The sequence below is a fragment of the Peribacillus sp. NPDC006672 genome (assembly GCF_050274955.1).
GTDB lineage: Bacteria > Bacillota > Bacilli > Bacillales > DSM-1321 > Peribacillus.
The window spans coordinates 57,672-115,342 of the sequence record NZ_JBNNOR010000012.1 but is presented as its reverse complement, the minus strand read 5'-3'; the positions used below and the strand labels follow the sequence as shown (position 1 = coordinate 115,342).

The following is a 57,671-nucleotide window of genomic DNA, read 5'->3' as shown; positions in this document are numbered from 1 at the left end:
TACCTTCTGAAGAAGTCAGCCTTTCTGTCGGAGAACAGGAATTGCCGTTCGTCATAGCCTCCATGTCCTTTGGTTCACAAAATGAGATTGCTTTCCGGGCATATGCAGAAGCTGCCGAGCGGTTAGGCATGATCAGCATGAATGGTGAAGGCGGGGAAATCAAGGATATGCTGGGCAAGTACCCGAAATCCCGCGGACAGCAAATCGCTTCCGGCCGTTTCGGTGTCAATGCAGAACTCTTGAACTCTTCAAATCTATTGGAAATTAAAATTGGGCAAGGGGCAAAACCTGGTGAAGGAGGTCACCTTCCCGGGTCCAAGGTCACAGCGAAAATCGCAGAAGCCCGGAATGCAACAATCGGTTCCGACTTGATCTCCCCTTCCAATAACCATGATATATACTCAATTGAAGATTTGGCCCAAATGATCCATGAGCTAAAAACGGCAAACGACAAAGCAAAAGTTGCCGTCAAAGTACCGGTCGTTCCAAACATTGGTACGATTGCGGTCGGCGTCGCAAAAGCAGGGGCCGATATCATTACGCTTTCTGGTTTTGATGGCGGAACAGGCGCTGCCAGGATTCATGCACTCGCACATGTCGGTCTACCTGTTGAGATTGGTGTGAAAGCTGCCCATAACGCACTGCTTGAGTCAGGCATTCGTCAGACCGTTGAAATTTGGGCTGATGGCGGGTTAAAAAGCTCGATGGATGTTTTGAAATTAATGCTGCTTGGGGCAAACCGCGTAGGGTTTGGGACCCTTTCGATGATTGCCGTCGGCTGTACAACGTGCCGCGGATGTCACCTTGATACCTGCCATGTGGGCATCGCCACCCAAATCGAATCGGAAGCACAAGCTAAAGAACATGGGCTGAGGCGTTTTGTTCCACGAAAATTTGATTTAGCCGTTCAAGGTTTAACGAATATGTTCAGTGCATTTGCCAAAGAACTCAAAGCGCTGACCGGATCCCTTGGGGTGAAGAATCTTCAGGATATCGTCGGACGTTCTGATTTGCTTCAGCAAGTTAAGGGTCAACAATCACTGGATTTAACCTATTTATTGAAAAACCTGGATATAACACCATTCTCACATAAAGAAACGGCGGCATATTTGAATGAAGGCTCCCTGCAGGTTGCCGTTGGCGCTGAATATCTGGATTCTCATGTTGATGATCTGCAGCAATCTCGCAACTATAGCTCGATCACTTCCGAACAGCGCGTACTCGGCAGCAGGGTGTCCTGTCACCGCGTCAGGGGAAGACTTGACGGATCATACAAAAAACTTCCTCCCGTTCACCTATCCTACCAGGATGGTTCTATCCCAGGTAATGGACTTGGGGCATACAATACGGAGGGAATTTCAATCAGCGTGAATGGCGGCGCCCAGGATGGAATTGGCAAAACATCGATTGGCGGTAATATTGCCATCTTTAAATCTCCCGGAAAAGATGGGAAATTCTACAATGGCTCTGTCGGTAAGGGCTTTGGATACGGTGCACAGCATGGTCTCCTCATTGCCCAAGGTGATGCCGATGCCAGGGCGGGAATCCGGCTATCCGGAGCTGATATGATCATTGGAGGATTATTGAAACAACCACTTCCTGAAAAGGAAACCGGTAATATTGCGGTAACTTCCAATATTAAAGGATTCGCTTTTGAATACATGACAAATGGAAGAGGGTTGGTTCTAGGTGACCCGGGTCCATGGATTTGCGCGGGGATGACTGGCGGCGTCGTTTATTTACGGCATCAGCCTGAATCTGGATTAACCAAGGAGGTCATTAAGAAGCGGGTTGCAAAAGGGGCAAAGATTTCCATTGAGCCCCTATCTGCTAAAGGCCTGCAGGACGTGGCCGAACTTCTTGGCAAATACACGGTCCTCTTGAAAGATCATGACCAAACGGAAGAAGCAGCCTCCTTAGAGGCCCTGCTTCAAAACCCTGGAGAGCACTTCCTTCAGGTCGTACCAGTTAAAGAACAAGCAGATCCCGCTGTATCCACGGAGTGATGCCGGAAATATATTAAAATTGATATTCGTTCATTAAAAAAGCTGATGCCCTTCAATTCGAGGGCATCAGCTTTTAGTCATATACCATGGGATAATCTTTATACGGAGAAAAACACAGTTGAAAACAATCAAGAAATTGCCTATATTTTCTTTATATATTAAACTTGAATTTACCTATTGTAACTTTAAGGAAAATCCTGTATATTACTTTTTGTTTACATCCTCTCATTTTAGTGTAAAGTACTAACAAATAAGTTAGAATACAATTTTAAGCAAAAGCCTATATATAAATAGAGCCATTTCTTACCATAATCAATTACAACGCAAAGAAAGGATTAACCTATATATGAAGTTTGGTGCCCGCATTCTCAAAACAGGAATAGCAATTGTTTTAGCGCTTTATTTATCGGAACTGCTTAACCTTCCTGCTCCTGTCCTTTCTGGGATTGCTGCAATTTTTGCAATACAGCCGACCATTTACCGTTCATACCAAACGGTGCTGGAGCAAATTCAAGGAAATATCATTGGAGCGTTGGTTGCTGTCTCCTTCGTTTTGTTGTTCGGAAATGATATTTTTATTATCGGTCTTGCCGTGATGGTTGTCATAACCATCAATCTAAAATTAAAAATGGATAAAACGATAATCCTTTCCATCGTGACAGCAATTGCCATCATGGAAAACCAGGAAGGGAACTTCCTGAATTTTGCCTTTATACGTCTCTCATCAGTTTTGCTTGGAATCGTTTCTTCCTTTATCGTGAATTTGGTTTTCATTCCTCCAAAATATGAAGCTAAACTTTATACACGAATTACAGATGTAACGGAAGACATCTTAAAATGGATCAGAATCAGCACAAGACATGCTACAGAACACACTTTGTTGAAAAAAGACATCAGCCGACTAAAGACCGAGTTACTCGATCTGGAACATATATATACCATGTACAAAGAGGAACGGGAATATTTCAAGAAGAACAGTGTAGCCAAAGCAAGAAAGCTTGTCGTTTATCGGCAGATGATCATTACAACAAAAAAAGCGTTTGAAACCTTGAAGAGAGTCCATAAATTCGAGAATGAAGTATATCAAATGCCTGAAGATTTCCAACGGAGTATCCTACAACAGATTGATTCCTTGATCCGAAAGCATGAACAATTGATATTACTGCATATCGAAAAAATCAAATCCATCGAGGAGATTGAAGATTGGGACCAGGATTGTTTAAGTCGTAAAGAGCTGCTCGCCCACTTTTTCGAACAGCAGAATCAAGTGGACGAAATGCATGATAATCTGGGCCACCTATCTGCCCGCCTTGTTCCTTTGATTTCTGCAGTTATTGAATATGACGAACAATTGGAACATCTTGAAAAGCTGATCGTCAGCTTCCAGTCCTTCCATAAGGAAGATAACGAAATATCTGTCCAGTATGAAGAGGATTAAAAAAGACGGTTCCTAGGAACCGTCTTTTTTCGTCTCTATTTAGAGGATGCCTCTTTTTCAATCATCCAAAAGGTTTTGATCAGCCGCCTTTTCAATCGTATCCAATTTCTGCAAGAGATCCTGCAGCTCATCTTCTGAGAATGAATTGAAGTTCTTGCCCATCAATTGGTTATGCTCCGCAAGGACTCTCCCCAAAATTTCTTCCCCTGCCTCTTTCAATTTAAGGTTTATGACCCTGCGATCCTTTTCGGAGGGCTGCCGTTTCACATAATCCATTTCGACCAACTTATCTACAAATACGGTAATCGCACTTGGCTTTACCGTTAAGAAGTCAGCCAGCTGGGTCGACTTAATTGACCCCTCTTTTTTCAATATCAATAATATGAAAAACTGAGGCGACGTTAATCCATAAGGCTGAAGATTTTTTGCTACGATGGCCCTAAGCTTCTTCCTAATCCGGAAAATCTGCATTTCTATACTATTGGTTACTTCCCATTTAAAATCCAGCCTTCTCACTCCTTATATAGGACAATCCTACCTCTTAAATTTAATTAAATGACATTCCATTGTCAAATTTACTTTCCATATATCCTTAAAACTAAAAGAAATTCAAATTTCAACCATTATTATGTATTTATTTCCCATTCCTATTCCCGAATTAATTACATGACAAAAATAAATAAAACTGGTAAACTCTTTACTTAATAATATTAATACTTATAAAAATTAATATTTATTAAAATTAATTAATAAACATTGGATATAGGAGGCTGCAATCAAATAGGTGAAGTCATTTAATGAAAGTGAATCAACAATGGATTACAAGAATCAATCATCAATATATTTTTGGAGGCGAAATAAGTGAATAGAGGACGTTTAGTTTTAATCAATGTCATTGGTTTGGTTATTATATTAGCGGTAGTAGCTGGTGGGGCTTATTACTATTATGAAAGCACGAATTTCATTAAAACGGATGAAGCGAAAGTGTCGGGAGATCTATATACAATCGTTGCCCCCGCTGCCGGCAAATTAGCAGATTGGGACTTACACGAAGGAGACAGCGTCAATAAGAATGACAAAGTTGCCTATGTAACCACCTTAGACGGAAAAGAAGCAGTAAAAACAGCAGCACAAGGTACAATCGTTAAATCACAAGTGCATGATGAGCAGCTAGTTCAAGCTGGTCAAACTCTTGCTCAAACCATCAATATGGACGATTTATCCATAACAGCTAATATTGAAGAAAATAAATTGAAGGATATTGAAAAAGGTGACAGCGTCGATATTATCATCGATGGAGATCCCGATACTGTTTTCGAAGGTACATTGGAACAAATCGGTTATGCTACAACTTCCGTCTTTTCAGTGATGGGCAATCAAAACAGCAGCGGAAACTATACGAAAGTCACTCAAAAAGTACCAGTTAAAATTTCCATTAAAGCACCCTCCGATAAAGTTCTGCCTGGTATGAACGCAGAAGTGAAAATTTCAACAAAATAAACCAGCACACACAGTTATATAGAAAGGAGGCTTTCCTTAAATGGCTTCTCAAACAATATCAGTAAATGAAAACAAGGGAATGAAACAGTTTGCCCCCATGTTAATTATCTTAATGCTAGGTTTGTTCATGGTCATTTTGAATCAAACCCTGCTTAGTGTCGCCATGCCGAGGATGATGGCCGAATTTAATGTAGCTGCGACTACGATTCAATGGTTATCAACTGGATTCATGCTCGTGAATGGGGCTTTGATTCCACTGTCCGCTTTTTTAATAGAACGGTTTGGCACGCGGGTTTTATTCCTCGCAGCCATGTTTCTTTTCACCGTCGGAACATTCATCTGCGGCATCGCACCAAATTTCCCCGTCATCCTTACAGGTCGGCTGATTCAGGCGGCGGGAGGCGGGATTCTACAGCCATTGGTCATGACAATCATTCTTTTCATCTTCCCTCCAGAAATGCGCGGGAAAGGAATGGGAATCTTTGGCCTGGCCATTATGTTTGCCCCTGCCATCGGGCCGACTTTATCAGGTTGGGTCATTCAGGAATATAGCTGGCGGGTCATGTTCTACGCAATGGTGCCATTAGGCATGATTATCATGACACTTGCCTTTATAAGTATGCGTAATGTAGCAGAACCCAAGAAAATCAAATTGGATTTGTTGGGTGCCTCACTATCCTTGATAGGTGTTGCATCGTTACTATACGGTGTCAGTGAAGCAGGATCTAAAGGCTGGACGGATTCCATCGTTCTGGGAACCATCATCATTGGGCTTATCCTTCTGACCCTATTTGTGGTTCAACAGTTAAAATCGGAAACGCCTATGCTCGACTTCCGTGTATTTAAGTATGACATGTTCGTATTATCGAATATCATTTCCGCTATCGTCACAGTGGCCATGTTTACCGGGATATTCTTATTACCTATATATTTACAGACTCTAAGAGGATTCACACCAGTTCAATCCGGTCTATTGATGTTACCCGGAGCCCTTGTGATGATGGTGATGTCACCCATTTCAGGAGCATTATTTGACAAAGTCGGACCTCGTCCATTAGCACTTGTTGGTTTAGCGGTTACTGCTATTACAACCTTCGAATTCGCAAAATTGACTACGGAAACTGCCTATTCCACTTTGGTCATCATCTATGCCATCCGCTCACTTGGAATGTCTTTACTGATGATGCCAATCATGACAGCTGGGATGAATCAGCTTCCTAAGCATTTGAATACACATGGTACGGCAATGAGCAATACGCTGAAACAAGTTACCGGAGCCATTGGCACGAGCTTCGTTACGACCATTTATACAACCCGTGCTTCTTTCCATGGTACTGCTTTAGGATCGGAAATGAGTACGAGTGATCCCGGTTTTGTTCAGAATTTCCAAACAATCGTTCAATCCATCATGAGTTCGATGAATCAAACTAGTGAGCAGGCACAGGAGACTGCTATGTCGCTGATTTCTTCACAAATCCAGGGTCAAGCAAATGTAATGGGAATCAATGATGCATTCTTTTGGGCAACAGGTTTTGCTATTGCCGGTATAGTTCTCTCACTGTTTTTACGTGACGTTCGGAAGGACAAAGCAATCAAACAAGCTAAACAAGAAAAATTGGATGTACCTTTGCTGCCTTCGCCAGTAAAAAAATCGATTTAATTAAATGGGGGGATTAGAATGAAGATCTATGTTGTATATGACAGTGAAGGTAACCATACGAAGGCACTTGCCGAATCAATAGCTCAAGGTGCTGCTGCGGTTCCTGGGGCTGAGGTACTTATTGACCATGTAAACGAGGCGGATGTCTATAAGCTTCAGGAAATGGACGCCATCATTTGGGGCTGTCCGGGTCATTTCGGCACCATCAGTTCGAGCTTGAAAACGTGGATTGATAAACTTGGATATCTATGGGCAGAAGGTGCGCTGATCAATAAAGTGGGTGCTGTGTTCTGTACAACTGCCACCATACATGGCGGGCTTGAGGCTACCATGCTGAACTTAATCACCCCTATGCTTCATCAAGGCATGATCATTGTCGGCTTACCCGGTACGGTCCCGGAAAACGCCTTATATGGATCCTACTATGGTGTAGGGATAAGCTGCCCTCCCGGTGTGGACGACAACATAACAAAAAATGACTTACAGCTTGGAGAAGCATTAGGAAAACGGGTAGCCCATGTCACCCGTTCATTCACAAACGAGCTCTAGGAGGCTTAATTCAATGGGCATAGTTTTAATTATCATCGTTGCCATTTTAGCGATTACGGGTTTGATCACATTCAATATCAAAGCCTTGACACCTGAAGATAAACCGGTTGTTGAGGAAGAGATCCCGTTGGAAGAGTCCGCTTCTTCTTCGGATGATCCCATTTCCGAAATCATCGTCCCAACAGAAAATGATGAATTGAAAATGAAAGATCAGGATTATCGTTCGGCACTTTCCAAGCTTCACAATCAAAAGCCTAATGATGAGCCACATATAGAAAAAAAGTCTAACCTTCGCAAAATGAAAGACGAAGAATACCGTGGTACATTGGAAGATTTCCAGCAAAATGGCGACTGAAACACGCCTCCCCCCATCCGGCATATTTGCCTTTTTGGGGGTTTTTGTTTATATGCCATGAAAGGATCCTCTCTTCCCTCTAACACGCCTTCAGCTTAAAGATCGAGTTGCAGACTTTACTTATTTTTCTGGTTGACAAATATTCACAAAGAATTTAAGCTAAGTTAATGCAAAACAAACATTTTTTTAAACTCAGCTTTTGTTGAGAGACGGAATTTTAAAAGGATTTCCTTTTTTCGTTCGTCACTTGCCTTTTTGGCAGGTGGCGATTTTTATTTTTATAGGGGTGAAAAACATGCAACTTTTGAAATATATCATAATGGTCTTAATTGGTTCGATCTCATATGGCACATTATCCACCATGATCAAGTTTGGATTTATGGATGGCCATTCTTCTGGAGAGCTTGTCGGCAGTCAATACCTCGTCGGTTGGCTGATTGTCTCCGTTTTATTTCTTTTTTCGTTTAAATATAAAGTTTCATGGAAGAGTGCCGGATTACTATTATTCACGGGCATGATGTCCACTTTCGTCGGAAAGGCATATGCCGTTTCCGTATCAGAGCTTCCCGCATCGATTGCCGTTGTCTTTTTATTTCAATTTACCTGGATAGGCGTCCTTATTGAAAGCTTCTTAAATAAAAGGCGCCCTGATAAAAATAAACTTATAGCCATATTCGTTCTCTTTATCGGTACATTATTGGCAGGGGCAATCTTTGGTCAGCCTCTATCTTCCATAAGCCTAAAAGGAGTATTGTTCGGACTATTGTCTGCGTTGCTTTTTGCGCTATACATGTACTGCAACTCTCAATTCGCAGTTGGGGAGTCTTCAATGAAACGGTTGTTTTTCATTGCAACGGGTGCCATGCTGACTGCTGTATTCACGACTAACCCCGTCACGCTTGTTACGAACCTTGTCCAAACGAACCTATGGTACTACGGTTTGTTACTCGGCACTTTGGGTGTTCTTGTTCCCTTCTTTTTCTTTGCTGTCAGTTTGCCAAAAGTGGGGGTTGGGCTTGGAACGATCCTTTGTGCAGCGGAATTGCCTTCAGCGATGGTCGTTTCAGTCATCTTCTTGAATGAACAGGTTACGTCACTGCAATGGTTCGGTATGTGCTTGATCATCGTCGGCATCGCCTTGCCTGAGGGAATAAAGCATCTTCCGCAACTTCTTCCTGGCAGGAAAAAATTGCGGAATGAAAAAAGAATTTCATAAATGCTACGCCCCGGTTAGTAAAGTTCATCATTATAATAAGAAAGACCATTCCCGTTAGTGGAATGGTCTTTCTTGTGGATTTTTCATAGGCGGGAAATAATCTGGCGTTCCTTTTTCCTTAAGAATCCAATTGTTGCACTTGAAATAGGCTGTAGTAATGCCCTTGCTTTTTCATCAGTTCTTCGTGTGTTCCCGTTTCCGTAATTTCCCCATTATCGATATGGACGATCCGATTGGCATGTGTGATGGTTGATAAGCGATGAGCCACGATGATGGTGGTCCGGTTTTTCGCCAAAATATCAAGCGCCTCCTGGATATAGTGTTCACTCTCCAAGTCCAAAGCGGATGTGGCTTCATCCAGCACAAGGATAGGCGGGTTTTTCAAAAATACCCTTGCAATGGCAACCCGTTGCTTTTGGCCTCCGGATAATTTGACTCCCCGCTCTCCGACTTTCGTTTCATACCCATCTTTTAAACCAATAATGAAGTCATGGGCATTCGCAGCCTTTGCGGCTTCGAATACTTCTTCATCACTTGCATCGGGCCGACCCATAAGGATGTTGGCCTTAACCGATTCACTAAATAGGATATTATCCTGTAGCACCATCCCGATTTTATCTCTTAGGCTGCGGACTTGATATTTACGGATATCCGTCCCATCCAATAATACTCTTCCCTCAGTCACATCATAGAAACGGGAAATTAAACTGACGATCGAGGATTTCCCTCCGCCGCTCATCCCAACAAGTGCAATCGTTTCTCCTGGTTTAACATCCAAATTTATATGTTTTAAAACGGGTGCCTCTTTCTCGTCATAAGCAAACGAAACATCCTGAAAGGTAATTCTGCCGTCTACATGCTCTAGCTCTTTCGCCCCTGGTTCATCATCAATATCATACTTCTCATCCACAAACTCAAAAACCCTGTCCATTGATGCCAATGTCTGGGTCATTGTCGTCGATGAGTTAACTAATCGTCTTAGGGGATTATAAAGTCGGTCTATGAAACCGACGAAAGCAACCATGGTACCAAGCGATAATTGTTCATGAATAACCTGATAACCGGCAAAACCTATCACTAGCAGGGGAGCAATGTCCGTAATCGTATTCACGACAGCAAATGATTTAGCATTCCAACTCGTATGCTTCAGGGCCTTATCCAGGAAATTCTTGTTTTGCTTCGCAAACAACTCCTGTTCCCTGTCTTCTATCGCAAAGCTTTTGATGACTGACATCCCTGAAACCCTTTCATGAAGGTGACTCTGTACATCCGCTAACGCTTGCGACCGGATCCTTGTATAGGTTCTTAACTTGCCAAAGAAATGCTTAATTGAAAATGCATAAAATGGAAGCATGATGATGGAAACAATGGTTAACTTCACGTCCATCGTAAACATGATGGCTATCACTATGATAATCGTTGCTATATCCAGCCAAAGGTTCATCAAACCCGTGATGACAAAGTTCTTCGTTTGTTCCACATCCGTGATCATCCTTGAGATGACCTCGCCCACTCGCGTATTGGAGTAATATTTAAAGCTCAATTTCTGTATATGAGTAAATAAATCATTTCGAATATCATATAAGATTTTCGTTCCTGTCCATTGAGCGAAATACTGCCGGTAGTACTCAATCGGCGGTCTAACCGCAACAAAAATGAATAGCATGATACCCATTGCCCATAAAAGGCGTTCGGACTTCACAGCTTTGGACAGGTCACCATTTCCGATGATGTCATCCACTATATACTTACTGAGCAATGGTAGCAAAAGCGGAATCGCGAACTTTAGCAGTCCAATCAATACCGTCCCGATTATCTGCCATTTATACGGTTTAACGAATTGCAAATATCTCTTAATGCTCTCCACGGAACTCCTCCCATTTCTCTGATTCATTACATCAAAATATTAATAACAGCCTGCTTGAAATCTTAAATGCGCTTTTCAATTATATTTTCCTTTTCGAAGATTAACTATCAAAAAGATTTCCATTCAATATCTTGCATACACATTTATAGGAGCAAGGGTTTAAAGATATCCTGGATATTTAAAAAAATCGTTCCTGCTTTCTTGGATGGTTCGATCAGTGGTAGGTATGGTACACAATAGAAAAAGCCTGCTATTTAAGCAGCAGGCATTTCTTTCATCGGTAGGTCAAAAAGCGTTCATACCAACTATCAATAAACTCTGCGGAGAATGGTCCTTTTCGCTGGCGTATCATATAAATTAAATAGTCAACGTTTTGTTTCAATATTGAATCGATGGCATCTGGGTAATTCATTTCTTTCCGATGCCTTTCATATTCATCCTCATCCAGCAAATTAAACGTCATATCTGGGAATACTTTAATGTCCAGGTCATAATCAATGTATTTCAATGCTCCCGAATCGTATGTGAACGGAGAACTGATGTTGCAATAATAATAAACCCCGTCCTCTCTTAACATACCAATAACATTAAACCAATACTTTGAATGAAAATAGCAAATCGCCGGCTCTCTCGTAATCCAGGTCCTTCCATCTGATTCCGTTACCATAGTACGGTCATTCGCCGCTATCACCAGATTTTGGGTCCCTTTTAAAACGGTTGTTTCTTCCCAGATACGATGGATATGTCCATTATGTTTATAGCTATGGATTTGGATTTTTCCTCCTTCGGCAGGAACAATCCCCATTTATCTCTCCCTACTTTCTATAGACACCCTGACAGCGTACTGTGCCCTATTCCGTTTGCAGTTGTTGTGTGTATTTAAAATATATACTTTTTTCCATTTACCCTATATTCCTATATTATAGCGATTTATTCATAAATTTAAAACAAAAGTGGCTAATCTCCCTGTGAAAATGTGTAAATAAGTCAAAAAAGTCTGACCATCCACCCATTTTAACTTAGAAATTAGCCAGTTATTTATTGTATTGCAGCCTGTCCTTGTTGAAAATAACGGATGACTTCCTCCGTTTGCCTCTCGAACATATCATGGATACTTTTCAATTCCTGCTTTTTGAGTTGAATCTCTTCCTGAATGGTGACTGCTTCACTCTCCTCTTGCTGGTCAAGGAGTTGCTTCTCTATATCTTGGCATCTTTCGATTTCGGATTGTAAAAGTAAAAGCTTATCCATCGTTTTCAACTGATTGTTTATAAGCCGGTTAAATTCCTCCATGAATGCACCCTCCTAATCTGTATTTTTTCTATAGTATGTATATTCTATTTTTATCCGGTTTTTCCTTTGACATAAAATGTAAACACAACAAAACATTTGTCGAATTCAATGGAGGCAAAAAAAGAAAAGCATCCTCAAAAGAAGGATGCCTCAGACTGTAGACAAACTCGATGAAAATCGAGTTGAACTGCCCCGTAAATGTTAGACACCAAACTAACATTTACGGGGTGTTTTTTTATGGCTTGTACAATTTGAACGTTGATTGGAACGTAGGGCACTCGCGGTCCGCCCTCGGCTTGCGCCTGCGGGGTCTCCCCTAGACGCGCTTTCCCGCAGGAGTCTCGCACACCCGATCCAATCAACTTTGTTATAACATTTAGATAGAACCTCTTTTGCCTATATTTCGCTGCCATGAATGTAAAGAAGATGGCCAATTGGACATGGCAAGGTCCAAAAATGGCCAAACATAGTGGGCTCGTAGTGATCCAATTCCTTAATATGGAGCAAAATTCAAAAGGAATTTCAAAAGGGGTTCGGAATGTTTTAATTCCGAACCCCTTTTGTCTACAAAAGAAGGATGCTTTTCGTTTTTAAAAAAGCAATTAGCCTTGGTTTTTATTGCTTTGAGATTTTTGGTTTTGTTGTTTCACTTCTTGAACGTTAGTTTCAGAAGCAAACTCCGTACCAAATTGACCTTGAGCTTGACCTTGAGCTTGTCCTTGACCTTTTTTTTGCTGAGATTGCGCGTTTTGTTGTCTTACTTCTTGAACGTTTGTTTCACTTGCAAACTCAGTACCGAATTGGCCTTGACCTTGCTGAGATTGCGCGTTTTGCTTTCTCACTTGTTGAACGTCAGTACCTGCTTGTGATTTATTGTTATTAGCCATTGATAATCACCTCCACGATAATAAGATAACCATTAAGATGGAGTGTTATCCAACTAAAAACATTTAAATTTTTCCAATTATATTAAACAAGCAACGAAATGCCTCCATCAACTATAACCGTTTGTCCACGAATCATACTAGCTCCATCCGAAATTAAAAACAAGATGGTATTCACCATATCTTCCACCTCGACCATCCGTCCAGCAGGAGTCTGTTCTGCCGCCTCAGCAAGCATTTCATCCCGATTCGGAAAGGATTTCAGGGCATCCGTATCGATCACACCGCCTGAAACGGCATTGACACAAATGTTTTTCGCAGCGAGTTCGACTGCTAAATATCTTGTCAGAGCTTCTAGTGCAGCTTTGGAAACACCTACAGCTGTATAATTTTTCAAATAGCGAATGGACCCTAGTGAACTGATGCTGACGATTTTCCCTCCGCCGTTCCTCTCCATTAATTTCGCCGCTTCCTGTGCACAGAAAAGGAGGGCTTTTGTATTGATGTCCATGGTCCAGTTCCAATGTGATTCTTCAAGCTCCATCAATGGCCGCTGCACTCCTGATGCCGCATTATTAATGAAGATGTCCAAACGTCCATAATAAGCATCGATTTCCTCGAACATGCTCTTCACTTTCGCAACGTCACCTACATTTGCCTTGACTACAAGAGCCTTACGCCCCAACGCTTTAATTTCAGCTGCCACTTCTAATGCTTTCGACTTGCTCCGGGCATAATTAATAACGAGGTCGTAACCTTCCTCTGCAAGCCTTATTGCCGTGCTTCTACCTAAACCTTTACTGCTACCTGTAACGAGTGCCACTTTTTGTTCCATTCGTTTATTCATCCTTTCTGAGTAAACACAGAGTAATAAAAATCATTTATAAAAGGAGTGTTACTGTTATGTATGTTGGACGTGATATGACAGAATTGTCGATGATGAAAAAATCGGATTGGGAAAATAGTGAACTAGCCTATTTTCATCACTCCCTTCAACAAATGGTACCTTATTTAAACCAAGAAGGACAGAGTATCCATAGCGAAATCGTCAAAGAAATTGAAAATAGGGGCGGACTTAATAGGCAAGAAGCCGATTATACTCATGGAACGAAAACCATTTACGATTGATTTTATACGGATATGACATTGAAAATCAACAAACTGAGAGGATATCTTAGCTGATATCCTCTTTGATTATCACTAGCGCCTTTATTTACTTTTGACTATCTTCACGCCCTCCCATCCAAACCTTTATTCAATACGCTCTTTTTCTTTATAGGCCTTTATCATTTTTTGGTGGGAAACCGGAAATGCGAACTCCTCCATCTCTGCTTCACTCACCCACTTTAGTTGGTGTTCTTTTAATGTCTCTTCACTGATGGCTTCTTTGATCATTCCCGTATACGTGTCCACTTTCCAAACAAGATGGGAGAAAACATGTTCAATTCTCACAAGTGATTCTGTGATTTCCGGTTTGACACCATACATTTCCTGAAACCGATTCTCGAAGAATTCCCTTTTATGCTGTAGGGATGAATGGTTCTCGAAATTCAGATATTCCCAAAGATTCGCTAGCAATCCTTCAGAAGCCCGCTTGTGAATCAAAAATTCACCTTTTTCATTCGTCAATACGGCAGCCACAATTGGTACATCCCGTGTTTTTTTCTTTTGGATTTTTACCGGCAGTTCCGACTGAACCCCTGCTTCAAATGCAAGACAATGACTTTGAACGGGACATAATAGACAGGCAGGCTTACCTGGTGTGCAGATTAATGCCCCCAGTTCCATCAAGGCTTGATTGAAGGCAGAAGTATGATCATGATCAATCAACTTTCTGACGGCAGCTTCGAAAGTTTTTCTAGTCTTTGGCTTTGCTATGTCTTCATATATCATCAATATCCTTGATAAAACACGCATGACGTTTCCATCGACGGCTGGCTCCGGCTTGCCATAAGCGATACTCAGAATCGCACCAGCTGTATAAGGGCCGACACCTTTCAATTTGGAAATTTCCTCAGGATCGTCCGGTACAATCCCATTATAGGAAGCCTTCACTTCCTGAACGGCACTATGCAGATTCCTTACACGTGAATAATATCCGAGCCCTTCCCAAGCTTTTAAGACTTTCTCTTCATCTGCAATGGCAAAATCCTCTAGTGTGGGAAACCATTCCACAAACCGGTTGAAATATGGAATCACCGTGTCCACTCTCGTTTGCTGCAGCATTATTTCAGAAACCCAAACCCGGTAAGGGTCCTTATTTTCCCTCCATGGCAATTCTCTTTGTTCTTCAAGAAACCAGCAAACTAAATCTTTCTGAAAATCATCAATTTTTATTTTTTCTATTGTCGGGATCGTTATTTCTTTCACATCAGTTCCTCCAAAGATGTTACACTCTTATCAAAAATGGGAATACCTATAGTAGGTCATTCTTTTTTTAATATCATGTTCATATCCATTTATTTGTATTGGTGCACGAAAATAAGATAAATATATTCATTTGATGGTTAATATATAAATACGGTATGATGAGAGAAGACCATTTTTTTCAAATTGTGGCAGGGAGGTTAGTTTTTTGGATACAGGTACTCACTTTGTCATGGGAATTGCTCTTGGAGGTCTTGCCACATTAGATCCTGTCATTGCGCAGAGCCCAGTAACTGCAAGTGCAGTCATAGCAGGGACGATATTGGGATCACAAGCTCCAGACATTGACACTGTTTTAAAATTAAGGAATAACGCTGTATATATACGAAACCACCGTGGTATCACGCATTCCATTCCCGCTGTTTTACTTTGGCCCTTGATTATCAGCGGAGCAATTTTCGCCATCATACCTGAAGCAAATTACCTTCACCTTTGGCTTTGGACCTTTTTAGCCGTATTCCTTCATGTATTCGTGGATATATTCAATGCTTATGGGACCCAGGCTCTTAGGCCGATTTCGTCAAAATGGGTAGCTTTAGGGGTAATCAATACATTCGACCCGTTCATTTTTGGAATACATGTTGGCGGCCTTATATTATGGGGCTTTGGATTTCCTCCAGGCTATTTATTTCTCTCGATTTACGGAATACTTGTTCTCTATTACATTTCCAGATTCAGGGAACAAACTTTCATTAAAAGAGCCGTTAAGCAACAAATTCCTGGAGCAAGGAAAATTCTTTTATCACCGACCATGCGTTTTCACCGTTGGAAAATTGCGGTGATTACCGAAAAGAAATATTATGTAGCGCGGGCCGATAATGGGTATGTGACGATTCTTGATACGTTTGATCGAGTGCCATTACCTGAAAGTGAAATTCTCGAAGTCGCCAAGAAGGATATCAACTTGGCTGCCTTTCTGTCCTTTTCTCCGGTTTACCGCTTTGAAATCGAGCAGAAAAAAGAATATTATGAAGTCCGCTTTATCGATTTAAGATATCGCAGCAATGGTTATTACCCGTTTGTAGCAGTAGTCCATTTAGACAGCGATTTGAATATCTTGAATTCGTATACCGGTTGGATCTTTAGCGAAGCGAAGTTGCAGAAGAAATTGAATATTATTTTATAGTCGCTGCCTATCTGAAAAAAGGCTGATTCCAGAGAATCCCTCTGGAATCAGCTTTTTTAATGCAATCGGTTCTGCTGATTTAATAAATGTTGATATTTAGGATTTTTTGCAATGAATTCGTGGAAATGCTCACCATAGTTATCGATCCAGGTCCTAACAACACGTGATGTCATTTCTTCTCCGGCATATTCATGTCCAGCCTTTGCATAGGTCGCTTCGAAATCTTCCCATAATAATTCCACCCAAGTCAAAGCTTGCTCATACGTGATGTGGTCATTTTTCTCAAGCAGTTTCTTGGTTAATCTTTCATGGTAATCATTCATTAGAACCACCTCATTGCCAATATTTTTACAGAATGAACTATACTGTCACTTACCCATACTAGTGGTAAGCGGAAACGCTTCTTTCTTTAATCTGATGCCTGGAGGAGAAAAACTTGCGAAATAAACAAAAAGGATTCCCCAACCAAAACAATAATAAATTCCAAGGCGAGCCTCGTGCAAAGGCAAGATATGCTTCAAAGCGTGCAGATGGCAGTATTAATACACACCCTCAAGAACGAATGAAAGCATCAAACGAGCGATCGAATTAAGGCAATTCAAAAGGAATCGGGTCTTCCCGGTTCCTTTTTATTTCAACATTGAAATTGGCAGTGCCTCTTCCTTACCGCTTCCACCCAAGCGGTAACCCCAGGCGAATACACCGTTCATATAATCAATTTTGAAATAGACACCGGGATCGCCTTCAATTTGGTATATTTCACCTTTTTTGAAATCATCGGGATTCAATAAATAGGCCTTGGCCATCGTCACTTTCCGTTCCAATACAGAAAATTCATTTACCATTCCCAATTGCTCTGCTTTTCTCGCTTTTTCAGTCAATGCTGCAATTTCCTGTTGCAGTTCATAGGCCGACAACTTGCTGTATCTTACGTCGCTCATATATATGGCTCCTTAAATGAAATATTAATTTACTTCTATATTAAACAAAATTTTGTGATTTGGCTATCGATGCACTTATTCCATTTCAGGATTGGAAAGATAACGCTCAATCAATTCTATAGAAAAACCTTTTCGGTATAATGCCTGCTTCATTTTTTGTTCATATTCGAAGCCTTCATGGTTTTTATATCTGCGTTTCATTTTTTCGGCATGGTGGCATAGCGAATCCCATTGTTCATCTTCATCCTTTTCCACCGCCACATCTTCAAGTGCTTCAAGGATGACATCCCTCGGGAAACCTTTCCGTAACAAGGTTTGTTCAACTTTTAGCTTTAATGCCCGTTCCGAAATGTTTTTTTCCTTTTTGACCGATTTTCCAGCAAGTTTCCTTGCATGCTCAATCTGAATATCATAGGGGTATTCCTTCAATGCCTCGACAACCAACTTTTCTTGTACCCCTTTTTCCTTGAGCTCGAGCTTAAGGGTAGTGGGCCCTTTATTGCCTCCGTTCACATGGGTCCGTACGTAAGCCTTGGCAAATTCAAGGTCGTCTAAATAGTTAAAGCTGTATAGCTTATGTATCGCTTCCTTTATAATCGGCTCTTCCGTTTCCTTCTTTTTTAAATAAAGGCGAATTTCCGATTCCGAACGCATCCGGTATGATAAATAATTAAGTGCATCAGTAAATGCTTTTTGGATTTCATCATGGAACTGTATTTCAGCTAGGAGCAGGTCATCGAGTGCCGTCCCCTTTTTCAAATGAAATTTCAATAGCACCTCTTCGTCCACACTGAAAGCATATTTTTCATCAATGAAAATGTTATAACGATCTTTACGTTTTTTTTGGGTTGTTATTTTTGTTATGTTTGGCATAAAATCCACCCCCATCCCTACTTTACCCGTTTACGTGTACCATTTCTAGATATAGCATGTCTAAAAATGAAAAAAGCACATAGGCATGTTAAAGTGAAGAAAAGGGAAAGGAAGTGGTTTTCATGAAAATAGCCATTGCTGGTGGAAGCGGTTTTGTCGGCACAGCCCTTATTGATGAATTATCAAAAGAAAATCATGATATATATATTTTGACCCGTCATCCCGAAAAGTTCAAAAAACGGACAAATTCGACATATATCGGCTGGTTGACCAAGGACGCAAAGCCGGAAAAGCATCTGGAAGGGCTCGATGTTTTCATTAACCTTGCTGGTGAATCTTTAAACAGCGGGCGTTGGAATCCTGAAAGAAAACGCCGGATTGTCGAGAGCAGGGTCGAAGCTTCCAAAGAGATGAACCGGATCCTTTCCATACTGCCCGAAAAAGTGTCTGTCATCATCAACGCAAGTGCAATCGGATACTATGGTATATCGGACCATGACACATTTACCGAAACCTCTGAATCCATCGGTGATGATTTCTTGGCCCGTACTGTTAAGCTTTGGGAAAAGGAAGCCGCTAAATCCCGCTCTTACTGTAAAAGGTTCGTGCTAACAAGATTCGGTGTGATCCTGGGAGAAAAAGAAGGTGCACTGCCAATGATGGTCCTACCTTATAAACTTTTCGGCGGAGGAAAGATGGGAAAAGGGAATCAATGGCTTTCCTGGATTCATATTCATGACGCTGTCCGTGCAATCATCTTTTGCATGAACGATTCAAGGATTGAAGGTCCAGTCAATTTTACGGCGCCGAACCCCGTTCAGATGGATACATTCGGTAAAACAATTGGAGCTGTCATGCACAGGCCCCATTGGTTACCTGTCCCCCCCTTCTTCCTTAAGACCCTGTTGGGGGAAATGAGTGTACTTGTGCTTGAAGGACAAAACGTCCTTCCCATTAAACTTAAAGAGGAAGGATTCATCTTTTCTTTCCCAACCCTTAATGAGGCTTTACAATCCATCTTAAAAGAAGATTCTCACGTATGAAAGAATCATTTTGGGAAAAAATAGGAATATCAAGTGAAATGGAGATGATCTAAATTGTCCAAAAAACACGAAAAAGTAAAAAGTAACCTAACGAGTACACAAGCAATTCTATATGCTCGGGAATTTAGAAATGCAGATCGAGCTGGTGGCTTTATCGAGAAAAGACCCCGTCGTTAAGTTTGGAGTTTTTTCCCGTACATTTCGAACAAGCATTCAACACAGAATAAGCTAGAGATGATAATATCTCTAGCTTATTCTGGGGGGCGCTAGTATGGGACGCAATAACATACACCATAATCGAGACAAGAACAAACAGAAACTTCCGCAAGTTCCTAAAAACCTGAAAAGTGACGGACTTGACGTTGAATATTCTTCCGAATTGGCTGACCAGGAAGACATCAAGGCACAAGCCCGGTCCAATGCGGCTGACCGCCGTGCTCATAATCGCCGTTAAATAGAACCAAGGGGCTGTAAATCAGCCCCTTGGTTCTATTTATTCACATAGTTTATCCACACCCCTGTGTATATTGTGGACATATTCTGAAAATACTGACAAACGAAAGGGAGGTGACCTGCCTTATTATTCTGAAAACAATGTTATTTCTGGATATTCCTGTGGATAATGTGGATAAAGGGTATGTTCCGCTGATCACCCTGCATTTTCGTTGTGGATAACTATTTCTGTATAATCAATTATTATCAACTCTTATACAGGCCGATATTCAAGGTTAACTGCTTCTCTTTCCAAGGGTAATTCCTCGGTATCATTCTGAATACTTTTTCCGATTTGTTCCCCCATACGATATCCAACTAATTTGTCAGTAGTTTTACCGCCCCCCCAATTAAAGAAGGTTCCTCAAACTTTTGTTATCAATACTTTCTTCCAACTGTTTACGAAGCAAGAATTTTTGTATCTTCCCACTAGCGTTTCGAGGTAGCCCATTACAGAAGATATATCTTCTTGGACGCTTATAACTCGCAAGTGCATCACTGTTCCTACACCACGCTTCTAAATCGGTTTCCGCTAGCGACGGGTCTTTGGCTACAATGAAGGCCGTTACAATTTCCCCCCATTTATCATCAGGCTGACCAAGTACTGCACAGTCGAGAACTCCTTGATGCTCATAAAGTGTGTCTTCCACTTCACGTGGAAATATATTTTCCCCACCAGAGATAATCATGTCGTCCACTCTGTCTTTGACCCACAGATATCCATCTTCATCTAAGAAACCGATGTCACCGGAATGGTACCAACCTTTGTAAAGCGCTTTTTCGGTCTCTCCACCTTTTTGAAAGTACCCCCGCATAATACATGGACCTTTTACAAGGATTTCACCTATTTCCCCAGGTTCCAAAATATCATCGGGATCTGATGGCCCTTCGTCATTCGGACGGGCGATGATGATTTCATGATCGGAACAAGCTTGGCCGGCAGAACCTGCTTTCCTAATTTGATCATCTTCCAATAGGAGAGTGACGGCCGGACCCATTTCAGTCATTCCATAAGCTTGGATGAACTGGATGCCAAGTTTCTCCTGACATGCACGTACAAGTGTTGGGGCCATTGGGGCTGCTCCATAAAGCCCCAGCTTCAAGCTCTGGAATTTATACTCATCCAATTTTTCCTGAATGAGCATATTCCACATCGTTGGTGCAGCAAATAACTTGGTGATCCCCTCGGACTCAATCATTTCCATAACTTTTTTGGGATTAAACTGATGTAATATGACATTTGTGGCACCAACCTGTACGCGAGGTAAAAAGGAACAATGCAATTCAGCACAATGAAACATCGGTGCAGTAATCAAACCGATATCAGAGCGTTCATACTTCATGGCCTCTATTAAAATTGCTGCTTGTTTGACCATATCTTTATGAAGGTGAATGACCCCTTTTGGACGTCCGGTTGTCCCGCTCGTATACATGATGGCATAAACATCATCCTCGTAAACGTCCACTTCGTCTGGCTTTGATGAGATACTGGCCATTTTTTGGCGGTAACCTTTGGCATACCCAGGCACTTCATCATCAATAAACCAGAAAGCCGTTTCCGGAAATCGCTTCTCAACGGCGGCAACGGTCGATTCCAATTCTTGTTCGAATAAAACAACCTTTGGAGAAGCGTCACTTAAAATGAAGGCCAGCTCCTCTGGCATTAAGCGGAAGTTGATTGGATTAAAAACTGCACCGATTTTTGCACAGGCAAAGAGTACGGTGGCAAGCTCTTCATTGTTGTAAAGGTATGTAGAGACTCTGTCCCCTTTTCGCACTCCTTCCGCTTGAAGGACCGCCGCCAATCTATTCACCTGCTCATTCCACTGAATGTACGTATAGCGGATATTTCTTCTCACGTCGTAGATAGCTTCTTTTATGGGGAAATTCTGAACCGTCTGGTCAAAGATATTTTTAATCGTTACTGACATATCATTTTCCTCCTCAAGTAAACCCACTATCAACAGGAAGAGTTCAGGCCATCCTGCCGAAGGTCGGCTTCATCCCTATTTCAGCTTTTACTTTCGTGCGAATTACAATGTTCATAACCGGATGGTCCCGTTTCAGTCCAATCTTTCAATTATGGTGGCATTCGCCATGCCGTGGCCCTCACACATTGTTTGCAACCCATAACGGCCGCCTGTTCTTTCTAACTCATGGATCATTGACACCATCAATCGGGCACCGCTTCCGCCAAGAGGATGACCTAAGGCGATCGCCCCGCCATTTGGATTAAGCTTCATGGGGTCTGCCCCTGTTTCTTTTAGCCAGGCAATCGGGACAGGAGCGAAAGCCTCATTCACTTCAAAGACATCGATATCATCAATGGAAAGACATGCTTTTTCCAAAGCTTTTTGAGTGGCAGGTATCGGGCCCGTAAGCATCAAGGTTGGATCTGACCCGACAACAACCCGTGTATGCACTTTAAAGCGCGGTTTCAATCCAAGTTCTTCCGCTTTACTGCGTTCCATCAATAATAAAGCGGCAGCACCGTCACTGATCTGGCTTGAATTACCAGCATGTATTAAACCGTCTTCTTGAAAAACCGGTTTCAATCCAGCGAGTACTTCCAGCGTAGTTCCGGCCCTTGGACCTTGATCTTCCTTAACTTCCATATAATTACCTTCCTTATCAGTACCAATTACTGATATCATTTCACGGTCAAAATGGCCTTCTTTTTGAGCGCGTATTGCCTTGCCATGACTCTCAACGGAAAACTGATCACATTCTTCACGTGTTATTCCCCACTTATCGGCAATTCTTTCAGCCGATAAACCTTGGTTGATCACCTCATAACTATCTAAATACTTTGGACTTGTTACGGCTCCTTGATAATTAGACCCCATAGGGACTCGGGACATGTTTTCCACTCCTCCCGCCACTACCACATCCATATCTCCCGACAAAATGGCTTGTGAAGCGAAATGGACAGCCTGCTGACTTGATCCGCATTGACGGTCAATCGTCGTTCCTGGAACTTCAATCGGATAACCGGCAATCAGTGCAGCAACGCGTGCTATATCACCGGCCTGTTCGCCAGCCTGTGAAACACAACCTAAAATGACATCATCGACAATAGCCGGATCAATGCCTGCCTTTTCAATCAGCTTCCTCAATACTTCCCCTGCCAGATCATCTGGGCGAACGTCTTTCAAAACACCGTTCCTTCTGCCGACTGGCGTGCGAATCCCTTCGACGATAACCACTTCCCGCATATACTCTCTTCCCTTCTATCCTGTCTTTATTAAAGGCCAAGATTCTTAGCGATGATTTTCTTCATGATTTCATTTGTCCCGGCATAGATGCTTGCTACCGGGACATCCCGATACCTTCTGGCAATCTTATATTCTTCCATATATCCATAGCCGCCATGGAGCTGCATGCATTCAATCGATATTTTTCTCGCAGTCTCCGTCAAGCGCCATTTTGCCATCGACACTTCCGTGACCACCTGATCACCCGCCATATGATTGGCGATCAATTGATCCAGGAAAACACGCTCCATTTTGATTTCGGTTGCCATTTCAGCGATTTTAAATTGAGTATTTTGAAATTGGCTCACGGATTTTCCGAACGCTTCCCTACTTTTCACGTACTCGATTGTATCGGCCAGCATATCCTCAGATGCCGTTTGGGAACAAATGGCAACAACAAGGCGTTCCTGCTGTAATTTCTCCATTAAGTAAGTAAAACCCTTGCCTTCTTCACCAAGGAGGTTTTCCTTTGGAACACGGCAATCCTCGAAGATGAGTTCTGCTGTATCCTGACTGTGCAAACCAAGTTTCTTCAGTTTTCGTCCCCTGGAAAATCCAGGTGTGTCCCTTTCGACCACAACTAAGCTAACCCCTTTATGCTTTGGAACGGCACTTGGATCCGTTTTACAAGCAACGATGACCAAATCCGAATGAATGCCATTTGTGATGAATGTCTTTTGACCATTTAATATGTAATGATCTCCATCCAAAATTGCAGTCGTTTTAATATTGGCCAAATCCGAACCTGTTCCAGGCTCAGTCATGGCGATGGCTGTAATGATTTCCCCTGTCGTGCATTTTGGAAGCCAGCGCTGTTTCTGCAACCCATTTCCGTATGCGGCAATATAAGGAACAGTGATGTCACTGTGTAGTCCGAAACCAATGAAACCAGAGCCCACTCTTTCCAATTCCTCATTAATAATGACCGCGAAGCCCCAATCTACCCCGGAACCCCCATACTCTTCCCCAAGGTCCGGACATAAAAAACCCTGTTCCCCCATTTTCGCCCAAAATGATCGGGGAATGATTTTCTCTTCTTCCCATCGTTCATAGTGGGGAACTGCTTCTTTTTCCAAAAATTTCCGAAATGATTTGCGGAAAATCTCATGATCTTCACTTAGATATGGATGTTTCATCTGATTTATCTCCTCTGTATGGCTTTGCCCTACCCCTTTCCATTTATGGGAAGGCTTTTTTTCAAAGAATTACAATGAATGGCATTGTCTTTTCTGAAAGGAATTCACACTTACCTGGGTGACATTCGTATGGCCCCATCCAGCCTGATGGTTTCCCCATTCAGCATTGGATTCGTTATGATGCTCTCCGTTAGTTTAGCGTACTCTTCGGGGTACCCGAGCCTTGAAGGGAATGGCACGGTTTTACCTAATGACGTCCTTGCTTCATCAGGCAATGAATCGAACATCGGAGTATGGAATAGACCCGGTGCAATCGATACAACACGTATCCCTTTGCCTGCAAGCTCCCTTGCAATCGGCAGGGTCATCCCAACAATCCCTCCCTTGGAGGCACTATATGCAGCTTGTCCGATTTGTCCTTCAAAGGCAGCTACCGAAGCAGTATTGATAATTACCCCGCGCTCCCCCTCTTGGTTCGGCTTATTTTCGACCATTTTTTCAGCCGCAAGCCGGATCACGTTAAATGTACCGACCAAATTGATTGTCACCACATTTGAGAACGCTTTCAATTTATGTGTACCTTTTCTGCCTATGACCTTCTCAGCAATTGCAATACCAGCGCAGTTGACGACCGTATTGATACTCCGGAATTTTTCAATTCCTTTTTCCAACGCTTCCAATACGCTTTCTTCACTTGTTACATCCGTTTTAACAAAAAGGACTGAATCTCCCAATTCTTGCACCAGTTTAGCGCCATTTTCTTCCGAGAGGTCAAATATGACCGCTTTTCCGCCTTTTTTAATGATGTTTCTTACTGTTGCCGCTCCCAGACCTGATGCCCCGCCAGTCACCACTGCAATGCTTTCTTGAATTTCCAATTCCTCACCTCATTTGTATCGTCTAGAATATATATTCATCTTTCACGATCATAAAACCTATTTTCAATATTAATTTCACCGCCTGCCTGTTTTATCTTCAATTCACAAAGGGTCTCGGTAAAGCCTTTGATTACCTGTTCAAAATCCTGCTTCAATTCATCCAGCTCTTTAATGCGATCATTAATTTCGTTTAATTTCTGTCCTGCCGTTTCTATCGTTTTTTCCAATTGCTTAATACCCGTCCCATCCTTATCGAATAACAGGACTATATCCTTGATTTCCACTAACGAAAACCCATACTTCTTACCGCGCATTATGATTTTGAGTTGTGCGTATTCTTTCTTTCCATAAACTCTTCTTCCCGTTTCGGTTCGCTTTGGCCTGAGCATACCCAGTTCCTCATAATATCGGAGAGTCCTTGTCGTCAATTCGAATTCTTTTGATAACTCAGATATGGTGTACATGTTAAAACCACGCTTTACAAAGGGATTATTTACCTATTTTAACATTGACGTTAACGTAAACTTCAATAAATATTCACAAAATTTACAATATATAAAACTGTGCGAAAGATTTAGACTGATATACTATTAGTATATTCTTCAAAAGAAGGGAAGGACAAGATCATGCTATGTTCAAAAATATTAGTTGCTTATGATGAGTCTGAATTGGCGCTTAAATCTTTAGAAAAAGCGATTGAATTAGCGAAGCTGGATCCCGCTATCGAAATCCAGGTGCTTCACGCTGTTACGCTTCCAATCAAACCATATATATATGGCAATGCTTTTCAGGAAATTGAAGAATCCATGCTCAAGTATGGCAATGAAGTGATAAAAAAAGCGGAAGCACTATTATCCGAAATCCCGAATCCATCCCAAACATTTGTCGTAGAAGGTTCAGCCATCACGACTTTATTGGAACATGCACAATCCCAGAATTGTGACCTTATCATCATGGGCAGCCGCGGATTGAGTGGTTTCAAGGAATTCCTGGGCAGCGTGAGTCACTACATCGTTCAGCATTCCCCTGTGCCTGTCTTATTGGTCAAATAAAATGTACTGCAAACTTTTCGCTTATCCTAGAGAAGCTGGGTTCCCTTTGGAATCCAGCTTCTTTATGCGAACATGAACATTAGGTAACTCAATACTTATCATGTTTTACAAACACTTCCGTTTACAGGTAAAATGAAAGTAATTTTAATGAGGATAACAGGTGAAGTAATGGATATTAAACATTTGCAATACTTTATAGAGGTAACCAATTTCAATAGCTTCACTCGGGCTGCCGATCATTTATTCATAACCCAGCCGACCATAAGTAAGATGATTAAAAACCTGGAAACCGAGCTAGGTGTTGAACTTTTTGATCGTTCCCGTAAACAACTGATCTTAACCGATGCTGGCAGGGTTGTCTTAGAGCAGGCAAAATTGATTGATAAGGCCTTTCACAATTTAGAAACGGAAATGGACAATTTATTAGGTTTAAAAAAGGGGCATATACGCATTGGGTTGCCACCGATCATCGACGCCTCTTTCTTCCCCCGAATTCTTAGCCGTTTCCATGAGGACTATCCCGATATTACCTTTCAATTAGTAGAGGATGGTTCAAAGAAAATTGAAGAATCAGTCCAAAATGACTTAATTGATATAGGTGTAATAGTCCTGCCAACCAATACCGCACTTTTTCATTATTTTGCTTTTTTAGAAGAAGACATCAACTTGATTGTTCATCCCTCCCATCCACATGCTTGTCGGGAAGAAATCGATTTGGCCGACCTGGAAAACGAGTCTTTCATCTTATTCAATAAAGATTACGTCCTTCGTGATCTCGTCATTTCATCCTGTAATGAAGCAGGTTTTTCTCCACATATCGTCACGGAAAGCTCACGCTGGGATTTTATTGAGGAAATGGTTTACTGTAGACTTGGCGTTTCTCTATTACCTGAAAGTTTATGCCGTAATGATGAACGCGTAAAGTCCATCAAGGTTAAAAATCCCTCCATCAGTTGGAATTTGGGATTCATTTGGAGTAAGGAGCATTACCTGTCCTACGCTGCAAAAGAATGGCTGAAATATACGAGGGAAGCGTTGTCACATAAAGAGTGAATTAATCCGCATGATCGATGTAAGCACTATCATAGATTTGGGTTATGCACATGATAACATCTAACCATTTTACAATACGTAGCGGCGGGGTTAGACTGGGTTAGCACGGTAAATGCCGATAGATTCTACAGTTTCGGAAAGGAGATATTCATGATCACTTTATCTAATGTCGATGAGTTACATGCAGCCGAAGCAGCTCTGGAGAAAATTAAATGTTCATACCCCGAACTATTTAATAAACTGCTCCATGTCGTTGCCTTAACACGGGCTTTTCAATTTAAATATCAATATATGGGGACATTAATCATGGATGTAACCCCTAACGAAAACACCCCTGAATTCGTTATGCCATCCGTAATCAGATTATATATAGAGGAAGTTCAAAAGTTAAAGGATGACCCGAATTTCCAGGTATTACTTCAGACCTTCTCCCAATATAAAAATGTTGGATATGCTAAAATCAGCATGCTTGTGCTCGGTAAAAGCCCTGAATCGCTTTTAGGCGCTTCAAGCATCAAATGAGGCCCAATGATATGTTCCTAAATAAACCTTCATTAAATGGAAGGTTTTTTTCTTAAAAGCATAATTATAGTACTTTACTCAAAAAGGCTTTGGTTCTTCCCTGCTGGGGATTATCAAAAATCTCACTGGGGATATTTTCTTCGATAATATAACCTTCATCCATGAAAATCACGCGATCGCCAACTTCTTTTGCGAACCCCATCTCATGGGTCACCACCACCATGGTCATGCCTTCCTTAGCCAGTTGCTTCATGACCTCAAGGACTTCACCGACCATTTCCGGATCAAGAGCGGAAGTCGGCTCATCGAATAACATGATTTTGGGTTCCATCGCCAACGCCCTGGCGATTGCGACACGTTGCTTTTGTCCCCCCGATAATGAATCCGGGTATGCGTTTGCTTTCTCGGCAAGCCCCACTTTCTTAAGCAGTTCAATGCCCCTTTTTGAAGCCTGTTCTTTGGAAATCTTGCGGACCTTTAAAGGCGCGAGCATAATATTCTCAAGAACAGTCTTATGTGGGAATAAGTTAAAATGCTGAAATACCATGCCAACTTCCGTTCGAACTTTATTGATATTGACCTTCTTGTCTGTCGTATCAAGTCCTTCGATGAAAATATGGCCTCCCGTTATCGTTTCAAGTTGATTGATACACCTGAGGAAAGTGGATTTACCCGATCCAGAAGGCCCAATTACCACCACTACTTCCTGAGGTGCAACGATTGCATTGATATTTTTCAATACTTCATTTTCCCCAAATGACTTCTTTAGATTCTCGACCTTGATCATACTGTTTCCAACCTTCTTTCGAGTCTATTTAATACGAAACTTAAAATGAGGGTCAGGAATAAATAAATGAAGGCACATGCCAAATATGGCTCCCAAACTTTAAAATACTGACTCCCCATCGCTTTCCCCCAATACATTAATTCTGGTGCTGCAATGACACAAAGCAAGGATGAATCCTTCAATAATACGATGAATTCATTTCCCAACGGAGGGATCATTCGTTTGAAAGCTTGAGGTAGTACAACATGAATCATTGTTTGGGTATGGGTCATTCCCAATGAACGTGCCCCTTCCATTTGCCCTTTATCGATGGATTGAATGCCCGCACGGAAAATTTCCGCAATATATGCGGCCGCATTTAAAGATAAAGCAATGACCCCAGCAGTTATTGCATTCGTTTCCCCGGTAAAAAGGGGCACAATGCCAAAATGGATTAAAAAGATTTGAACTAAAAGCGGTGTTCCGCGAAAAACCGTGACATAACAGTAAAATGGAAAGGCAAGCACTTTGTTTCTCATGATTTTCCCTAAACCGATCAATAACCCCAAAAAGGTTCCGATGAGGATGGAGGAAACCGACAGCCCTATAGTAAGTAATGTTCCTTTTAATAAGAAAGGAGCATATTCAAAAATAATATCCCAGCGAAAACTCATTCCGTTCCCCTCCTAAAGTCCAAAAAAACTGCGTAACTTCACACGTAAAGTTACGCAATCTTTATCCACTTGTTTTTATTGTTGTGCTTTCAATGTTTCGATATCTGGATCAGTACCAAACCACTCTTTATAAATTTCTGCATATTTACCATTTTCATAAATGGCATTCACAGCTTTATCGAACTCCGATTTCAATTCACTGCCTTTTGGGAACATAAGACCATAAAATTCCTCATTGAAACTATTGCTATCTTCAACGACCTTCAGTTTTTGATCAGGGTTATTTTTCACATATTCTTCAACAACCGTATTATCAGCCACGACTGCCGAAGCTCCCCCTTTTAATAATTCCTGAATGGCCAGGTTATTATTTTCGAATTTTTTGATGTCCTTGTGATTTTTTCCAAGGAGTTTCTCTACCGCTTCCTGTCCGGTTGTACCAGTCTGAACGGCAATGACCTTCCCTTTCAATTCATTTCCTGATTTTATATCACTTTTCTCTGGAACGAGAATCTTGTTTGTGGATAAAAAGTACGGAACCGAAAAATCATAAGATTGTTTTCTTTCGTCATTCACTGTAATCGCAGAAATTGCGACATCCGCTCTCTTAGATTCAATTTCAACAAAGATCGGATCCCAACCAACGCTTTCCAATTTAACTTCATAACCCGCTTCTTTAGCAACAGCATTGATGAAATCAACATCGAATCCTACAATCTTATCACCTTCACGAAATTCAAATGGAGCATAATTGGCGTCCGTCACGATCTTGAGTGTTTTTCCATTGGACTCTTCTTCTTTACTGGTTGTCGAAACTTCCTTATCCTTCCCGCATCCTGTCATGACTAATAACAAAGAAGTTACCATGGCAAAAACTAAAAAAGAAACCTTTTTCAAAATAATCCCCTCTTCTCTCTCGTAAACTCTATTTTTAAAAAACAGATAAATCTAACTTTATAGAAGATTCAGTTTATTCTTTCAAGAATATTATACGTTTATTTGTTTTTTTATGCAATAAAAAGTCGGACAAATAACTTTAGTAAAATAAAATTTTAATCAATTAACTCAGTAAATTAGAAACGTAATTATACTTTAATGAGTAAACATGCGGACTTTTCACCTCCATTCCAATTAATGGTTATTATATTAGAAACAGATAGTGCCAACTTTCAAAAGGTTTAATCGAACAAAAATAAGCAGCGGCCAAATTAGCGTGGCCGCTGCTTAAATGATTATCATGGGACTTCCTTAGTCCCCTCTTCAATATCTAACATATCCAACAAGAAGATGAAGATCGGTATCCCGATGATCAAGCCCCATATCCCAAGGAAATGCTCGGAAAACAATAGGATGATAAAGGTGAAAAATGTTGGAAGATTTGTTTTTGCCGACATGAATTTTGGATTTAAAATATAGCTTTCAAGTGAATGGATCACAACAATCATGATAAATACAGCAATCACTTTTGGCATACCGCCGATACTGTAGGCAATCATGCTAAGTGGAACTAAGGAGATAATAACTCCTGCAACCGGAATCAACCCTAGGAAGAAAATCATAATTCCTAGACCGATCAACTGTGGAAATCCAAGAATCCATAAGAAAAATACTGAAAGGACTGCATTCGTAATGGCTATTAAGAACTGGACCTCAATTACCTTTCCGAAAGAATTGATGAACTTAACTCCAAAGTGACCAAGATTTATAAAGAAGGATTTGAATTTACCCCGCTTAAATTTAGAAGTAAAACGAATAATTTTATCTTTTTCCAATAAGAAAAATAGACTAAGCAGTATAGAAAGGAAAATCTGTAATGCCAGTTTGCCGAAATCAGATACATAAAGATAAAGCGTATTCATCTGTTTTTGAAGATCGAGCGGCGATCCGTTCTCGTTCATTAAACTAATGGCGTATTGGATGACCCGACTATCGGGAGGATGTTGAAAGAAGAAAACGATCTGTGTAACTAATTCCGTAAATTGCAACGTTATGACCGGTAGATATTTATAAAGAACGATGGCTAAACAAGAAATAACGACTGCATATAAAAAGCTAATAACAACCTTAGAGTTGATATGCATCACTTTATTTAGCCGAATCATGATAAATTGCTCCAGCCTTCCCATCAAGAAAGTGAAAACAAATGTGAATAACACGATATTAACCATACTTCCGATGCTTATTAAAAAGAGGACTAACACAATTAATGTAATTAACCTTGAAAAACCTTCGCTTTGCAAATACTCTTTTACCACTTACCTATCTCCTAACTACCATTCTGCTGTGATAATTCCTTCTACTTTATATTTTACACGGAATTGAGGGATACTACTACAAATACCTTACATTGACAACAAAATTATTTGAATGATCAGTAAGCCCCATTATGCGGACGTTAGATAAGACCTTTATCAGAACACACATTCCCCTAATTCCATTGATATTCATGCATGAAAAAACATCTGCCAAATGGGCAGATGCTAATCTTCATCCTTCACATCGATATCTTCGGGGATGGGTTCGTTATAATAATCCGCTAATTGCTTCTTATATTTCTCCATCTGTTCAAGATGCATATTAAACTGCTCTTTAAAAATCAAATGCTGGATGTATATTATACACATGAGAAAAAACCTATAAACCCCTGATAATATTACATTCACATGAGAGACAAAACTACACTCAGGACAAAACCCCCTTGAAATTTCTCCATTCCAAAAATAATGTTTATTTAAAACTATATAATGTGAATATTTTAAATATTCTTTTCAATCCATTAACTAACTCCAACAATTAATAAGGATTTTAAACGATAAAAGCCCTTATTATATAAAGGGCTTTATTACTCTAATTATAATACACCGAAAACCAAAATTGTTGGATTCAGAAATCCCTAGAATCATTGGAAAATGGAGCTCTAAAGATCCCTAACAAAATAATAAATAAAAAGATGGAGACGGCTGCAACTGCAAAGTTTAGGATTAATAGATCTAAACTTCTTAATCCAGACATAATGGTCACATATGCGAGCCCAATTGTCGTTATGCACTTTATCCCATTATCTAGGGTAGAATCAGCATCTGTAAAGATTGATTTTGCTAAATGGAAACAAACCGTTCCTAAAAGAGTAGTAACAATCAGAAACAAAATAAGTGGCAGTCCTAAGTTCCATATTAAGTTATAGGAAGTATGTTGGACCTCATACGGTTGATTTACTGCTTCTTTAAATATTGCAGATATTGATGATGAAATGCTACCAACTACTTCTTTTGATAAATCAGATGCACTCTTCCCTTCGATAGGATTAGTTAAATAGTTAGCCCAGAAATAAAAGGATATTGCGACTGCTACACCTAAAGTTTGTAATAAAACTTTTAGCTCTAGAGTTCTCATTATGACATCCCCTTTCACCTTGTACTAAATACCTATTTCGCATTTGTGTGTTTTAGGACATATTTAATTTATAAAAAGCAGTTGCTCTCTAAACAATCAAGGTGACTTCAGGTTTAGATAGGGTTTGTGAGTGCCAAAGGATATGGTAGCTCTCCGAACATATTTGTTGATTTTTTTTGATAACGATATGGAAAATGAGTTACTGGACCTTGTCACAGATGTTTCATAATAATAAAGTTGTTTAAAAACGTCAGTCATGCTATTCAACAATCGGGCCATTTTGTTGAATAAAAAAAGGAGTTGTTTGTAGGTTAATCGATGCTAATAATGAAGATAAAAAAGGATAATGGAGAGGATAAAATGAAGGTTATTGGTCTTATTGGCGGAATGAGTTGGGAATCTTCTGTTGAATATTATCGGATTATCAATGAAGAAGTTAAAAGAAGATTAGGGGGATTACATTCAGCGAAATGTCTTTTATATAGTGTCGATTTTCATGAAATTGAACGTTACCAATCAGAAGGCGCCTGGGAGATGGCCGGTGAAATGTTAGGTAATGCTGCGCGTTCTTTGGAAAAGGGAGGAGCTGACTTTATTGTCATTTGTACTAATACGATGCACAAAGTTATAGGTGACATCCAGTCAAAAATTAATGTACCTCTTTTGCATATCGCAGATGCAACAGCAGCCCAAATTAAAGAGAAAGGAATTAATTCTGTTGGGTTACTAGGCACAAGGTACACAATGGAGCAGGATTTTTATAAATCACGCTTGGAGTTTAACGGTATACAAGTTATTGTGCCAAATGACAATGAAAGAGAGATTGTAAACAAGGTTATTTACGAAGAGTTATGTTTGGGTAAGATTCATCATGAATCAAGGAATTATTATAAAAAAGTTATCCAAGGTTTAATCGAATCTGGCGCTAAAGGGATTATATTAGGCTGTACAGAAATTGGGTTATTGGTAAAGCCGGAGGATTCTGTTGTTCCTCTATTTGACACAACCTACATACATGCTTTTGAAGCTGTAAATATGTCCTTAAAATAAGGTTATGAAATTTTTTAAGATTTTTTAATTCTTCCGCAAACGGGCGCGATTGTGGAAGAAAACTTAGATTTTTAAACGACTTTATTGTTACATCTACGAAGTGTTATTAGGGGTACCGCCAGCCAAACGCGAATTTACAACGTTAAGGATATTCCAGCATTAAAAATCCCAATCTCTAAGTGATATAAATGAGAAATTGGGATTTTATTATTCAACAATTGCGCCCGATTGTGGAACAACCACTACACAAAAAAACCAATTTTCCACTCGGCGTAGCTTTGATATGATACACAATATTAGTTAACATAAAATCACGCTTATCGGCAATGACAAAAGGATTTTCGGTTGGAAGATCCTTTTAGCTACTTGTTAAATAAAAGCGCCCTTTCCTTCACAAAATGACACATTAGCTCAATAAGTAACAAATTTAGTTTACCTTAATCGGGGTAGAGTCAGGAAAATGCGGATATACAACGTTAAGCATTTTGATACAAGACTTATGAAACATTATAAATCCTAATTTAGAGTTACTTTGAATATGTCTCAATAAGCTCTACTCTATTGAGATTGTGAATGATAGTACTTAAACTATCGGGGCAGGTTAGTGGAAGAATCACCCAAAATTTTGAAACATATTTCGGACAACAAACGTAAGTATTATAGCTAGTGGGAAAATAAGAACGAACATTAATTTCTTAATCGAATTCATTTGTTCCGGGGACCGTTTAAGCTGCGCATACATGGTTTGTGTAGCAATCCTCCAGTTTCATTTACTAATACGCAGCCTGCCCAACCATATCCTTGAATCTGACGGCCTTCTTCAACACCTTGAGGCGTCATCAGGTTTTTCCCTCCGGAAATCACAGTCTATTACGTCCAACTTAAATATAAAAGCAAAGACCCTCAACCTATAACGGCGAGGGTCCTTGACATTTTAATCAACCATTCGACTCGATCTTGATTTTTCAGCTGTTTTACTTAACCAAGGAGTTAATGGCTTTTTCAATACGAGCCCTAAGATTAAGGCTGCCAGGAAGAATAAAAACAAGTAGAAAAAGCTTTGCCAAACAACACTTGGCACAATGCCTCCCACAGCTTCCCGCAGAATATTAATCGCATGGGTAAACGGCAGGAATGGATTGATTGCCTGGAAAAATGGCGGCGCCACTTGAATTGGGAATGTACCTCCAGCACCAGATAGTTGCAGTACCATTAATATAATGGCTATCGCTTTTCCAATATTCCCGAATACTGATACGATTGTATACACCATTGTCATAAAAATTAGGGCAATGGCTATCGTAAATACAACAAACCAAAATGGATTGGCCGCGTAAGTGCCTAATATAAATAAATCACCAAGACTTACAATCAGCCCTTGTAAAAAGGCTATGATCAAAAATAAGATAAGCCTGCCAAGATAGATATGATGAGTTTTATATTCTTCTCTCATATCCTTTGGATGGACATCAGTTTTTAACAAATTGGCTAACAGTAACGCGCCCACCCATAAACATAAGGCAGTATAAAAAGGTGTGTTCGCTGAACCGTAATTTGGAATATGATAAAGATTTTCTTCGACTAGCTTGACCGGCTCTGAAAAGAATTCACTTTCTTTTTTAATGTCATTTTTCAAAAGAGCAACCAGTTCATTTAAATCATTATCCTTCTCAAATTCACGGATGCTTTCTGCTGTTTTTCCAACCGTACCTTCCAGACCTGGTAAACTCGTCTTAACGAAGTTGGATACCTCTGATAAACCTTTTTCCACTTCTGGCAAGTTTTCTTCAACTAGACTGGCAATTCTAGAAAACTCAGCTTCGATACCCGGGAGGTCATTGCGGACAAACTTAGCTGCCTCATGAACCTTTTCCTCCACCCCAGGTAAATCAGAACGGATAAAATTGCTCACTTCGTGGACTGCATTAATAGCCACTGGCAAGTCAGTTTGAATCCTGTCTACTAATTCATTCACCTTCGCCTCGATTGCAGGCAAATCCTGAATAATTTTCTCCAGCTGTTTCTCACCGGTATTGGCAATCGATTCAGCATTGGAAAGCACTTCTTCTATATTTGGCAATTCCGATTGCAATTGCTCTAAATCAGTTCCGGCTTTTTTTGCTACTGCCCTTAATTTCGCCATCGCCTGATTAATAGACTCTCTACCTCCACCATCTAGATAATTGATTAATTCTCCCGCCTTGCTGCTCGCTTGTTGAGCTTGCTGACGAATAGCGTTAATTTTATCGGCTGATAGGTTTCCATCTCCAATATTAGATAGTGATGACTTCAAGGTCTCTAAACTATTTTTAACTGCTGTTAATTGGTTAATGACCGGCGTGAAATCCCCATTTTCATTTAACTTTGAAAACATGTTGATCGCATCATTTAATAATTGAATATTTGTTTCAATTTGATCTTGCAATGAAGCAATCGATTCCTTGACTGAATCGTTCATCTGGTCATTTTCAAGCTGTTTAAGTATGGAATCAATCGAATCTGCGCCATTTTGAATCATAACGGCATTTTGAGCAATCACATCCAATATTGGATTAATTGCCCCTTCATTTTCAGATAAAAATTTATTTAATTGGCTGACATACTCTGTTGTATCAGATGCTATTTTATCGGCAACCGGCACAGCTTGCTGCACTTTTTTTATAATTTCTTGCGCCTTACGAACACCGTCAAGAGCGGTATTTAATTGCTCGGCAATATCGGAAAACTTCGCACTGGCATCATCTAAACCTTCAGCTGCTTTCTCAATCTCTGGAATCATCTCTTCAAGCTCTAGCACCTTTTTACCAACGCTGTTCAATTGAGGCAATTTTTCTTCTAATGTTAAAATTTTCTGAGCGCCTTGATTTAATTCTGGAAAATGCTTTTCTAACTCAATGACCTTGTTAATGGTTCCTTTAATTTCAGGCCATTCCTCATTTAAATCAACAATCTTATCGCCTAATTCATTTATTTCCGGGAATCGCTTCTCCAGTTCAAAAATATTATTTTCAACTTTCCGGATCGTAGGCAACTCTTCTTCTAGCTTAATGCCTATATTATTAAATTCTTTGAAAAGTGCTTCTGAAGCCTCTGCTAAGAAGTTTTGGCTAATTTCGTCCACAATTGCGGATGCTCCTGCAGATGTCATTTTCGGAGCTATGGCATTCAGCTTTTCATTCACTTCATAACGGACTTCTGGGGCATTTGGATTTCCATTAAGTACCTCTGTTAATTTCTTTGAAAAAGAATGATCAATATAGACACTTGCATAAAAGTCGCCATCTCTAACACCTTTCTCCGCAGTTTTGCGGTCAACAAATGTCCAGCCCATCTTGTCATTATCCTTTAAATTATCAACAAGCTCGCTTCCAACATTGATTTTTTTTCCATCGAGTTCTGTACCTTTATCTTCATTCACAACTGCCACTTTAATTTGACCTGTTTCACTATAGGGATCCCATGTTGCCGCAATATTAAACCACGCATATAGTGAAGGTAAAAAGGCCAAACCTATCAGTAGCACAGCAACAAGGGGAACTCCCTTCAAATTCCGAAAATCCTGTTTAACAATGCTGAGTATTTGTTTCAATGTTCCACCCTTCCTTATTCAGTTATCCATTCTTCCCATTTGGAAAGTTGCCGCTTCATAAGCAGCTCATTTTTTCAATACATATAAGAATACAACATCAGAAAGCGAGATGCCATTTAATAAGTATATTAAATTCGAATATAAGCTTTGATTATTTTGGATATATTGATGGTTTAATAAAAATAATATTTGGTATATTTCTTTTAGTTCCTGGAGTTAGTATAGTTTCATGGACACATTTTAGTTAAATCCTTACAATGATTTTTGAGAGGATGTGTCCGTCTTGGAACGTAAGAATACATGTGAAAAATATAATAATGAATTCAAGAAGACTATTGTAGATCTTTATCACTCGGGTAATTCAGTAAAAGAATTAAGTGGCGAATATGGCGTATCAGACGTAACTATTTATAAATGGGTTAAAGAATTTACCCCTATCGATTTAGGGGAAGAGTCTATAACTCCGAAGGAATTAGCCGCCATACAGAAGGAAAACCTTCGGTTAAAGCAGGAAGTTGAAATTTTAAAAAAGGCTATGGCCATATTCGCAAAAAAATAACCGAGACAGATCTTACCGAATTTATCGAGGAAAATAGGAATCTATACCCTGTACAGAGAATGTGTGAAGTATTAGAAATCCCAAGAAGCAGCCATTATCAGTCCCTTCAAATAGTCGTATCCAATCGTGAACAGGAAAACCAAGAACTCACGAAGGAAATTCATCTCTTTTACCTGGAAAGCAAAGGAAGGTATGGGGCTCCAAAGATTCATGAATGCTTATTAACCAAAGGGTTTTCCCTAAGCCTTAAGCGTGTTCAACGTTTAATGAGCAAGGCAAGAATTCGTTCTATTACTAAGAAAAAATACCGTCCTTATCCATCTAAAGAAAAGGTTATTCAGTTAGATAATTTGCTTAAACGAGACTTTACCACCCGGACTATTAATGAGAAATGGGTAGCTGATATTACGTATATCCACACGTTAAAAGACGGATGGTGTTATTTAGCTTCGGTTTTGGATCTTCATTCTAAGAAAATAGTAGGGTACTCCTTTTCGCGTTCTATGACGACAGAACTGGTCATAAAAGCTTTCAATAACGCACACTTATCACAAAAGCCCAGGGAGGGCTTAGTTCTTCATACGGACCTTGGCTCACAATATACAAGTAGTGAGTTTACTCAACATATCCAAAACCATCATATTAAGCAATCCTTTAGCCAGAAAGGTTGTCCGTACGATAATGCCTGTATTGAATCCTTTCATGCGATATTAAAGAAAGAAGAAGTCAACCACGTACAGTATCTAGACTACCAAACAGCAAAATTAGCCATCTTCCAATTTATTGAAGGTTGGTATAACCGAAAAAGAATTCACAGCAGCTTAGGATATAAAACCCTACAAGCCATTGAAGATCAAATTAGAAATACAGCTTAAGATTTAACTTTTTTGTGTCCAAAATATTGACTCAAATCCAGTCCTAATGCTTATAGTATCAAAAAATTACAAAAAAATACAAGTTCATTTTAATAAGGGTTTAAGTTCTTTTTTATAAAGTAAATCAATCTTTACAAAACCATACACTCAGGTCTGTCGCTAATATTAGATGTGTTTCTTCTATGACACCAAAAGAGTTAACAAGGTTTACTAATATAGATATTATCAGATCCATATAGGTGCTACTGTTGATATTTATTAAAGGATTTTACCTTCAGAAAACCTAGCATCTCTTGATTATTCATCTAAATAATTTTGTTAAACCAGAATTCAGTAAATTATTTTTAGTCTTCATCTTTAATATCTATATCTTCCGGAATTGGTTCATTATTCAACTCTTCTACTAACATCTTATATTTCTTAAGCTGCTCAAAATGTGTCTTAAATTGGTTCTTATAGACCAATACTACACCCTCAGCATCATGCACAACTCGTATTTTTCCTTGTAAAATTAAATTCTCCACATATGGTACAGACACCGATAAATAATCAGCCGTTTCCTCTACTGTTAAATACACTATTCCGTCACTCCTACTACTATCTTTATAGAGACTATTATAACTTAATTTAGCAGCAGTTACTTTATTTCTTCTTTTCTCGTTTCTTCTCTATTGTCAAATGCAGCCCTTTATTTTATGAGTGAACCGATGACTTTTCTAATCAAGCTGTTATTCTCTATTACTTAAATAAATCTGCTAATTCATCTTCCGTCTCACTTTTTCCTTGATAATATTTTTCAATATCAAGTACGTTTTCTTTCAACTCATGTTCTTCTCTACCTTTTATCGTTGTACTATGTACGGTCATTTCTTTGTATTTGTTTTTGTAAAACTCGACTTCTCTTTTTAAATTATCGATTTCTTTTTCTTTGCTATATAGAGCTTGCTCTAATCCTTCTACTCGTAGTGCTTTTTCAAATGTGGTTTGATAAGCATTGATAATTTGATTTACTGCATCTATTAGTCTTTTTTTATTGTTGAAATTGTTATTTACTAAGTCTTCTGCACTAACGATAAAAGCCTGTTCTTTCATAAACCCAACAACTTCTATTGGTGTTTTATTTATACGTTCTATATCCTTTCGAATTTCTTTATTGTTTTTTCATACATATTGTGGAAATTTAGTTTCACGACCTAAATTCGCAAGTTTGATTTGGCCTCCAATATGTTCATGAGCATATTCAAGTAGTGCTTCTTTAAGTTCTTCATATATGTATTTTTTAGGCCTACCACCTTTATTTTCTTGTGCTGTCATAATCCGATTAAATCTCCTTCTGCTTCTTTAAATGAGTTTTCATCATGACTTCTTGATTCATTAAAATATTTAAATTTATGGCGTTACGTTCCAGTTCCTTCATGTCACTAACGTTACTATTGATTGCATCTGTCTTCTTTTTAAATGCTGTACTATAATATTTCTTGATAAAATTTAACTTCACTTGAATTTCATCTTGGATTTTCGTTATTCTATTGTTTAAAACTTTAATTTCATTTTCAGAAAGATTTGATAAGTCTATTTGGAATTTGTTACAGAAAATGCAATCTTTACTGAAACATTCGTTAGGAAAATTCTTTGAATGACAATAGCCAAAACTTATCTTTCTTGCTTTTGAATTGTCACTATTTGAATAGAAGAGTAATTGCTTTTGCCGAAAGGTAAAACTACCAAAACCAGATTGGTCGTCTAAATTCATTTTCTGTAATATACTTTTCTCTAATAGCCCTGAATAAGACCTTTGAAAATCATCAATATGGGATGAATAATGAGATTGAGTCCTTATGTTATTATGACCGGCCATTTGAGCGATGGTTAACTCACTAAAACCCTGCATCATCATCATGCATATAGACATATGACGAGTATCCCCTAAATTGAAACGCTTAATTGTCTTATGTTCATTTTCCCTATCTAATTCATCTCTTGTTTGGACTACTTCGATATCATATTGTGAATTCACTACTTCATCAAAAAAACGATCTAAGAGAGTCGTCATCTGTTGCCAGTTCATATGTTCCGTATAATGAAGGTATCTGATGCTAAGATTTTCTCGCGTTAAAAATTTTCTGTAAAACGATGTTGGAAATAAATATTTTTCACACTCTAACTTAGCTAATTTTCTGAAATTTCCGATGATATTATACATTTCTTTACTTATTTTCAATTCATGTTGAATAGCTGCATGTTTACTTTTATTAATCGGATCAGGGGATTTTTTTCTTCTTGGGATTAGAATGTAATAAGCATCCTCTTTTGCTTCATACCTTATTCCTTCATTCAATATTTCTATAAATTCGATTGGGCGAATTGGGATAACCGAAGTGAGTCTCCACCAAATATAGATGGGATAATATTTTACACGCAAATTCGGTGTCGTATTCGTCATAAAATCGTGAATGATTTCATCAAAAAGGATAAAGTTTGAATATGTAGGTATTTCTCTTACTTCTCCTAATCTATACGTATCCTTAAATTCTATTAATATTTCTATATACTCTTTAGAATCATTAATTGGATTAAAATAAATAAAGGCTAAATTAGGATGTTTATAATGAATTAAACCTCTCTGTGTTTCTAAACTTTTTAGTTCGACAAATTCAATAAAGCCTTTTAGTAATTGCTTATTATATGCACTTGTTCTTTTTACCATATTTAAAATGTAATTTAGATCTGAATGAACAGTATCAACGACCATCCTTTTATCATGTAATTGTATAATAACAAAACATTTTAAAGGCAAATATAGATGTTGATTAAATTCTATTTCCGTAAAATCAAAAGTTTCATAATGTTGGTTTCCAAAACCTTTCCACTCTCGGTCTTCAAATAAACTATTCTCTTCAATTATTCCTTCACCAATTAAATCATTAAATTTATCTTTATATACTGACAAATCCTCTTTTTTATAACGAATATATTTTCTTTCTACTAAAGAATTTGACGTATCCTCATAAATAAATAGTCCCTTTTCCATATTTCCTATTGAGGCTACCATATTAAGCATTCACCTCTTCTTCAATTCTTAAGAACTTGGTTTGTTCCAATTCTTGAAAACTGGATCTTAGCTTATTTAAGTCTATAAAGCTACGAATATACCCTGAATCATACTTATCATAAGCTCTTTTAAAATCCATTAATATATAGGATAGTGTTCGAATCATGTGTGTATATTTAATTCGTAATGTTTTATCAGAGGAAGGTGTGCTTTTTAATCTATCAATTAAAGCAAATAATTCTACATTAACTATATCTAAAATGTAATTGGTATCAATCCTATTTTTACAGCCTAAGCATGGTTTTTCCAGATTATATTCCTCTTCTAGCTGTTCTTCATGCAGTTCTTGTTCGTCTTAAGGTCCACTAGAAACGCTTGGTATGCCAAGCGTTTCAGTTTGTTGCGATGGGGCCTCTGCCTTGCCTTGTCCAATTGTCCATCTTTTTTAAATTAATGGAATCGAAAATCGATTGGTTTCGGGAAGCCTTAGATAGTTTGTAAGTAAAAGGCCGACCCTACAGGCGCAATGGACCCCCGAGGAGGCTCCCGGACCGACCGCAGAAAGCGAGTCCCTGGAAGAACGCAACCAAAAAAACTGTATACAAGCTCAATTATTAACGAGTTTGTCTACAGTCTGAAACGCTTGGATACCCAAGCGTTTTTATTTTGCCCAATTTTCCTTCTTTATTAATTCCAACGATTGAACCAATTCTTGATCCTTTGTTTATTTTTCTCAAGAACCTCCTTCGATGTCCGGTTGTCTTTTTGTTTTTTCCATTCAAAGAGAGATGCAATTCCGATAAGCAGCCCTCCGCCGATGATTAAATACAGCCACCATGGCATCTCGCCCCACATCGAATTGGTATTCATATAGACATTGAATAAAATGGTGCCAGTTCCAGCGATGAAATAGGATTTGTATTTCATCATGAATCCAAAAAGCATAGCAGCCAATGAAACTGTTCCGATAATGAGCGCATCATTTAAGGTGTTGCCCGCCATTGCATCAATGATCAAAATTAAAAACAGGAGAAAAACAATACCAATCTCAATATATTGTGTGATTTTTCCTTTAACAAAGATTTTCCTCAGCAGAATGGTGCTGATAATGAACAGCGGCAGAATATTTACCTCCTCCTCAAGTACCGCTGGTATCGTAAATTGATCGGTGATGACCCAATAAGGATATAGACTGAACAATATCGCTGCAGCCAACTGGATTTTTCTTTCCATCGTTCCTGTCGTCGTGCTTCTCATTAAAATGAAATAGACCGGAATCAGAAGTGCCACGATGATTTCGAGAATGAAATGTGATTCCCCAGTCAAAACATCCATGTTCATGGCAAGAAGAAACAACAGACCATAGACTCTGTAAAAATCCAATTGAATTCCTGCCCCGCCTTTATTCAGCATGCCTTTAAAGAATTTCCTGCTTAATAGTACCATCACGGCCATACACCCAAAAAGGATTGTCGTTTCAACGAAAGGCCGTAATGTGTCCGCATACTTGATGATGGTCCAATACGGATACAAACTGAGAATTCCCGTCAGCCAAACATAGATGCCCTTTTCTTTTACATCCTTTGTGAAACTGCCAATCAGGATGAAGTAAACCGTGATCAAGAGTGATGCAAAAACCTGGAGTAACTGGCTTGGTGTTTCAGTTACTGCAACTCCCCTATTCATGGCAAGTAAAAATAGCAGGCCATATACTCTGTATGCATCGATGGTTATACCTGTTTCTTCCCTTTTGATTAATCCAGTGAAATAACGTCGGCTTAAAAGCAGCATCCCTAACATACAGCTGAAAAGGACCATCATTCCCATTACAACCGAGAGGCTGTCGGCATAGATGACGATGATTAGGAAAGGATATAGACTGACTATAGCAGCAATATTGGAATAGATTTTCCTTTCTTGCTTTTCCTTTGTGAAGCTTCTCAGGAAAATGAAATAAGCGGTTAACAAGAGCGATACCAAGACTTTGAGTAACAGTTGATCAGTTTTATTAAAAACCTCTACATTTATATCGATCATAAAGAATAAACCATAGATTCTGAAGGGATCAAAGCCGGTGATGCCTGATTCGTTTTTCTTGAGTAACCCGCTTGAATACAACCTGCTCAACAACAACATTCCTGCCATCCATCCAATAAGAACAGCCAAACTCGTGAAGATTGGGAATGTATGTGCATAGTCTTTGATAATGATAAACGGAAAAAGTCCGATGATGGCCGCTATCCCTGAGTAAATGCTTCTTTCTTTCTTATAGATCGTGAGCCTTCTCATCAGGATGAAGTAGCTAGGCAACAGCAGGGAAACAAAAATCCCCAAAATCGCAGTACCTGTATCGCTCGTAAACACTTCCAGATTCAGAGTACACAGATATAACAAGCCATAAATCCTATAATAATCAATGAATCTCTTCGATTCCTCTTGGCTGACCAATCCTTTGAAATGGCGACTGCTGGCAAACACCATCACAGCCGTGCATAAAAATAATACGATAATCGTCATAATCAGGGGTAATGTATTTACATACATATTGTAGAAAATGAACGCCAGGCTTAGAGGAACCACTACATAGTTCCGCCAATTCCTTTTCATGAGCAGATACCAGGCAAACAAGAACTGTACAGTCATCACTCCTACCCAGACCAATTCCCAGTTAAGCGGAAAATCCCGGATTGCCGTTTCCAATATGGATATGCTTATTCCTAAATGAATGAATGGAATAAGATAATACTCCATGATGCCTTTCCAATTCTTATTGGAAACCGACCACAGAATGGATATGATTCCTGCTGTTATCATCATGCATATTGATGTAATGAATGCCTTTTGCCCCATGTTTGCCAAAAATAAGTGGACCTGTAGGAAAAGAACTGAAAACCCTAGGTACGTAAAAACGTATTTTTCCCATTTCAACTGTGCCCGCCAGACACTCAAAATATAAATCAACAGCTGTGCAGCATATAGGAACGGTGAACTTTCAGTATGGACAATGAGCAAATATCCAATAGGAATCGCCAGTATATTGGCAAGGTGACTTGCATAAAGGAAGTACAGTTTCCCATTTTTCGAATATTTCCCAAGCCATTCCCCAAAAAGGAAAAAGATAATAGGGCCGATCAGCACGAACGCAATCTTCAACACCATTGAACCAAAATCAAAAACATCGTAGAGCGAAGCATATAGGCCGGCACTTGTAATCACGACAGGCACCCAGAATATGTGCTTCCGATGTATATGGACGGACCAACCGTTTATTGCAGCAGCTACGGCAATCACTCCGCTTGCCTCTAATGGATTCAGTGAATCGAACGGAATCCATAAAAAGAAAATGAAGGAAAGAATCTGACCACTATATGCAAAAACAGGAAAGAATTTATGATATCCCTTTTTTAATGTGTAAGCCCCACCGATGCAAATCAGGGAAACCCCCATTAAATAGAGGCTGACCGGGATATTTGAACGGGCCCACTCTAAACTTTCCAACAAATATGGATAGAAAGCAACCAAAGCCAGAACGAAAGTGATTGGAAATCCGTAAATGGCGTTTTCCTTCATATGCTTTGTATCGTCTTTTATATATGTGATGAAGAGAAGTCCAGAGATCATGGCGAGGGCGGCGCTAACTGCAAGCCAATCCATCTCGCTGAATTTACTGGCCAGTATCATTAACATAATCATTGGGGAGATAAGTAAGATACTCCTCTTAAACAGGCTGTACCTTGGGTGACGGTTATATAAATATAATCCAAGATATTGAGTGACTTGAAGGATAAAAGTCAGATTTAAAACGGTAGAAAAAGAGACTGGCAAGGCAAAGAAAAGATATACGAACGCTAAGTTGAAAACAACAACCGCCGGGTACGTGAAGCTTGAATTTCTCGATTGAAGGGAGACATAGACAAGCTGTGCGGATACTATCATGAGCGCGATGAATATTTGCGCATAGTTTTCCTGGTACACCATTGCGTTTATATATAGGAAGACGATCCCGCTCTCAATCAAACTGGTAACCATGAAATTTTTGGAAAGCTTAGTCATTTTGAATTTGGTCAGATATTTTGAAAGAGCGGTAAAAATGATTGGTACAAGTGCAAAAGCAATGACCGCGTACACACTTAAAAATGAATTAAAAACAAAATGGATATATCCATAAGTGAAAACGGCACTAAAAGCCATTTCATAATATTTCTTTTGAAATTTAACGGAAAAAACTAAAAACAAAACAGAAAAGACCATCAACGTTAGCGAATACACAAAGTTACTTGAAAATAACGTCAAGATCGCAAAGGCTTCTACGATGATCTTAAACTGGAAGAATTGAAAAATGTATGGTTTGAATAACGTTAATGCTTTTTGATTTTTCAATTGTTCAATATTCCATAAAAGTATTAAGTTAAGAATGCCAATCGTCAAAAACATCCACTCGATAGTCGGCGTCACAAAAGCTAAACCGAAATAGCAGGTAATGCCGAACGTGAATATGGAAATGAATATGAATATTTTCGACTTAAAGTAGTCAGCGATCTTAAAATAAATGGCTAAGCAGAGTAATCCTCCAAGAAACCCCAGAAGCCCCCGCCCCCCACCATTAAGTGAAAGGTACTCTCCAAAAATTCGATAATATGAAGCTGATAAAATCGTTATCGGAATAAATAAACCCGCTAGCGTCAGGAATGCAAAAGCGGTCTGTTTAATTTTCAGCTTTGAAGCGATGAAGGCCATTCCCGCAAAAATGCCGGATACCATTCCAATGAACAAAACTTTCAGGACCGCATTCAAATCCCCCCATGAAGAGGTTGCCAAAATCACCCCGCCGAACAGAAGCAATATGACCCCCGTAAGCAGGATGACAGAGATATTCCGTTCCCTGATCTGCTCAGGTGTTTTCTTCGGTTTTGCTGGTTTTTCCCGCTTGATTGCCTGCTGTTGAATAACCGGTTTCCTTTCAGGGAGTCCCTTGATAGGTTCAAGACTATCCTCCAAAACTGATTCATTAGGTTCATATTCGGTCTTCTCATCTTTCAATATCGATTTTTTCAATCCACCAGATTCCAGTAATTCCAGTGAAGATTCTTCAATCAGGCTATCTTGAACCTTCTTCTCGGGACTTTCACCGATAATCGTCTCAGGTCCTTGAATGGATTTCTTTTTTTCATGCTCTAAGCGCTTTTGATTATAGAGGGCTAATTGAAAATGCCTTTCGTATGCCCTGCTAACCCGGATATATTCTGATTTAGGGATGAGCCGCCTTTCCCATAAAACACCCAGCTCCTCTTGGAAAATGCGCTTCCTTCTTTCTAATGTCATTTCTTCGTTTGAAGAATCATTCATCCCAAGATTCCCCTTCCTTCTATTAGACCTTATATCATCGTATGTATAGTCTCCTTTTGATAATAACAAAGTTTTTCCATTTTTTAAATATTAAGGATGGCACCATGATAAAACAACGGAAACCAGTGTGTTCCTCCTGACTCAAAAAAAGAATGACTTCAACTGAAGTCATCCAACGTCCTTAAATTGATTTTTGCCTTTCCTCGCTCCTGATAATGCATAAATAAACGATCATTGAAATGAAAATCGAGACTGCTGCCGTGATATAGATGCTTCTATAGCCTAAGAGATAGCCTATTTGTCCGAACACAATGGCACCTATGCCCACTCCAAGATCGAAAAAGGAAAAGTATGTTGCATTCGCCATCGCCTTTCGATTGGGTGCCGTCTTTTCAATAGACCATGCCTGAAGCGCCGGCTGAACGGAGCCGAACCCAAATCCATAAAGCACTGCCGCGATGTAAAGGACCGCTTCACCCGGCATCCACGCAAGCAGCAACATCCCAGCCATGATGAGCACTGTTGAAGGAATGAATATTGCCCGATGTCCCCTTCGGTCATATAATCGACCCGAGAATAATCTCGTGACCATAAGGGCCATTGCATATACTAAAAAGTACCATTGAATTCCATCTACACCTTTTTCCGCTGTATAGAGAGGAAGGAAGGTTGCAATTCCACCAAATGTGACGGAAATGAAGAAAATGAGCAAAGATGGCTGAAGGGCACTTTTTTCATATATATCGAATCTTTTGGCTGCCACTGCCGTCGAAGGATCACTATCCACTTTTTGATATCGAATAAGTGATGCTGAAATGATGGCAAACAATCCTAATAATGAACAGATCAGGAACAACTCTTGAAACGGAAGGACCGTAACTAGAAATAGACCCAATGATGGACCGAATGCCAATGCTAAGTTACCCGATAAACCGTAATAACCCATCCCCTCACCACGCCGTTTCGCGGGGATTATATCGGAAGCTATTGTTCCTGAAGCCGTTGAAGAAAATCCCCAGCCGACGCCCTGGATAATCCGCATCATGAATAACAAGCCGATGCTGCCCATAAAACCGAAGGAACCCACGGACAATGCGAAAATGGCTAACCCGATAATAAAAACGATTCGCCTTCCCTTCGTTTCCAATAATCTGCCGGCAATTGGCCGAACAAGCAAGGCCGAAAAAGTAAAGATTCCAAGGACAGCCCCCACCAGGCGGTCATCACCACCAAGCTTCTCAACAAACAGCGGAAGGGTCGGCATCGTCATTTGAAATCCCATGAAGATGCACAGATTTGCCAAACAGATCATGATAAAGTCACGTGTCCAGATTTTGTCATTCCCTCTTACCCGTTCATCCACTAAGGTTTCCCTCATATCCCTTCACCTTCTAATTATAATAGTCATTGCCAGTTTACTAAAAATGGTTAAAATAAGCGAATGATTTATTTCGTGTACCTAAATATATATCAAAAGAAAAGCCCAGTATGACACTGGGCCTCTTGCAAATTTTCACGCTTCACGATTATTTCGTTACTTCGATTTTCCCATTATTCGTTTCCAATTTCACTAAGTTTTCACCTTTGCCAATGACAACATTCCTATCATATTTATTGAGAATATCGATTTTCCCATTGTCAACATGAACATCAAAGGTTGTATTGGTCGGCTCCTTATCTGTTTTAATCATGATTTTCCCATTGTCACTTTCCAATTGAATATTCCGATCCAAGTCTTTTGTGACAAGAGAGATTTTACCGTTATTCGATGACCCAACCAGATTTCCCTCTACATTATTAAGATCTACTCTTCCATTAGCAGATTTCACTTTGACTTTTTCGGTTATTATATCATTTAATTCAACACGGCCATTTTGAGATTCCACGTTCAGATTCTTTATCTCCAGTTCATTCATTTGCACTTTTCCATTATCACTTTTAACGACAAAGGACTTATAAGATTTCTCGGGCACATACACTTTTAAATGTAAGGATTGAATTTGAAAACCAAAGCTAAAAGTACGTCGATCTTTTAATCTTACCGAAAGCTTCTTGCCTTCCACATCTGCAGAGAAATCCAGCTTGGAAACATCCACACCTTTTGAAACCAACTCTATCCTGGTATCCTTATCCTTCGTTGGAATAATCTCTACAGCTGCATTGTCAGTGTCGACCTGAACGTCCGTCACGATCTCTGAAACCGTTTTTTCCTCTGTAGTCGTTTTCTTATCCGTCACTTGGAAAAAAGTAAACAGACTCCCTATTACTCCGACCAATAACAATACAAGTGCAATGATTGATAACTTTTTAACATTAATCATTTTTTCAAACCGCCTTTCACAAGGGAAGCATTAAATTTTAAATAACGAATAAAACCTTTGGTTAAAGCGCTCGTAGCGACAAACATTCCCATGGCAATGAAAATGCCAATCCCGCTTAGCCCCAATGCGAAGAACAGATCGAATAATTGAAAGTTGCCCACTGCAAGGTTGAAAATAACGCCCAACGGAGCAAGAATGAACGCTATCGCCGATGCCCATCCTGCAACAACAACTCCGACCAATGCCATAAAAGGTCCTAAAACGATCACTAAATTAAAGAATCCCAAACCAATGACTGCCCAAACGGCCCGCATTACATTACCGGCAGAAGTCGATTGTTCGACCTGACCAAGATGGTAGGATGCCAACAGCTCCTTGGAAATCTGTTTAGGATTCCCAAGGGAAGTGGAAATTTCCTGCTCTGTCTTCCCTTTTTCCATTCCAATCGCGAAATACTCCTCGTAATCTTGGAGGATATCTTCCTGTTCCTCTAAAGAAAGCCCTATTAAAGATTCATTCAACTGCTTTAAAAACTGTTCTTTATTCATTGGTTCACACCCTCCTTGATTAATTGGTTAACCCCATTGGAAAATTCATTCCATTCCGTCAGCAACTCTTTAAGGTATCTCCGGCCTTTGTCGGTTAACTTATAATACTTGCGCGGTGGCCCTTCTGTTGATTCTTGCAAATAAGTCGTAAAATACTCTTCCTTCGTCAATCGTCGTAAAAGTGGATATACCGACCCTTCCGATATCTCGATTTGATCTGAAATTTTCTGTACAAGTTCGTAGCCATAGCGGTCCTGCTTATCCAGTAAGACCAGGACACACAGTTCCAAGACACCTTTCTTAAATTGTACATTCATAGCGCCAACACTCCTTCCATAAGTTTTTTAGTATAGTTCAATAAACAGTACTTAACAACGAACAATACATCTTATGTAAGTAATTTACCATATGGTACTATTTATTGCAAGGTACTGAAAATATTTTATTTTTGATCTTACATGCAATCCAATGAGGGTAGAAGAGAATTAACATATATTCATAGCTGTAAGAGAATAAGTTGTATAATAGTAAAATATGGAAGGGGGAAATATTTTGTCCAAAAAAGAAATAACCAAAAAGAAATTCGAGTTTCTTGAACATGAATTTAATTACCTTGAAAAAGAAGGAGTCATCTCCACTCAAGAAAAAGAGAGGATGCTAGGCTCCTATGATGTAAAAGGTAATTTGAGCTTCATTACTATTCTATTATCCATCGGGGCACTTCTTTTAGGTTTAGGAGTATTGACCTTTGTCGCCAGTAACTGGATTTATTTGAATAAAGCCGTTAAATTCCTACTTATCATTGCATGCCTCATCGCAGTGAACTTTGCTGGTGTGAAGTGGCAGGCACGCTTTCCCAAAACGTCACGAAGTCTGCATTATGCAGGTATTCTAATATTTGGTGCAGGGATTTTTCTAATTGAGCAGATGTTTAACATTAGTATCAATTTCAACAGTTCCTTTTTATTATGGGCCATCGGAACGGTATTCATCGGTTACTATTTAAAGGATGTCTTTATCCTTCTTTTTACATCTTTCCTGCTTTTCATTTATATTAACGGAAGTATCTTCGTTGATGAAACGTCTTATCCGCTTGCCATTCTTGTATTTTTACCGGCTTTATACATTCTGTTAAAGAAATTTGATTATCCTAAGTACCTGACATTTTTCATTAACGCTTTAGCCATCAATACAATTGCCTTATTTCTAATGGAATCCGTTCCGAAGCTGGAATTTGAAAACTCGAATACGATTGTCCTTTCCATTCTGTTTGTGTTGGGAATTCTGCTGGCCTATATTCCAGTAAGAACTAAATTACAAAACATCACCCACATACAAGGGCATATGTTACATGGTATTACTGCACTCTTTCTCACCTTTGATTTTTCTATCTGGTTCCCTCTAGCTTATTTCGTTTTTCTGCTATATCTCATTCTAAAAGGCAGTTTGACCAGTATCGTGATCATCTGTGCACTGATTTTCAGATATTACATCGATTCCTTTGACTTCCTGCCAAAGTCGCTTACATTCATCATCGGCGGCATCATGCTTATCGGTTTTGGCTTCTTCTTTGAAAATCGACGAAAAAAAGGTGGAGAACTTAATGAATAAACCATCATTCCGGCCACTCATCGTATTTACCATTCCAGTCTTGATTCTTTTAGTCTTGGCGCTTCCTCCGGTCTGGACAACGATGACAGGCGATGTAATCAAGATCAAAACTGCCCCGGTCGATCCGACTGACTTGTTTAGGGGCAGCTATGTGGCATTGCAATACGAAATTGAATCCGTTAAGCCATCACAACTCGATGGCTCGATTAAATCCGATTTCAATATAAGAAATACGGGTGATTATAAAAAAGTATATGTACGTTTAAAACAAAACACCGATGGACTATATGATGTCGATTCCGTAACGAAAGAAAAACCCGGCAATGGCATTTTCCTAAAAGGGGAATTGGAAATCCCTTATGACCTGCAAAATGCTAAAACCATTCATATTAGATACGGTCTGGACAATTATTTCGCATCCGAAGAAAAGGCTAAGGAAATGGAGAAGGACGCATTGGCCAATCCTTCAGTGGCCGTGGTAAAGGTTCGTAATGGCAATGTTGTATTAACGGACATTATCATTGAATGAATGACTAGCAAAAAGAGCATCTGAATCGATGCTCTTTTATTTGCTGTACTTTTTATCTGAACATCAAATTGTTACTTAATGACTCGTTTTGCCCCTATATATTTTTCTTTCCAATACGTATCACTCATTTTGACCACCTTAACTCCTTTGGTCGTGGTCCCGATAAATGTACCATTTCCATAATAGATTCCAACAAAGGAGACCTGCCCTTTCTGACCTGTAGCATAGAAGACCAAATCGCCCGCTTTTAAGTCTTTTTGTTTCACGGCCTTTCCGATTTTATACTGTTCCGCACTCGTTCTCGGAATCTTCATTTCTATCGCGGCATTTTTATATACATATTGGGTAAGACCACTTGCATCAAACCCTTTTGGTGTCGTCCCTCCGTATTTATAAGAGCTTCCCACCTGCTTCTTTGCCAAAGCAGCAACTTCATCACCATAATTGATAGAAGCTGAAGCATTAGCCGGACTGAATATGAATGCCGTCAACAATGCCCCAAGTAAAACTATGGCAGCAAGCCATTTTGAAACTGATAAACTATAACTCATTCTTTTTCCTCCCCAAACTGAAAATGAACCACAATTTTAAATGTATGTTGCATTTCAGTTTTGAGACCAAAAAAATTTCATCCGTCCCCCCATCATCCCTACAAGAAAACAAATAACCAGATAACCCCGTTGTGTAACTAGTACGGTGTGATCTGGTATATTCTTCTCTTTTAATAGATTAAAGAATCAGGGCCATTACTTGGGCTTCTCGTATTGTCGAGCATTTTCACTGTCGCTTACACCTTTCGTGGTATGATCGACCACACCGCCGACCCCAAAGAAAGTAAGCGCTATGAAGTTAATGATGCCTAATGCCCCGTTAATTGCATCATCAGTTATGCTAAAGCCTATCGGGGTAATGAAATTGTTTATGAACGCTGCAACCATCTGCGCCAAAAATAAAAGCCCTGGAAGGAGTACAGTGAATATAAATGTCGGATTCTTAAGGCGCACTTTCCAGTTGATCATTGCTTTTCCCCCTACCTATCATATTAAGTCCACTTTATTGAAAAATAGTTACAGACTTGCTATATATTATGCTGCTTGTCCATTTTACGTTCGGAAATTCCATGAAATTCACTCTTAAAAAGGTCCATCCGAGGATGGACCTTCTCTTAAACATCAAAAAAGTAGTTTTAGAAAACTAGAGTGAGAGAAAACAATTCCTTTTACCAAAAGTGTAAAATTTTGTAACTTTTACACAGGACATCCGTACATGAATAAGGAGGTGTAAAATGAAAAAGTATCTTTTTTTCACGATTAGTTTCTTATTGATATTCATGATATTACAAGTTTTATCCGGATTTATTCTAACTGCTGCATATGCCCCGGACTTTTCAGGATCAGGACATATCGGCGGTACATTATCCAATGAGGTCATTTTTGGGCAAAGTTCGAAAATGCCTTTAATGATAATTGCTTCAATCTCTGCTGTATCAGCCTATTTCATTTTAAATAAAGTCACAAAAAATAATTAAGCAGTAGAAACAAAAATAAAGAACGTTCGATCCATGATTGAACGTTCTTTTATCCTAATGTAATGCACATAAATCAACGATAGGCATGATACTTGGTTTTGACTCCAATTTTCCCCATATTTACATGAGGGTGAAATCCTGGAGTGATATGCCTTTATTTCCCCTTACTAATGACATCTTTTACACTCGATATTCCTCCAAAAACAATCGAATCCGTTCAGCAGCTTCTTTCAACCTCTCAGCCGGTTGGACCAAAGCCATCCGGACATACCCTTCACCCTGTTTCCCAAAAGCATCTCCAGGAACGGTTGTAACTCCTGCTTTTTCAATCAGTGCATAGGAAAAATCGCGTGATTTCCAACCAGCTGGAACTTTGGCCCAAATAAACATGGTCGCTGAGGTCTGCGGTACTTTCCATCCCCCTTCGGCAAGGCCTGATATCAAGGCATCACGCCGGGATTCGTATTCCTTAACCTGATCGGATAGCAGCGAAAGGTTGGAAGTAAGCGCCATTTCGGCAGCTTTTTGGATGGGATAAAAAACCCCATAATCAATGTGTGATTTCAATGTTCCCAAGATGTTCAGCACATCGCGATTGCCAACCACATACCCAATACGGCAGCCGGCCATATTAAATGTTTTGGAAAGTGAATTAAATTCAATCCCCACTTCCTTGGCACCAGGAATGGACATAAAACTAATTTGTGGATGATTATCAAAAATCAACTCAGAATAAGCAAAATCGTGAACCACTAGGATCTCATTCTTTTCCGCAAACGATATAACTTCTGAAAAGAAATCTTCATCAGCAAGGGCGGTGACTGGATTTCCCGGATAACTAATGATCATCATTTTCGCTTTTTTCACTATTTCATCCGGAATTCCGTTGAGCTGCGGCAGGAATCCATTCTCCGCAGTGAGCGCCATCGGATGAATGATTCCGCCGGCAAGCTCTACACTCGCTTCATAAATTGGATATCCCGGATCTGGCACCAGCACATAATCTCCCGGGTTTATCATCGCCGTTGCCAAGTGTGCAAGACCATCCTGTGATCCCATCAGTTGAAGGACTTCCTTTTCTGCATCCAGTTCCACTCCGTAACGCTGCCGATAAAAGTAACGGACTGCCTCATGGAATTCAGGTGTACCTTTTAACGTATATCCATAGGAATTAGGATCCTGCGCATACTTCACAAGCGTATCCACGACAAAATCAGGCGGTGGTAAATCCGGACTTCCCACACTCAAATCGATAACATCTATCCCTCGTTTCATCGCTGCCCGCTTGCGGGTCGCCAACTCTGAAAATATCCCTGTTTTGAATCTTCCGACTTTTTCTGATGGAGCCATATTCATTCTGCGCTTCCCCTCCATTAATGATCTTATATCTATCATTATAGCAATCAATCTACAATATTTTATACCCTTAATTGGAGTTCATCAGTATCTGATGAAGAGCTTCATCAAGATGATGGAATTTAAATGCATACCCTTCCTTTTCCAACCTCTCAGGTATGACCCAGCGGCTTTTTAATATCAATTCCGTTTCGGTCCCCATAAAGAAAGCCCCCATTTCAAGCATGGGTGTTGGACAAGGCATTCCTATCCTTTTATTCATGTTCTTTCTCAAATGGGCCATCAGTTCACGATTTGTAACTGGATGCGGCGATGAACAATTGAACACCCCGCTCAACTCCTCATTCTTTCTCAGAAATAGGACAATGTTAAATAAGTCTTCTATATGTATCCAACTGAATTTCTGATTTCCTGATCCTTGATGTCCTCCCAGGCCGAATTTAACCAAATTCCTATAAGGGGTCATCACTCCCCCATCGCCCAATACAATGGCGATCCGTAAAGCAATTTGTCTCGTCTTGGGTAATCGGAAATCGAAAAATGAGCGCTCCCACGCTTTTGCTACATCAACGGAAAAACCTGAACCGATTACACCATCCTCTTCTGTCATTGGTTTATCTTCAGCATGCCTGTATATGGTTGCCGTGCTTGAGTTTATCCATAATGAAGGAGGATGTTCACATTGTTCAATCGCCTGTCCGAGCACTTCAGTCGTATTTGTTCGTGAATCTAAGATTTCTTTCTTATTCTTGGCATTGTAGCGGCAATTGACTGTTTTTCCGGCGAGGTTGATTAACATATCCGAATTATCGATTGTTTCCCTTATTCCTTCTTTATCTTCCCATCTGATATGCGGGGGCAGCCTGGAGATGACTCTTACCTCATATCCCAAATTCCTGAAATGTTTTTCAAAGTATTGACCGACAAAACCAGTCCCGCCAGCTAAAACCACTTTATTCAGCATATACCCAACCCGCTTTCTGTTATGTGTTAATAGTTCGAGTAATAACCAGTAACATCATTTTTGTGAATTACTTCACAAAAATTATACCATATTATTACATTAAATGGTGTCTACCACGGTTCCAATAATTAATGAACTTGTCCAAGCAAAAGGGGAATTTACACATAAATTAGTAATGTGTAAATTTATAAAACAAAAGGATGATTACAGTGTCGAATAAAAAACTAAGAAGAACAATTAGTTCTAGAACTGGTAATTTTAGAACTGATAATTTTAGAAGCGGCAATTCCAAAAGTGGAAACAACCGCAGGGCTGGCTTGATAAGAGTCTTGGAAAATTTATTAAAAAACAATAAAGGTAATTCAAACAAAGAATTTAAAGGGGATTTTTAAGAGGTTTCTTTTTTAAAGATTAACATGGAATCCCTTTGGAATATTCTAAAGGGATTCCATATTAATAAAACATTAATACTGATTGCTAAGCTTTGGTTATGTATTTACAAGTTCTAGCTATATATTTCTGATAAATAACTGTTATATCCAATAGAGATAAAGGAGAAGTTACGATGTACTTTCGAGACTGGAAACCTAAAAAAGACATCAAGAAATTAACGGAAATTACGGTAAGTAATTTTCGGGTTTCGTCTGATACAGTGAATGAAATTTTGCAAAAGTCACATAAGGTACTTGTGATTTGTAATGATAAAGGTAAAATAGTGGGATTTCTTTGTTATAATCTTTATTTATCTAAAGTGGCACATATTAATTATATAGTGCTTGAGAAGAAATATAGAGGAAAGGGAAATCTGCAATCCCTTTTACCAGAATTAGTAGCTTATTCGAGAAAAAAAGGGATCCTTGTCGTATCCGGTTTTGTGAACAAAGATAACCCTGAAGCATTGCAAAAATTTAAAGACTTTGGATTTAAACCGATTTTAATTTATCATGATGACATTCTAATTCAATCACTGATTTAAAAGGGTCCTCCTGCCCTCTATCACCGAAATACGAAGAAATCGATTAAAATACATTCTGTTTTATCCTTCATCAATTGAACTCTCAAATAATGAATATTAGGATTACACGGATATATGAATCTTGTGTTCCTCCATATAATGAACAACAAGGGAATGAAATCGCCTGTAAATTCTACAAGGATTCATAGGCATTTTCCCTGTAGTCTATTAAACCTTAATCATGATCTAATTCCTCTCTAGGCTGCTTCATTAAAATGATCTGTTCTACATTTATTCACGGACAATCCAATTGAACGAATCCCTCCGCCCATATGTCCTTCCTTGGCTTATAAAGAATACGCATTAATATACAACTTCGAACAATCATTAGATTTTCCTCATTTTTCAAATTCACCAATAAATTTGGCATCAATCCGTGTATAGTAATAGTAATGATATACACTGCTTAAAGAGGAGGAAATTATGAAATCAATAGAACTAATCATCTTAAATCTGGAAGAGGTCAGAAGAAGAAACATTAAACTATGGAATTCAATACCTAAAGACACTCTACATTGGAAACCAGATGACAAGGCAATGAATTGTATAGAAATGGTTAGACATGTCCTTGATAGTGAGCATTACTATCATTTATCTATTAAAAATCAAGGTAGCTTATCAGTTTATGAATCACCATTCGAAAAACAGCCAATTATCTCTGTCGAAGCAGAATTAAACTTTGCTGAACCTTACAGGCGTGATTTTTTGGAAACAATAAAATCCTTCAGCGAAGACGACTTATCCAATATTAAAATTGATCGCTCTAATATGGGATATATAAGAGATTTAGGAGACATGTTACTTAGAATCGCTTATCATGAGTCGGTACATACTGGTCAATTATTGGACTACTTAAGAGCTGCCGGAGTTCCTAGAATTAGCATTTGGGATTAACTGCATCATTTTCAAAGGGTATTTCATCATGGTGAA

General features: G+C 39.4%; 60 protein-coding genes (1 of these 60 only partly in view). 25 read left to right on the top strand and 35 right to left on the bottom strand.

The features are described from left to right. A protein-coding gene (locus tag ACQKKK_RS19175; protein ID WP_427618251.1) for a glutamate synthase-related protein crosses the window boundary here: on the top strand, positions 1–2,006 show its 3' end. Its footprint begins 2,467 nt before the window's first position; only the last 2,006 of its 4,473 coding nucleotides appear in the window; the start codon falls outside the window, past its left edge; its stop codon occupies positions 2,004–2,006. 346 nt (positions 2,007–2,352) lie between these two features. Beyond that, entirely contained in the window at positions 2,353–3,444 is a 1,092-nt protein-coding gene (locus ACQKKK_RS19170; RefSeq protein WP_427618249.1) for an FUSC family protein, read from the top strand. A 57-nt stretch (positions 3,445–3,501) separates the two neighbouring features. Here ACQKKK_RS19170 and ACQKKK_RS19165 read toward each other — a convergent pair whose 3' ends face one another. Further along, the gene (locus tag ACQKKK_RS19165) at positions 3,502–3,960 is read right to left on the bottom strand and encodes a MarR family winged helix-turn-helix transcriptional regulator (protein ID WP_427618247.1); all 459 of its coding nucleotides are present in this window, start codon (positions 3,958–3,960) and stop codon (positions 3,502–3,504) included. 345 nt (positions 3,961–4,305) lie between these two features. Between ACQKKK_RS19165 and ACQKKK_RS19160 the strand changes: the two genes are divergently transcribed. From ACQKKK_RS19160 to ACQKKK_RS19140, 5 genes are all read left to right on the top strand, one after another. Next, positions 4,306–4,944, top strand: coding sequence for an HlyD family efflux transporter periplasmic adaptor subunit (locus ACQKKK_RS19160; protein ID WP_427618245.1), 639 nt, complete (start codon positions 4,306–4,308; stop codon positions 4,942–4,944). A 55-nt stretch (positions 4,945–4,999) separates the two neighbouring features. Beyond that, positions 5,000–6,604 (top strand): DHA2 family efflux MFS transporter permease subunit, encoded by a 1,605-nt coding sequence (locus tag ACQKKK_RS19155; RefSeq protein ID WP_427618276.1) that lies wholly within the window; start codon positions 5,000–5,002, stop codon positions 6,602–6,604. A gap of 18 nt (positions 6,605–6,622) precedes the next feature. After that, positions 6,623–7,153 (top strand): NAD(P)H-dependent oxidoreductase, encoded by a 531-nt coding sequence (locus ACQKKK_RS19150; RefSeq protein ID WP_318685485.1) that lies wholly within the window; start codon positions 6,623–6,625, stop codon positions 7,151–7,153. A gap of 13 nt (positions 7,154–7,166) precedes the next feature. Beyond that, positions 7,167–7,508: a hypothetical protein gene (locus tag ACQKKK_RS19145; RefSeq protein WP_427618243.1), complete on the top strand. Its 342-nt coding sequence runs from the start codon at positions 7,167–7,169 to the stop codon at positions 7,506–7,508. Positions 7,509–7,803: 295 nt separating this feature from the next. After that, positions 7,804–8,724: an EamA family transporter gene (locus ACQKKK_RS19140; protein WP_427618242.1), complete on the top strand. Its 921-nt coding sequence runs from the start codon at positions 7,804–7,806 to the stop codon at positions 8,722–8,724. A gap of 118 nt (positions 8,725–8,842) precedes the next feature. Here ACQKKK_RS19140 and ACQKKK_RS19135 read toward each other — a convergent pair whose 3' ends face one another. From ACQKKK_RS19135 to fabL, 5 genes are all read right to left on the bottom strand, one after another. After that, entirely contained in the window at positions 8,843–10,591 is a 1,749-nt protein-coding gene (locus ACQKKK_RS19135) for an ABC transporter ATP-binding protein (protein WP_427618241.1), read from the bottom strand. 274 nt (positions 10,592–10,865) lie between these two features. Next, a complete protein-coding gene (gene ntdP, locus ACQKKK_RS19130) occupies positions 10,866–11,396 on the bottom strand; it encodes a nucleoside tri-diphosphate phosphatase (protein WP_048685440.1) in 531 nt (176 codons plus the stop codon). A 233-nt stretch (positions 11,397–11,629) separates the two neighbouring features. Further along, positions 11,630–11,884 (bottom strand): YgaB family protein, encoded by a 255-nt coding sequence (locus ACQKKK_RS19125; RefSeq protein WP_061461735.1) that lies wholly within the window; start codon positions 11,882–11,884, stop codon positions 11,630–11,632. Between the two features lie 602 nt (positions 11,885–12,486). Then, positions 12,487–12,771, bottom strand: a complete 285-nt coding sequence (locus tag ACQKKK_RS19120) for a gamma-type small acid-soluble spore protein (protein ID WP_427618239.1) — start codon at positions 12,769–12,771, stop codon at positions 12,487–12,489. Between the two features lie 82 nt (positions 12,772–12,853). Then, the gene (gene fabL, locus ACQKKK_RS19115; protein WP_427618237.1) at positions 12,854–13,603 is read right to left on the bottom strand and encodes an enoyl-[acyl-carrier-protein] reductase FabL; all 750 of its coding nucleotides are present in this window, start codon (positions 13,601–13,603) and stop codon (positions 12,854–12,856) included. 68 nt (positions 13,604–13,671) lie between these two features. Here fabL and ACQKKK_RS19110 point away from each other — a divergent pair, with 68 nt between their 5' ends. Then, the gene (locus ACQKKK_RS19110) at positions 13,672–13,896 is read left to right on the top strand and encodes a hypothetical protein (protein ID WP_061461732.1); all 225 of its coding nucleotides are present in this window, start codon (positions 13,672–13,674) and stop codon (positions 13,894–13,896) included. Between the two features lie 123 nt (positions 13,897–14,019). On the opposite strand, the gene mutY is transcribed toward ACQKKK_RS19110, so the two are convergent. After that, positions 14,020–15,138: an A/G-specific adenine glycosylase gene (gene mutY / locus ACQKKK_RS19105; protein ID WP_427618235.1), complete on the bottom strand. Its 1,119-nt coding sequence runs from the start codon at positions 15,136–15,138 to the stop codon at positions 14,020–14,022. A gap of 205 nt (positions 15,139–15,343) precedes the next feature. Here mutY and ACQKKK_RS19100 point away from each other — a divergent pair, with 205 nt between their 5' ends. After that, on the top strand, positions 15,344–16,321 hold the full coding sequence (locus ACQKKK_RS19100) for a metal-dependent hydrolase (RefSeq protein ID WP_427618233.1): 978 nt from the start codon (positions 15,344–15,346) through the stop codon (positions 16,319–16,321). 56 nt (positions 16,322–16,377) lie between these two features. On the opposite strand, the gene ACQKKK_RS19095 is transcribed toward ACQKKK_RS19100, so the two are convergent. Continuing rightward, positions 16,378–16,644, bottom strand: a complete 267-nt coding sequence (locus tag ACQKKK_RS19095) for a YfhJ family protein (RefSeq protein WP_061461729.1) — start codon at positions 16,642–16,644, stop codon at positions 16,378–16,380. A gap of 113 nt (positions 16,645–16,757) precedes the next feature. Here ACQKKK_RS19095 and ACQKKK_RS19090 point away from each other — a divergent pair, with 113 nt between their 5' ends. Beyond that, a complete protein-coding gene (locus tag ACQKKK_RS19090) occupies positions 16,758–16,913 on the top strand; it encodes a small, acid-soluble spore protein K (RefSeq protein ID WP_034305387.1) in 156 nt (51 codons plus the stop codon). A gap of 37 nt (positions 16,914–16,950) precedes the next feature. Here ACQKKK_RS19090 and ACQKKK_RS19085 read toward each other — a convergent pair whose 3' ends face one another. Together ACQKKK_RS19085 and recX are read right to left on the bottom strand one after the other, a co-directional pair. After that, on the bottom strand, positions 16,951–17,262 hold the full coding sequence (locus ACQKKK_RS19085; RefSeq protein WP_125163529.1) for a YfhH family protein: 312 nt from the start codon (positions 17,260–17,262) through the stop codon (positions 16,951–16,953). 75 nt (positions 17,263–17,337) lie between these two features. Further along, entirely contained in the window at positions 17,338–18,135 is a 798-nt protein-coding gene (gene recX, locus ACQKKK_RS19080; protein ID WP_427618231.1) for a recombination regulator RecX, read from the bottom strand. Between the two features lie 122 nt (positions 18,136–18,257). Here recX and ACQKKK_RS19075 point away from each other — a divergent pair, with 122 nt between their 5' ends. The 3 genes from ACQKKK_RS19075 (at position 18,258) to ACQKKK_RS19065 (ending at position 19,632) form a co-directional block, all read left to right on the top strand. Then, a complete protein-coding gene (locus tag ACQKKK_RS19075; protein WP_427618229.1) occupies positions 18,258–19,178 on the top strand; it encodes a TIGR01777 family oxidoreductase in 921 nt (306 codons plus the stop codon). A gap of 54 nt (positions 19,179–19,232) precedes the next feature. Continuing rightward, positions 19,233–19,355 carry a YfhE family protein gene (locus ACQKKK_RS19070; RefSeq protein ID WP_427618227.1) on the top strand — a complete coding sequence of 41 codons (123 nt, stop codon included), beginning with the start codon at positions 19,233–19,235 and terminating at the stop codon, positions 19,353–19,355. 94 nt (positions 19,356–19,449) lie between these two features. Further along, entirely contained in the window at positions 19,450–19,632 is a 183-nt protein-coding gene (locus tag ACQKKK_RS19065; RefSeq protein WP_427618225.1) for a YfhD family protein, read from the top strand. 388 nt (positions 19,633–20,020) lie between these two features. On the opposite strand, the gene ACQKKK_RS19060 is transcribed toward ACQKKK_RS19065, so the two are convergent. From ACQKKK_RS19060 to ACQKKK_RS19040, 5 genes are all read right to left on the bottom strand, one after another. Beyond that, on the bottom strand, positions 20,021–21,601 hold the full coding sequence (locus ACQKKK_RS19060) for a fatty acid--CoA ligase (RefSeq protein WP_427618224.1): 1,581 nt from the start codon (positions 21,599–21,601) through the stop codon (positions 20,021–20,023). 132 nt (positions 21,602–21,733) lie between these two features. Further along, positions 21,734–22,885, bottom strand: coding sequence for a thiolase family protein (locus ACQKKK_RS19055; RefSeq protein WP_427618222.1), 1,152 nt, complete (start codon positions 22,883–22,885; stop codon positions 21,734–21,736). A 29-nt stretch (positions 22,886–22,914) separates the two neighbouring features. Further along, the gene (locus ACQKKK_RS19050; protein ID WP_427618220.1) at positions 22,915–24,060 is read right to left on the bottom strand and encodes an acyl-CoA dehydrogenase family protein; all 1,146 of its coding nucleotides are present in this window, start codon (positions 24,058–24,060) and stop codon (positions 22,915–22,917) included. 110 nt (positions 24,061–24,170) lie between these two features. Next, on the bottom strand, positions 24,171–24,938 hold the full coding sequence (locus ACQKKK_RS19045; protein WP_427618219.1) for a 3-hydroxyacyl-CoA dehydrogenase: 768 nt from the start codon (positions 24,936–24,938) through the stop codon (positions 24,171–24,173). A gap of 35 nt (positions 24,939–24,973) precedes the next feature. After that, on the bottom strand, positions 24,974–25,402 hold the full coding sequence (locus ACQKKK_RS19040) for a MerR family transcriptional regulator (protein ID WP_427618217.1): 429 nt from the start codon (positions 25,400–25,402) through the stop codon (positions 24,974–24,976). Positions 25,403–25,564: 162 nt separating this feature from the next. On the opposite strand from ACQKKK_RS19040, the gene ACQKKK_RS19035 reads away from it, so the two are divergent. The 3 genes from ACQKKK_RS19035 to ACQKKK_RS19025 all read left to right on the top strand — a co-directional run bounded on the left by ACQKKK_RS19035 (position 25,565) and on the right by ACQKKK_RS19025 (position 27,565). Beyond that, positions 25,565–25,990, top strand: a complete 426-nt coding sequence (locus tag ACQKKK_RS19035; protein WP_427618215.1) for a universal stress protein — start codon at positions 25,565–25,567, stop codon at positions 25,988–25,990. 168 nt (positions 25,991–26,158) lie between these two features. After that, on the top strand, positions 26,159–27,043 hold the full coding sequence (gene cidR, locus ACQKKK_RS19030) for a cidABC operon transcriptional activator CidR (protein ID WP_427618213.1): 885 nt from the start codon (positions 26,159–26,161) through the stop codon (positions 27,041–27,043). A gap of 150 nt (positions 27,044–27,193) precedes the next feature. Then, positions 27,194–27,565, top strand: a complete 372-nt coding sequence (locus ACQKKK_RS19025) for a hypothetical protein (RefSeq protein ID WP_427618212.1) — start codon at positions 27,194–27,196, stop codon at positions 27,563–27,565. A gap of 64 nt (positions 27,566–27,629) precedes the next feature. Here the strand turns inward: ACQKKK_RS19025 and ACQKKK_RS19020 are convergent, their stop codons facing one another. From ACQKKK_RS19020 to ACQKKK_RS19000, 5 genes are all read right to left on the bottom strand, one after another. Beyond that, positions 27,630–28,352, bottom strand: a complete 723-nt coding sequence (locus ACQKKK_RS19020) for an amino acid ABC transporter ATP-binding protein (protein WP_427618210.1) — start codon at positions 28,350–28,352, stop codon at positions 27,630–27,632. Continuing rightward, positions 28,349–29,005 carry an amino acid ABC transporter permease gene (locus ACQKKK_RS19015; protein WP_427618208.1) on the bottom strand — a complete coding sequence of 219 codons (657 nt, stop codon included), beginning with the start codon at positions 29,003–29,005 and terminating at the stop codon, positions 28,349–28,351. The genes ACQKKK_RS19020 and ACQKKK_RS19015 overlap by 4 nt, the downstream gene beginning before the upstream one ends. Before the next feature lie 75 nt (positions 29,006–29,080). Next, complete coding sequence (locus ACQKKK_RS19010; RefSeq protein ID WP_427618206.1) at positions 29,081–29,902, bottom strand: basic amino acid ABC transporter substrate-binding protein; 822 nt, start codon at positions 29,900–29,902, stop codon at positions 29,081–29,083. A gap of 338 nt (positions 29,903–30,240) precedes the next feature. Then, a complete protein-coding gene (locus ACQKKK_RS19005; RefSeq protein WP_061461714.1) occupies positions 30,241–31,260 on the bottom strand; it encodes an AI-2E family transporter in 1,020 nt (339 codons plus the stop codon). A gap of 628 nt (positions 31,261–31,888) precedes the next feature. Continuing rightward, positions 31,889–32,398: a hypothetical protein gene (locus tag ACQKKK_RS19000; RefSeq protein ID WP_427618204.1), complete on the bottom strand. Its 510-nt coding sequence runs from the start codon at positions 32,396–32,398 to the stop codon at positions 31,889–31,891. Positions 32,399–32,758: 360 nt separating this feature from the next. Between ACQKKK_RS19000 and ACQKKK_RS18995 the strand changes: the two genes are divergently transcribed. Then, a complete protein-coding gene (locus ACQKKK_RS18995; RefSeq protein WP_427618202.1) occupies positions 32,759–33,448 on the top strand; it encodes an aspartate/glutamate racemase family protein in 690 nt (229 codons plus the stop codon). Between the two features lie 705 nt (positions 33,449–34,153). On the opposite strand, the gene ACQKKK_RS18990 is transcribed toward ACQKKK_RS18995, so the two are convergent. Both ACQKKK_RS18990 and ACQKKK_RS18985 read right to left on the bottom strand, forming a co-directional pair. Beyond that, a complete protein-coding gene (locus ACQKKK_RS18990) occupies positions 34,154–34,288 on the bottom strand; it encodes a hypothetical protein (RefSeq protein ID WP_427618200.1) in 135 nt (44 codons plus the stop codon). Positions 34,289–34,382: 94 nt separating this feature from the next. Beyond that, positions 34,383–37,037 carry a YhgE/Pip family protein gene (locus ACQKKK_RS18985; protein ID WP_427618198.1) on the bottom strand — a complete coding sequence of 885 codons (2,655 nt, stop codon included), beginning with the start codon at positions 37,035–37,037 and terminating at the stop codon, positions 34,383–34,385. On the opposite strand from ACQKKK_RS18985, the gene ACQKKK_RS18980 reads away from it, so the two are divergent. Together ACQKKK_RS18980 and ACQKKK_RS18975 are read left to right on the top strand one after the other, a co-directional pair. After that, positions 37,037–37,285, top strand: a complete 249-nt coding sequence (locus tag ACQKKK_RS18980; protein WP_427618196.1) for a DUF6609 family protein — start codon at positions 37,037–37,039, stop codon at positions 37,283–37,285. The two genes, ACQKKK_RS18985 and ACQKKK_RS18980, sit on opposite strands and share 1 nt — an antisense overlap. A 35-nt stretch (positions 37,286–37,320) precedes the next feature. Next, positions 37,321–38,471, top strand: a protein-coding gene (locus ACQKKK_RS18975; protein WP_427618194.1) for an IS3 family transposase whose coding sequence is annotated in 2 segments (ribosomal slippage) — positions 37,321–37,570 and positions 37,570–38,471 — 1,152 coding nt in all. Because the reading frame shifts where the segments join, the coding sequence is not laid out codon by codon here. Positions 38,472–38,815: 344 nt separating this feature from the next. Here the strand turns inward: ACQKKK_RS18975 and ACQKKK_RS18970 are convergent. The 9 genes from ACQKKK_RS18970 to ACQKKK_RS18930 all read right to left on the bottom strand — a co-directional run bounded on the left by ACQKKK_RS18970 (position 38,816) and on the right by ACQKKK_RS18930 (position 50,055). Next, complete coding sequence (locus tag ACQKKK_RS18970; RefSeq protein WP_427618193.1) at positions 38,816–39,049, bottom strand: excisionase family DNA-binding protein; 234 nt, start codon at positions 39,047–39,049, stop codon at positions 38,816–38,818. Positions 39,050–39,209: 160 nt separating this feature from the next. Continuing rightward, positions 39,210–39,563 carry a hypothetical protein gene (locus ACQKKK_RS18965; RefSeq protein ID WP_427618191.1) on the bottom strand — a complete coding sequence of 118 codons (354 nt, stop codon included), beginning with the start codon at positions 39,561–39,563 and terminating at the stop codon, positions 39,210–39,212. Positions 39,564–39,632: 69 nt separating this feature from the next. After that, complete coding sequence (locus tag ACQKKK_RS18960; RefSeq protein ID WP_427618190.1) at positions 39,633–39,785, bottom strand: hypothetical protein; 153 nt, start codon at positions 39,783–39,785, stop codon at positions 39,633–39,635. A gap of 7 nt (positions 39,786–39,792) precedes the next feature. After that, positions 39,793–41,523, bottom strand: a complete 1,731-nt coding sequence (locus ACQKKK_RS18955) for a hypothetical protein (RefSeq protein WP_427618188.1) — start codon at positions 41,521–41,523, stop codon at positions 39,793–39,795. A gap of 687 nt (positions 41,524–42,210) precedes the next feature. Continuing rightward, entirely contained in the window at positions 42,211–46,869 is a 4,659-nt protein-coding gene (locus ACQKKK_RS18950) for a hypothetical protein (RefSeq protein WP_427618186.1), read from the bottom strand. Between the two features lie 181 nt (positions 46,870–47,050). Continuing rightward, the gene (locus tag ACQKKK_RS18945; protein ID WP_427618184.1) at positions 47,051–48,247 is read right to left on the bottom strand and encodes an MFS transporter; all 1,197 of its coding nucleotides are present in this window, start codon (positions 48,245–48,247) and stop codon (positions 47,051–47,053) included. Between the two features lie 148 nt (positions 48,248–48,395). Continuing rightward, positions 48,396–49,190: a DUF4097 family beta strand repeat-containing protein gene (locus tag ACQKKK_RS18940; RefSeq protein WP_427618183.1), complete on the bottom strand. Its 795-nt coding sequence runs from the start codon at positions 49,188–49,190 to the stop codon at positions 48,396–48,398. Then, positions 49,187–49,738, bottom strand: coding sequence for a DUF1700 domain-containing protein (locus ACQKKK_RS18935; protein WP_427618182.1), 552 nt, complete (start codon positions 49,736–49,738; stop codon positions 49,187–49,189). The genes ACQKKK_RS18940 and ACQKKK_RS18935 overlap by 4 nt, the downstream gene beginning before the upstream one ends. Then, positions 49,735–50,055, bottom strand: coding sequence for a PadR family transcriptional regulator (locus ACQKKK_RS18930; RefSeq protein WP_427618180.1), 321 nt, complete (start codon positions 50,053–50,055; stop codon positions 49,735–49,737). The genes ACQKKK_RS18935 and ACQKKK_RS18930 overlap by 4 nt, the downstream gene beginning before the upstream one ends. A 235-nt stretch (positions 50,056–50,290) precedes the next feature. Between ACQKKK_RS18930 and ACQKKK_RS18925 the strand changes: the two genes are divergently transcribed. Further along, positions 50,291–51,349 (top strand): DUF2157 domain-containing protein, encoded by a 1,059-nt coding sequence (locus tag ACQKKK_RS18925; protein WP_427618178.1) that lies wholly within the window; start codon positions 50,291–50,293, stop codon positions 51,347–51,349. Beyond that, positions 51,342–51,878, top strand: coding sequence for a GDYXXLXY domain-containing protein (locus tag ACQKKK_RS18920; protein ID WP_427618176.1), 537 nt, complete (start codon positions 51,342–51,344; stop codon positions 51,876–51,878). Before ACQKKK_RS18925 ends, ACQKKK_RS18920 begins: the two co-directional genes overlap by 8 nt. Positions 51,879–51,949: 71 nt before the next feature. On the opposite strand, the gene ACQKKK_RS18915 is transcribed toward ACQKKK_RS18920, so the two are convergent. Further along, positions 51,950–52,429 (bottom strand): C40 family peptidase, encoded by a 480-nt coding sequence (locus ACQKKK_RS18915; RefSeq protein ID WP_427618174.1) that lies wholly within the window; start codon positions 52,427–52,429, stop codon positions 51,950–51,952. A gap of 195 nt (positions 52,430–52,624) precedes the next feature. Further along, positions 52,625–52,897, bottom strand: coding sequence for a phage holin (locus ACQKKK_RS18910; RefSeq protein WP_427618172.1), 273 nt, complete (start codon positions 52,895–52,897; stop codon positions 52,625–52,627). Between the two features lie 266 nt (positions 52,898–53,163). Between ACQKKK_RS18910 and ACQKKK_RS18905 the strand changes: the two genes are divergently transcribed. After that, on the top strand, positions 53,164–53,406 hold the full coding sequence (locus ACQKKK_RS18905) for a hypothetical protein (RefSeq protein ID WP_427618170.1): 243 nt from the start codon (positions 53,164–53,166) through the stop codon (positions 53,404–53,406). Positions 53,407–53,586: 180 nt separating this feature from the next. On the opposite strand, the gene ACQKKK_RS18900 is transcribed toward ACQKKK_RS18905, so the two are convergent. Together ACQKKK_RS18900 and ACQKKK_RS18895 are read right to left on the bottom strand one after the other, a co-directional pair. Further along, a complete protein-coding gene (locus ACQKKK_RS18900) occupies positions 53,587–54,762 on the bottom strand; it encodes an LL-diaminopimelate aminotransferase (protein ID WP_427618169.1) in 1,176 nt (391 codons plus the stop codon). A gap of 70 nt (positions 54,763–54,832) precedes the next feature. Further along, positions 54,833–55,726, bottom strand: coding sequence for a TIGR01777 family oxidoreductase (locus ACQKKK_RS18895; protein ID WP_427618167.1), 894 nt, complete (start codon positions 55,724–55,726; stop codon positions 54,833–54,835). Between the two features lie 209 nt (positions 55,727–55,935). On the opposite strand from ACQKKK_RS18895, the gene ACQKKK_RS18890 reads away from it, so the two are divergent. From ACQKKK_RS18890 to ACQKKK_RS18880, 3 genes are all read left to right on the top strand, one after another. Further along, the gene (locus ACQKKK_RS18890; protein WP_427618165.1) at positions 55,936–56,118 is read left to right on the top strand and encodes a hypothetical protein; all 183 of its coding nucleotides are present in this window, start codon (positions 55,936–55,938) and stop codon (positions 56,116–56,118) included. Between the two features lie 173 nt (positions 56,119–56,291). Then, positions 56,292–56,702, top strand: coding sequence for a GNAT family N-acetyltransferase (locus tag ACQKKK_RS18885; RefSeq protein ID WP_427618164.1), 411 nt, complete (start codon positions 56,292–56,294; stop codon positions 56,700–56,702). Positions 56,703–57,164: 462 nt separating this feature from the next. Continuing rightward, the gene (locus ACQKKK_RS18880) at positions 57,165–57,635 is read left to right on the top strand and encodes a DinB family protein (RefSeq protein WP_427618162.1); all 471 of its coding nucleotides are present in this window, start codon (positions 57,165–57,167) and stop codon (positions 57,633–57,635) included. Positions 57,636–57,671 lie beyond the last annotated feature (36 nt).

What these genes read in the sequence shown, in the direction of transcription:
- ACQKKK_RS19170 (WP_427618249.1), top strand. Translation starts at nt 2,353, where the DNA reads ATGAAGTTTGGTGCCCGCATTCTCAAAACAGGAATAGCAATTGTTTTA.
- ACQKKK_RS19150 (WP_318685485.1), top strand. Translation starts at nt 6,623, where the DNA reads ATGAAGATCTATGTTGTATATGACAGTGAAGGTAACCATACGAAGGCA.
- ACQKKK_RS19145 (WP_427618243.1), top strand. Translation starts at nt 7,167, where the DNA reads ATGGGCATAGTTTTAATTATCATCGTTGCCATTTTAGCGATTACGGGT.
- ACQKKK_RS19140 (WP_427618242.1), top strand. Translation starts at nt 7,804, where the DNA reads ATGCAACTTTTGAAATATATCATAATGGTCTTAATTGGTTCGATCTCA.
- ntdP (WP_048685440.1), bottom strand. Translation starts at nt 11,396, where the DNA reads ATGGGGATTGTTCCTGCCGAAGGAGGAAAAATCCAAATCCATAGCTAT.
- ACQKKK_RS19125 (WP_061461735.1), bottom strand. Translation starts at nt 11,884, where the DNA reads ATGGAGGAATTTAACCGGCTTATAAACAATCAGTTGAAAACGATGGAT.
- ACQKKK_RS19120 (WP_427618239.1), bottom strand. Translation starts at nt 12,771, where the DNA reads ATGGCTAATAACAATAAATCACAAGCAGGTACTGACGTTCAACAAGTG.
- fabL (WP_427618237.1), bottom strand. Translation starts at nt 13,603, where the DNA reads ATGGAACAAAAAGTGGCACTCGTTACAGGTAGCAGTAAAGGTTTAGGT.
- ACQKKK_RS19110 (WP_061461732.1), top strand. Translation starts at nt 13,672, where the DNA reads ATGTATGTTGGACGTGATATGACAGAATTGTCGATGATGAAAAAATCG.
- ACQKKK_RS19095 (WP_061461729.1), bottom strand. Translation starts at nt 16,644, where the DNA reads ATGAATGATTACCATGAAAGATTAACCAAGAAACTGCTTGAGAAAAAT.
- ACQKKK_RS19085 (WP_125163529.1), bottom strand. Translation starts at nt 17,262, where the DNA reads ATGAGCGACGTAAGATACAGCAAGTTGTCGGCCTATGAACTGCAACAG.
- recX (WP_427618231.1), bottom strand. Translation starts at nt 18,135, where the DNA reads ATGCCAAACATAACAAAAATAACAACCCAAAAAAAACGTAAAGATCGT.
- ACQKKK_RS19075 (WP_427618229.1), top strand. Translation starts at nt 18,258, where the DNA reads ATGAAAATAGCCATTGCTGGTGGAAGCGGTTTTGTCGGCACAGCCCTT.
- ACQKKK_RS19065 (WP_427618225.1), top strand. Translation starts at nt 19,450, where the DNA reads ATGGGACGCAATAACATACACCATAATCGAGACAAGAACAAACAGAAA.
- ACQKKK_RS19060 (WP_427618224.1), bottom strand. Translation starts at nt 21,601, where the DNA reads ATGTCAGTAACGATTAAAAATATCTTTGACCAGACGGTTCAGAATTTC.
- ACQKKK_RS19055 (WP_427618222.1), bottom strand. Translation starts at nt 22,885, where the DNA reads ATGCGGGAAGTGGTTATCGTCGAAGGGATTCGCACGCCAGTCGGCAGA.
- ACQKKK_RS19050 (WP_427618220.1), bottom strand. Translation starts at nt 24,060, where the DNA reads ATGAAACATCCATATCTAAGTGAAGATCATGAGATTTTCCGCAAATCA.
- ACQKKK_RS19040 (WP_427618217.1), bottom strand. Translation starts at nt 25,402, where the DNA reads ATGTACACCATATCTGAGTTATCAAAAGAATTCGAATTGACGACAAGG.
- ACQKKK_RS19035 (WP_427618215.1), top strand. Translation starts at nt 25,565, where the DNA reads ATGCTATGTTCAAAAATATTAGTTGCTTATGATGAGTCTGAATTGGCG.
- cidR (WP_427618213.1), top strand. Translation starts at nt 26,159, where the DNA reads ATGGATATTAAACATTTGCAATACTTTATAGAGGTAACCAATTTCAAT.
- ACQKKK_RS19025 (WP_427618212.1), top strand. Translation starts at nt 27,194, where the DNA reads ATGATCACTTTATCTAATGTCGATGAGTTACATGCAGCCGAAGCAGCT.
- ACQKKK_RS19020 (WP_427618210.1), bottom strand. Translation starts at nt 28,352, where the DNA reads ATGATCAAGGTCGAGAATCTAAAGAAGTCATTTGGGGAAAATGAAGTA.
- ACQKKK_RS19015 (WP_427618208.1), bottom strand. Translation starts at nt 29,005, where the DNA reads ATGAGTTTTCGCTGGGATATTATTTTTGAATATGCTCCTTTCTTATTA.
- ACQKKK_RS19000 (WP_427618204.1), bottom strand. Translation starts at nt 32,398, where the DNA reads ATGAGAACTCTAGAGCTAAAAGTTTTATTACAAACTTTAGGTGTAGCA.
- ACQKKK_RS18995 (WP_427618202.1), top strand. Translation starts at nt 32,759, where the DNA reads ATGAAGGTTATTGGTCTTATTGGCGGAATGAGTTGGGAATCTTCTGTT.
- ACQKKK_RS18990 (WP_427618200.1), bottom strand. Translation starts at nt 34,288, where the DNA reads ATGACGCCTCAAGGTGTTGAAGAAGGCCGTCAGATTCAAGGATATGGT.
- ACQKKK_RS18980 (WP_427618196.1), top strand. Translation starts at nt 37,037, where the DNA reads ATGTTCCACCCTTCCTTATTCAGTTATCCATTCTTCCCATTTGGAAAG.
- ACQKKK_RS18965 (WP_427618191.1), bottom strand. Translation starts at nt 39,563, where the DNA reads ATGAAAGAACAGGCTTTTATCGTTAGTGCAGAAGACTTAGTAAATAAC.
- ACQKKK_RS18960 (WP_427618190.1), bottom strand. Translation starts at nt 39,785, where the DNA reads ATGACAGCACAAGAAAATAAAGGTGGTAGGCCTAAAAAATACATATAT.
- ACQKKK_RS18955 (WP_427618188.1), bottom strand. Translation starts at nt 41,523, where the DNA reads ATGGTAGCCTCAATAGGAAATATGGAAAAGGGACTATTTATTTATGAG.
- ACQKKK_RS18950 (WP_427618186.1), bottom strand. Translation starts at nt 46,869, where the DNA reads ATGAATGATTCTTCAAACGAAGAAATGACATTAGAAAGAAGGAAGCGC.
- ACQKKK_RS18945 (WP_427618184.1), bottom strand. Translation starts at nt 48,247, where the DNA reads ATGAGGGAAACCTTAGTGGATGAACGGGTAAGAGGGAATGACAAAATC.
- ACQKKK_RS18940 (WP_427618183.1), bottom strand. Translation starts at nt 49,190, where the DNA reads ATGATTAATGTTAAAAAGTTATCAATCATTGCACTTGTATTGTTATTG.
- ACQKKK_RS18935 (WP_427618182.1), bottom strand. Translation starts at nt 49,738, where the DNA reads ATGAATAAAGAACAGTTTTTAAAGCAGTTGAATGAATCTTTAATAGGG.
- ACQKKK_RS18930 (WP_427618180.1), bottom strand. Translation starts at nt 50,055, where the DNA reads ATGAATGTACAATTTAAGAAAGGTGTCTTGGAACTGTGTGTCCTGGTC.
- ACQKKK_RS18920 (WP_427618176.1), top strand. Translation starts at nt 51,342, where the DNA reads ATGAATAAACCATCATTCCGGCCACTCATCGTATTTACCATTCCAGTC.
- ACQKKK_RS18915 (WP_427618174.1), bottom strand. Translation starts at nt 52,429, where the DNA reads ATGAGTTATAGTTTATCAGTTTCAAAATGGCTTGCTGCCATAGTTTTA.
- ACQKKK_RS18910 (WP_427618172.1), bottom strand. Translation starts at nt 52,897, where the DNA reads ATGATCAACTGGAAAGTGCGCCTTAAGAATCCGACATTTATATTCACT.
- ACQKKK_RS18905 (WP_427618170.1), top strand. Translation starts at nt 53,164, where the DNA reads ATGAAAAAGTATCTTTTTTTCACGATTAGTTTCTTATTGATATTCATG.
- ACQKKK_RS18900 (WP_427618169.1), bottom strand. Translation starts at nt 54,762, where the DNA reads ATGAATATGGCTCCATCAGAAAAAGTCGGAAGATTCAAAACAGGGATA.
- ACQKKK_RS18895 (WP_427618167.1), bottom strand. Translation starts at nt 55,726, where the DNA reads ATGCTGAATAAAGTGGTTTTAGCTGGCGGGACTGGTTTTGTCGGTCAA.
- ACQKKK_RS18885 (WP_427618164.1), top strand. Translation starts at nt 56,292, where the DNA reads ATGTACTTTCGAGACTGGAAACCTAAAAAAGACATCAAGAAATTAACG.
- ACQKKK_RS18880 (WP_427618162.1), top strand. Translation starts at nt 57,165, where the DNA reads ATGAAATCAATAGAACTAATCATCTTAAATCTGGAAGAGGTCAGAAGA.